Raw genomic sequence first — 57,671 nt, 5'->3', positions numbered from 1 at the left:
ATGCAGAGCCCACCCCACGTAGTGGTCGTAGGAGCGCTGGGCACCGTCGGAGAGCCAGCCGCCCTCGCGGACGAACGAGTCGTGACGGGCGAGGTCGGCGGCGATGTCGTCGGCCGACCAGGGGCCGCCGACCGAGCGCAGGAAGGTCTGCACGACGATGCGGAACCAGACCCAGTTGGTCTGCGGATAGGTGTCGTCGCCGACGACGGGAGCGAGGTAGTCGACGACGCGCTGCTGCGTGAGGGTGTCGAGACGATCCCAGATCCAGGGGCGGGTCAGATCGAGGACGAGGGCGAGGGATGCCGCCTCGACCTTGGCCTGCGCGTGCTCCTCCATCCGAACCCACCGGTCGGGTGCGTTCGGGTCGACGCCCGAGACGATTCCGCGCGAGTAGTGCGTGATGAGCTCGTCTACCCCCTCGCCTCGTGCGCCCGCGATCCGGAATCCTGCGAGCAGGAAGGTGCGCGCGAAGCCCTCGAGCCCATCGACGGCGTGACCGTAGCCACCCTCGGCGCCCGGGAAGTGGATGCGGCCCGCGCCGGGCGTCGCGTGACGGAGCGCGGCATCGAGCAGAACGTCGGCGCGGGCGACCCAGGTGTCACGCTCGGTCGCGCCGTGTGGCGGGTTCGGGTGCTCAGAAGTCACCGGTTCTCCTTCGAAGGGCTTCATGGTCGTCATCGTTGATCGCGACCGATTCGGAGATTAGCAACCCGATTCGATCATTGCAAGATCTTCTTCGTTTCCTTATGATCGATACTGATCGATTTATTCGTCTGGACTGGTGACACCGCCGTCACCCGAAGGAGCAGCCGTGCTGTGGAACACCGAGGGATTCGCCGGCCCGCTCGCGGCCGTCTGCGGCGATGTCCCGGCTCGCCTCCGCCCGCCCGCCGACGCCCTGCCCGTGCCCGACGCCGACCACTGGGCCCGACTGGTCCCGTCATCCGCCGCGCGCCCGCTCGTCGACCGGGCACGCGCGGACCTCGACGCACCGTGGCCGCAGCCCCGCGCGAGCGCGGCAGCGCGCGTGCATCGCGACGGCGACCGCGACGGCTACGAGCAGCAGGTCTTCACGCGGCAGCGGCGGCTGAGTCGGGCGGTGGTCGCAGCACTGTCGGACCCCGACCCCCGATACCTCGATGAGGTCGCGGACGGCGTCTGGCTGCTGTGCGAGCAGTCGACGTGGTGCTGGCCCGCCCACGACGACACCTTCTCGCGGCACGGGTCGGTGCTGGCGACCGTCACCGACCCGTTCCTCGATCTCGGCGCGGGCGAAGTCGTCGGACAGCTCGCGTGGATCGACCACGTGCTCGGGCGACGACTCGACGAGCGATACCCCGGGCTGCGGCAGCGCATCCGGCACGAGGCCCGCACTCGCGTCATCGAGCCGTTCCTCTCGCGACGCGACTGGCACTGGCTCGGGCTCGACGGGCACGTCCACAACTGGAATCCCTGGATCCACGGGAACGTGCTGGTCGCGGGGCTCGTCCTGTGCGAGGAGGGCGATGAACGCGATCAGCTCGTCGCCCTGGTGGCACAGGGCCTGGACCGCTACGTCGCCGCGCTTCCGGCAGACGGCGCGATCGACGAGGGATACGCGTACTGGTGGAACGGTGCGTGCCGGGCGCTCGAGGCTCTCGACCTGCTCGCCTACGCCACCGATGGCGCGTGGAATCCGGTGCCCGAGGTGGAGGCCCTGCGCGAAACGGTCGCGTTCCCGCATCGCTCGCACCTCGGCGGCCCGTGGTACGTCAACCTCGCCGACGGCCCCGCCCGTCCCCCGGCGGATCAGCCCTGGCACGCCCTGCACCGGGCGGCTCGCGCCGTCGGCGACGACGAGGCCCGCCGACATGCCGCCGCGCATCGCGCCGACGACGCGCCCGCCACCGAGGACGCCGGGCTCGGTCGCCTGCTGCGCGCCCTGTCCGACGACGCCTGGCGAGCCGAGACTCCCGGTCCGAGCCCGCTTCCCTCGGACGTGTGGCTCCCGTCGACGCAGGTCTGGCTGGCACGTGGACGAGCGGGCAGCGCCGCCAGGCTCACGGTCGTGCTCAAGGGCGGTCACAACGACGAGAACCACAACCACAACGACGTCGGCTCGATCATCGTCGCGTCCGACGGCGTGCCGGTGATCGTCGACGCCGGCCGGCCGACCTACACGGCGCAGACCTTCGGCCCCGGCCGATACGACATCTGGACCATGCAGAGCGACTGGCACAGCGTGCCCCGCATCTCGGGCTCGGCGCAGCCGCATGGCGCGGCGTTCGCGGCATCCGATCCGGTCATCGTCCGAACGGATGAGATGGAGGCGCTGGATCTCGAGATCGGCGGCGCCTACCCCGCCGGCTCGGTACGCTCGTGGCGACGCCGGGCTGCGCTTCACCGCTCGGGACACGTCACGATCGACGACCGCTGGGAAGCCGCCGGACCGGATACCGAGGTGCGCCTGCTCCTCGCGGGCTCGGTGACGACGGGCGACGGATGGGCTCGCGTGACACCGCTGGACGGCGCGACCCCGGTGCGCATCACGTGGCCCACCGGGGCACCGCACACCCTCGTCGTTCGCGAACTCGACGATCCGATGCTGACCGACGTCTGGGGCGACCGCCTGAGCCGCCTCGCGATCAGCGCCGGTGGTCGTACCGAGCTGCGTGTCACGGTAGAACAGGAACGGAACGAGGACGAGCGACCATGACCGACCCCACACCGGCGCTGCTGGCGGCCGAGCGCCGCGCGCACATCCTGGCGACGATGGAGCGCGAGGGCGCCGTGCGCATCTCGCAGCTGACCGACGAGCTGGGCGCCGCCACGGTGACCCTGCGACGCGACCTCGCGCAGATGGAGCAGGAGGGGCTGCTGCAGCGCGTGCACGGGGGCGCCATCCCCGCCACCGGTCAGCACACGCACCCGCCGGTCGCGGGCAGCGGCCCCGAATCTGCCGCCGGCTCGATCGCCGTGCTCGTCCCCTCGCTGAACTTCTACTGGCCCGGGGTCGTGCGAGGCATGGAGGCCGCCGCACGCCGCCACGGACTCAAGGTCCACCTCCGGGGAGCGTCGTACGAGCTTCAGGACGAGCGTCCCGTGCTCGAGCGTCTCGTCGCGAGCGGCGACATCCGCGGCCTGATCGTCGCGCCGAACACCGACACCCCGCATTCGCAGGACGTCGTTCAGTGGCTCGCCGACTGCGGCACACCGAGCGTTCTCGTCGAGCGCGACGCGATCGTCCAGCCCGCCGGGGTCCCCGTCGAGGCGGTGACGACCGACCACGCGCTCGGCGCGGTCCTCGCGGCGCGCCACCTCGCCTCGCTCGGACACCGCAAGGTCGGGCTGGTGCTCTCACGCAACTCACCCACCTCGCGCAAGATCGCCGCCGGCTGGCAGGCCGCGTGCGAGGAGCTCGGGCTCACACCCGCCCAGCACATCGAGACGACCCTGCCCGACCGGGCGAGCGCGGAGTTCTCCGCCGCGGTCGACACGACCCTCGACCGGGCGCTCGGAAGCGGTGTCACCGCCCTTCTGGTGCACTCCGATCCCGAGGCGATGGCGTTCGTCGACCTCGCGCTCAACCGCGGCATCTCCGTGCCCGACGACCTGTCGATCATCGCTTACGACGACGAGGTGGCGGAGCTGTTCACGCCCGCGCTCACCGCCGTCGCACCGCCCCGCGTCAGCGTCGGCGAGACGGCGGTCGAGCTGCTCGTCTCGCGGATGGCCGACCCCGGCCGGCCCACCCGTCGCGTGATGCTCAACCCCACCCTCGTCGTGCGCGAGTCCACCGTCGCACCGCGGGCGGATGGCCCGGCGTGATCGACCGTCACGACTACTCGCCGTGGGACTTCTGGTCCACGGCATCCGCGGAGAGCCGGCGCCGCCAGCGCGAGCATCAGGCGGCGCTGGCGAACCAGCACGCGGACTGGTCGTTCGGCGATGACTGCTTCGTCTCGGAGCTCGCGGCGCTCGACGCCGACACCCTCGACCTGGGCGATCGCTCGTACATCGCCGCGGGCGCATATCTCACCGGCACCCTGCGCATCGGCGCGGACTGCTCCGTGAATCCGTCGACCGTGGTCCGCGGCGACGTCGTCTTCGGCGACGGCGTCAGGATGGGCGCGCACAGCTCGGTGCTCGGCTTCAACCACTCGATGGAGCCCGGGACGCCTGTCTTCCGGCAGCCGCTGACCAGCCGCGGCATCCGCATCGCCGACGACGTCTGGATCGGCTCGCACGTCGTCGTCCTCGACGGGGTCACCGTGGGCGCCTCGGCGGTGCTCGCAGCCGGTGCCGTCGTGACGAAGGACGTGCCCGCCGGCGCGATCGTCGGCGGCAACCCCGCTCGTCTGCTGCGGTGGCGCGTACCGCCCGGGGACGAGGCCGCGGCGCCGAACCGTCTGCGGGTGCGTCTGACCGACTTCGCCGACCGGGCTCGCGCCGAGGCCGGCGAGGTGCTCCGGCGTTCGCTCGACCCGGATACCGGGCTGTACGCCGACCGGCCGGGCGCCCCGCCGACGGTGCGGGCGCAGGGCGATGCCGTCGAGATCGCCGACCTCCTGTTGGGGTCGACGCCGCCGGACAGCGACCGGTCCGAGCTCATCGCCCGGCTGCGCGGCTGGCAGGGTCCGGAGACGGGCGCGGTGCCGCCGCTCGGCGCGGTCGGCGTCCCCGGCTGGGATGACGGCGACACGGCCTATCACGTGCTCTCGACCGGCTACGCGCTCGACCTGTTGGGGTCGGAGTTCGCTCACCCCATCGGACTGATCCGCGACGCCACGGCCGATTCCGTGATCGCACGGCTCGATGCATTGCCCTGGGACACCGATCCTTGGAACGCCGGACATCACGTCGACGCGATCGGGACGGCTCTGCTCTGGGCCAGGCGCCGGGGCGACCGGATCGCGCCGGGCTTGGCCGAGGCCCTCTTCGGATGGCTCGTGACGCATGCGGATGCCGCGAGCGGTATGTGGGGCCGGCCTTCCGCCGACCGCGGCCTGCTGCTCGTCGTCAACGGCTTCTACCGGGCATCGCGCGGGACCTTCGCGCAGCACGGCATCCCCGTGCCGCATCCGGAGGCCGTCATCGACACGGTGCTCCGCCACGCCCGTGACGACCGCTGGTTCGACCCGGCACGGCTGGATGCCTGCAACGTGCTCGACGTCGCCCATCCCCTCTGGCTCACGCGGGCAGCCGGATACCGCCGCGCCGAGGTCGAGAACCTCGCGGCGCGCCTGCTCGACCATGTGCTCGACGAATGGCGAGCGGGGTCGGGCATGAGCTTCCACCTCGCCGATGCAGAGCCGGGACTCCAGGGCACCGAGATGTGGCTCGCGATCGTCTGGTACCTCGCCGACCTGCTCGGCCTCTCGGACGCGCTGGGGTATCGACCACGGGGCGTCCACCGCCCCGAGCCCCCGGCATCCTCGCATCAGTCACTCAATGCACGGCCAAGCGCCCAGTGAACGACCTTCCTACGTGAGCAAGCCGTGCGCTCGCGGCGAAGCCGTTCACTCGGGCGAGTCAACGCGCGGGCAGGCTAGATACGGGCCAGCGCGGCGCCGGCGGCGCGGAGCCAGCGGGCGGGATCGCCGAGCGAGGCTTCGGCCGACCCCGCGAGGTCGGTGAGCGAGACGGATGACGCGAACGCGGCGGTGTCGGCATCATCCGCGATCCGTCCCGCGACGAGGGCGGCCGGCACCCCGGCCGCGGCGGCGAGCTCGGCGACGAACGCGGGGACCTTGCCTGCCGCGGACTGCCCGTCGAACGAGCCTTCGCCCGTGATGACGAGGTCGGCTCGGGCGATGGCGTCGGCGAGGCCGATGAGCGCGGCGACCTCGCGGGCGCCCGGGCTCAGGCGCCCGCCCCACGCGAGCAACCCGAACCCGGTGCCGCCGGCGGCTCCGGCCCCCGGCGTGGCAGCAAGCGACGCCCCATCCGGCACGAGGTCGGCGAGCCCGCTCAGCGCCGCGTCGGCTGCGGCGACCTGAGCCGTGTCGAGCCCCTTCTGCGGTCCGAACACGGCGGCAGCGCCACGCGCACCGAGCAGCGGGTTCGACACGTCACTGAGCACGTCGACGCCGCCCGGGGGAAGCGGTCGGAGCTCCGACAGGTCGACGTGCGCGATGTCGGCGAGGCCGCGCGCGCCGGGCACGACGTCTCGTCCGGCGGCATCCGTGAACCGGGCGCCCAGCGCGCGCAGCATCCCGGCTCCGCCGTCGGTCGACGAGCTCGATCCGATGCCGAGCACGAGGCGGTCGACTCCGGCGTCGAGCGCGGCGGCGATCGCCTCGCCGAATCCGGTGGTGTCGGCGTCGAGGCCGCGTCGCTCGTCGCCCAGCAACTCGATCCCCGAGGTCGAGGCCAGCTCGACGACTCCCACGGAGCCGCGACCCGACGGCGCGGACCGGCCGCCGGACGTCGGGGGAAGCAGCAGCCAGGACGCATCGACGGCTGTCCTCGCGGGGCCCGTGACGGTCACGGGCATCCGGCGCGCCTCGGGGATCGCCGCGGCGAACGCGTCGAGCGTGCCCTCGCCGCCGTCCGCCATCGGGCGCAGTTCGAGAACCGCGTCGGCGTCGGCGGATGCCCACCCCGCGGCGAGCTCACGCGCAGCCTCAGCGGCCGCGATGGACCCCTTGAAGCTGTCGATCGCGACGACGACGCGCGTCACGTCACGCGCTCCGCGGCGGGGTGCTCTCGCGCACGAGCACCTCGAGGGGCAGCGCAGCCGCGGCCCCGTCAGCATCCGTGTCGACGGCGGCGCGGAGCGCGCGGTACCCGACATCGGGGAGCGGCACCCGCACGGTCGTCAGGGGCGGTGTCACGTCTCGACCGGTCGGGATGTCGTCGAAGCCGGCGAGCGCGATGTCGGTGCCGGGCTCGCGTCCTGCGGCACGCACCGCGGTGAGGGCTCCGATGGCGACGACGTCGCTGATGCCGAACACGACGGTTCCCGGCTCGACGCCGTCGGCGAGGGCCGCTGACATCGCCTCGGCACCGGACTCACGGCTGAAACCACCGCGGTACACGCGGGGCTCGGCTCCCCCGCCGCTCGTGAAGCCGTCGGCGAAGCCGGCGAGACGGTCGTCGCTCGTCACGACGCCCTCGGCGGCGGCGAGCACGATGGCCGAGCGGTAGCCGCGCGCGGCGAGTGCGGCCCCGAGCTCGCGGGCGCCGCCGCGGTTGTCGATGGCGACGCTGCGGATGCCGGGGGCGCCCGGGCCCAACGCGACGACGGTTCCCCCGCTCGCGGTGATGAGGTCGAGCTCGGTTCTCAGCTCGTCGGACATCTCGCGCGACGTGCGCGAGGCGGCGAGGATGATGCCGCGAGGGCGCTGTCCGCGCAGCGCACGGACGAGCCGCAGCTCACGCGCGGGATCGCGCTCGGTGATGGCGACCGTGACGACGAGCCCGGCTTCGTCGGCGCCGCGCGCGACGCCTGCCGCGAGCTGCCCGAAGTACGGGTCGGCGATGTCGGCCACCAGCAGCGCGACGATCGCGGACGTGCCGCGCGCGGTCGCCTGCGCCGACAGGTTGGCCGTGTAGCCGAGCCGGGCCGCGGCCTGCTCGACGCGTTCGCGATAGGCGTCGGCGACCTTGCGGGTCGAGCCGTTCAGCGCCCGCGAGGCGGTCGCGAGCGACACCCCGGCTTCTCTCGCCACATCGTGCAGCGTGGCCGAGCCACGCGGCGACATCCCCGTCTGTCCCACGAGCCGAGTCTATGCGGTGGGGGTGCGCGCGCCCGAGAGGTGCGGCGTCACAGCGGCACCGAACGCCTCGGCGGTGCGGCGCACGACCTCGGCGGGATCGGCGGCCCAGATGTCGGCGTTGAAGATCTCCACCTCGATGTCGCGGTCGTACCCCGTCGCCTCGACGGCCCGGGTCAGCGATGCGAAGTCGATGACCCCGTCGCCCGGATAGTGGCGGCTGAGCAGGACGTCCGCGGGCAGCGGCGTTCGCCAGTCGCACACCTGGTAGGTCGCGATGCGCCCCTCGCGCCCGGCCCGATCGATGGCGGGCAGGACGTCGGGGTCCCAGAAGATGTGGAACGTGTCGACCGTGGCGCCGACGACCTCGGGCTCGAAGTCGGCCGCGATGTCGAGGGCCTGGCCGAGCGTGGAGACGACGCAGCGGTCGGAGGCGAACATCGGATGCAGCGGCTCGATCGCCAGCGTCACCCCCGCCGCCTTCGCGTGGGGGGCGAGCTCGCCGATCGCGTCGCGCACCCGCTCCCGCGCGCCGACGATGTCGCGCGACCCCTCGGGCAGTCCGCCGGCGACCAGCACGAGGATCGCGGTGGAGCCGGGCGCACCGGCGGCGGCGAGCGCGGCGGCCTCATCGATCGCGACCCGGTTGTCATCGATCGAGGAGCGCCGGGCGGGACCCTCCGGCATCGTGAAGAAGCCCGCCCGGCAGTGCGTGGTGAACCGCAGGCCCGAGTCCGTCAGCATGGCGGCGGCGGTGGCGAGACCGACCTCCTGCACGGGCTCGCGCCACAGTCCGATCGCCTCGATTCCGGCATCCGCGGTGACCCGCAGCGCGGTCGCGAGGTCGGCGTACTTGATCGTGGCCTGGTTGATCGACAGGCGCGGGTCGACGACGCTCATGCCCGGACTCCGTTCAGGCGCAGCATCGCGTGCCAGCGGTCCGCGGTCAGTTCCGGCTGTTCGAGCGCGTACGACGCGTTCGCGAGCTCGACGATCCGCGAGAGGTGCGGCAGGCTGCGCGCCGAGTGCAGTCCGCCGACCATCTGGAACGCAGCCTGATGGCCGTTGAGCCACGACAGGAACGCGACGCCGGTCTTGTAGTAGAACGTCGGTGCCGCGAAGATCTGCCGGCTGAGCTCCTCCGTCGGTCCGAGGATCGCGAGATACCGGTCGGCATCCCCGGCGTCCAGAGCCTGGATGGCGGCGGAGGCGACCGGAGTGATCGCCGCAAAGGCGCCGAGCAGCGCGTCGGAGTGCTGCCGCGGCGAGGCGAGGTCGCGCTCGGGCTGGGTCGCCTGGGGCACGTCTGCGCCGCCGATGAGGCCGACGTAGTTGAAGTCGTCGCCGGTGAACATGCGCACGCCCTCGGGCAGCCGCTCGCGCACCGACACCTCGGACGCGGCGTCGAGCAGGCTCATCTTCACGCCCGCGACCCTGTCGGCGTTCTCGCCGATGATCTCGACGAGGACGTCCGATGCCGCGCGCCAATCGGGCGAGCCGAAGTAGCCCGCGAGGATCGGGTCGAAGGCGGTGCCGAGCCAGTGCAGGACGACGGGACCGGATGCCGCGGCGAGCACCTCGCGGTACACCCGGCGGTAGTCGTCGGCCGATGACGCCGCACGGGCGAGGTGCCGCGACGCCATGAGCACCGGACCCGCACCCTGGTCCTCCGTGAACGCGAGCTGGCTCTTGTAGGCGTCGATGACCTGATCGAGCGAGATGTGCTCGTCGTCGACGTGATCGGTGTTGACGCCGACGACGACCGAGCCCCCCTCCTCGCGCGCGACCTCGGCGGAGCGAGCGATGAGCTCGCGCGTCGCGGCGGCGTCGAGCCCCATGTTCCGCTGCGCGGTGTCCATGGCGTCGGCCACGCCGAGACCCCAGGAGTACACGGCGCGGCGGAAGCCGAGGGTCGCGTCCCAGTCGATCTGCGCCGGCTGGCCCGGGGTGTTGTCGGCCGAGACGACGGGAACGACATGGGCCGCCGCGTAGGCGACCCGGCTGCGCAGCGCGCTCGTCGGCCGGGCGAAGCCAGGCGCGTCGTTCAGCGGGACGGAGGTGAGGGCGCCGTCGGCGCCGAGGAGGGTGAGGTCGGTCATCGTGCGGCGCTCAGATGCTCAGCGCCGGAAGCTCGACCTTGCGGCCCTCGCGGCTCGACTGCAGGCCCGCCTCGGCGAGCTGCACTCCGCGGGCCCCTGCGAGGAGGTCGAACTCGTACGGGGTCTCGGTCACGTACGAGGTGAGGAACTCCTCCCACTGCTGACGGAAGCCATTGAGGAAGACGTCGTTGGTGGGCACGTTCTGCCAGTCGGCGTCGTAGTCGTGCGTGTCCTCGAGGTCGGGGTTCCACACCGGCTTGGGGGTCGCGTTGCGGGGCTGGATCTTCGCACCGAACAGCCCCACGACGGCGGAGCCGTGCGTGCCGTCGACGTGGAACTCGACGAGCTCGTCGCGGTTGACGCGCACGGTCCACGACGAGTTGATCTGCGCGACGACCCCGCCCTCGAGCTCGAAGACGCCGTAGGCGGCATCCTCGGCCGTGGCGGTGTAGTGCTCGCCCTTCTCGTCCCAGCGGTCGGCGATGTGCACGGCGGCCTGGGCGTAGACGGTCTTGACGTCGCCGAAGAGGTTCTCGAGCACGTAGTTCCAGTGCGGGAACATGTCGACGATGATGCCGCCGCCGTCTTCGGCGCGGTAGTTCCAGCTCGGGCGCTGCGCGGGCTGCCAGTCGCCCTCGAACACCCAGTAGCCGAACTCGCCGCGCACCGAGAGGATGCGGCCGAAGAAGCCCGAGTCGATGAGGCGCTTCAGCTTCTGCAGGCCCGGGAGGTAGAGCTTGTCGTGCACGACACCGGTCTTCACCCCCGCCTCGGCGGCGAGCTTCGCGAGTTCGAGCGCCTCGTCGACCGACTCTGCGGTGGGCTTCTCGGTGTAGATCGTCTTGCCGGCGGCGATCGCCTTGCGCAGCGCCGACGCGCGGGCCTTCGTGACGAGGAAGTCGGCGTAGATCTCCCAGCGCGGGTCGGCGAGAGCGGCGTCGAGGTCGGTCGTGTAGTCCTCGATGCCGTGCTTGGCGGCGAGGTCGGCGAGCTTCGCCTCGCTGCGACCGACGAGGAGCGGCTTGACCGTGACCTTGGTCCCGTCCGGAAGCTCGATGCCGCCCTGGTCGCGGATCGCGAGGATCGAGCGGACGAGGTGCTGGCGGTAGCCCATCCGGCCCGAGACGCCGTTCATGATGATGCCGATCTCGCGGACCTGCGGGGCGGTCGCCGTCTCCGGCGCGGGGCTGAGGGTGGTCGTCTCTGACACGGGCGTTCCTTTGCTTCGTCCGCTCACCGGTGGGGTGGTAAGCGCTTTCCCATACTGTAGATGGCTGTCACCCGCGGGCGCAACCCTGTGCTCGCGGGGTGCCGGAGCGGCTCAGCCCAGGCGGATGGCCGCCCACGAGATCGGGGGCAGCGACAGCGACAGAACGTCGTCGTCGAGCGCGATCCCGGGCACCGGAACCACGCCGACCCGGTCGGGGTCGTCGAGCGTGTTCGCGGCATATCGGTCGTCGTCGTGGAGGAGGTGCGATTCAACGATCGACACCGCTGCACCGGGATCGGTCGCGAGAGCCGACACGTCGATGCGCAGGTCCTCCGCGTCGGTTGTCGAACGGTTCACGACGAACAGTGTCGCGCCGTCGTCGTCCACGGTGGCGACGGCGTTGACGTTCGGCACCGCACCGAAGCGCTCGCTCTCGAACGTCCCGGACTCGACGGCGACCGAGATCGCGCGCTCCCCCGCGAGGCGCGACGTGAGCGAGAACGGGAAGAACGTCGTCTGTCGCCATGCCGGGCCGCCGGGCTCGGTCATGACCGGGGCGATGACGTTGACGAGCTGCGCGAGAGATGCCGACCGCACGCGGTCGCTGTGCTGAAGGAGCGTGATGAGCAGGTCACCGAAGACGACGGCATCCAACGCGTGGTACTGGTCTTCGAGCAGCCGCGGCGCGACCGGCCAGCCCGGCTCGCGCGGCTTGTCGTCCTGGCCGCCGTCGTCGTTGTGGAGGTACCAGACGTTCCACTCGTCGAAGGAGATCATGATGCGCTTGTCGCTCTTCTTCGTCGCCGCGACCGCGTCGGCGATGGCGACCACCGACTCGATGAAACGCGACATGTCGACGCCCGACGCGAGGAACTCCCGCGCGTCGCCGAAGCGCTCCTGGTAGTAGGAGTGGCACGAGATGAAGTCGACGTCGTCGAACGTGTGCTCGAGCACCGTGCGCTCCCACGATCCGAACGTCGGCATGCCGCTGCCCGACGAGCCGCAGACCACGAGCTCGACGTCGGGGTCGAGCATCCGCATCGCCTTGGCCGTGCGCGAGGCGAGCTTGCCGTAGTCGTCGGCGTTGCGGTGACCCAGCTGCCAGGGGCCGTCCATCTCGTTGCCGAGACACCACATCCGCACACCGAACGGGTCGCGCCGCCCGTTCGCGACGCGCTTTCGGGTCCACGCGGTGTCGGCGTCGGCGTTGACGTACTCGAGCAGGTCGATCGCCTCCTGCGTGCCCCGCGTTCCGAGATTGACGGCGAGCATGAGATCGCTGCCCACGAGCTCGAGCCAGCGCGCGAACTCGTGCAGGCCCACCTCGTTGGTCTCCGTGGAGTGCCAGGCGAGGTCGAGACGTCGCGGCCGCTCCTCGCGCGGCCCGACACCGTCCTCCCACCGGTATCCCGAGACGAAGTTGCCGCCGGGATAGCGGATGGTCGACACCCCGAGCTCGCGGACGAGCTCGACGACATCCGACCGGAAACCGTCGGCGTCCGCGGACGGATGACCGGGTTCGTGGATGCCGTCGTAGATGTGACGGCCGAGATGCTCGACGAAGCCGCCGAAGATACGGCGATCGATGCGGGAGATCTCGAAACGGGGGTCGATGGCGGCGTTCGTCGGCGTCATGTCATTCCTTGGGTCAGCGGGGATGCCGCGCTTCCGCGCGCGGCATCCCCGACGTGGCGGTCTTCCTCAGCCGAGCACGACCTCGGCTTCGGAGAAGAACTGGTCGACAGCCTGGTCCACCGACGTGGTTCCGAGCCCGAGCGACTTGCCGAGCTCCCAGAACGTCTGCTCGAGCGATCCGTATCCGGCCACCGGCACCGGCGGCGCATCGCCGATGCGGTCCGCGGCCGACTCGATGTAGTCGGCGACCTGCTTGTCGGCGCCCTCGAGGGTCGCGCCGGCGAGTTTCGAGGTCGACGCGGGGAAGCCGAGCGTCGTCCCGAAGACCTGACCGGCGGCCTCGGAGTTCACGACGAAGTCGAGGAACAGGGCGGCCGCCTGCGGGTGCTCGGTCTTGGCCGAGATCGCGACCTGCAGGCCGGCCTGGCGGTAGAGGTCCTTCGAGCCCTCCTTCGCCGTCGGCGGTGCGACGATCGAGATCGACGAGGCGCCCGAGTCGGCGAGGTAGCCGCCGAGGAAGTTGCTCCAGCTCATCTCGCTGGCGGTCAGCGCGGCCCCGAAGCCCGACTTGGGCGACAGCTCTTCGAGCCGCTGCTGCGGCACGGCCGCACCGTCGCGCAGGCCGGCGCCGCTCTCCCAGAACTCGCGCAGCTGGTCCTTGGTGAACCCGAGCTCGCCGTCGTCGGTGTAGAGGTTGCCGCCGTCTGCGCGGAGCACCAGCTCGAAGGCCTGGATGCGCTGGGTGTAGTCCGTGCCTCCGTAGACGGCGCCTCCTGTCTTCTCGGTGACCTCGGCCATCCATTCGTCGAACTCGGCGAAGTCGGTGCCCCCTTCGGGCGCCGCGACCCCGGCCTGCGCGACGAGGTCGTCGTTGACGAAGTTCGCCCACAGGCTGTACCCGGTCGGCAGCGAGTACTGCGTGCCGCCCAGCGCGCCGGTGCCCAGGAGCCCGTCGTCGAAGGTGGTCATGTCGATCTGGTCGGCGACCTCCGCGAGATCGAGCAGATTGCCCGACTCGCCGTACTGACGCAGGTAGCTGTCGGAGAACTGGAAGACATCCGGCAGTCCCCCGCCCGCCGCCTCCGTCTGCCGCTTCTCCCAGTAGCTCGGGAAGTCGGTGAAGCTGACGTTGACGGTGATGTTCGGGTATTCCTCGTTGAATGCCGCGATCAGCTCGTCATAGCGCTTCGCCCGGTCGTCGTTGCCCCAGAACGCGTAGGTCAGCGTGACCTTCTCGTCGGGGTCGAATGCGGCTGCGGGAGGCGTCTGCGCGCCGCCGCATCCGGTCAGTGCCAGCGCACCGGCGGCGACGATGCCGACGGTGGCGAGCAGGCGGTGTGCCTTCATGGGAGTCCTTTCATCGGGAGCGGGCCCGGGGGGACGGGTCTCAGGTGCGGCGGGGCCGGGCGGGGATCGCCACGACCGCGAGCGCGGCGCAGCCGATGCCGGCGACGAAGAGGGGCGGCAGCGCCCACGTCACGATCACGACGAAGGCCGCCGTGGCGAGGAGGTAGAGGCTTCCGACGACGTCGCCGCGCGCGGCATCCGGGATCGCTCGGACCGCTCCGCGCCACCCGAGCTCGGGGCTCCAGGAGCCGGCCGCGGTGAGGAGGGCGACGGCGAGCGCGGCGAGGCCCGCCCAGCCGACCGCTTCGATCACGACGCCGCCCGGGAGGAATCCCGATCGGGCCAGGTCGATGTCGAGCAGCAGGATGAGCGCCACGACCAGGGCCGCGAGACCGACGACCGCCCCCGGCAGCAGCCCTGCGCGGACATCCGCCCAGAACAGCGACAGCCGCGAGTCGTCGGCGGCGACGTAGCGGCGCAGATGCCGCACCCCCGCCGCGAGCGCGACCGGAAGAGTGACGACGGCGAGCGAGACGGCGCCGATGAGGAGTCCGATCAGCAGCACTTCGCCGAGCAGCGCGAACGCCCCCGCCGCACCGGGATGCCGCAGCTGCGGACGGCCCTCGAGTGTCGGTCCGCTGCCGGAGCGGTCGGCCCGCACCGCGGCGCGCTCCTCGCGCCGCGTGCGGGGACGCTCGTCGGTCGGCATCGCTAGCCCTTCAGACCCTGGGTGGCGACGCCGTCGACCAGGAACTTCTGGAAGACGATGAAGAACAGCAGGATCGGGACCAGGGCGATGAAGGATGCCGTCACCGTCGCGCCGTAGTCACTCGACGAGGTCTGGTCGTTGTAGAGGCGCAGCGCGATCGGCAGCGGGTAGTTCTCGGGGCTCGTCAGGTAGAGGAGTGGGCCGAGGAAGTCGTTCCACGCCCAGATGAAGCTGAAGATGGCGCACGTGATGAGCGCCGGCTTGATCAGGGGCAGGATGATCGACCAGAAGATGCGGAGGTGTCCCGCGCCGTCGATCTTCGCGGCCTCGTCCATGTCGCGGGGCATCTGCCGGATGAACTGCACGAGGAGGAAGACGAAGAACGCCTCGGTCGCGAGGAACTTCGGCAGCAGCAGCGGCCAGTACGTGTCCACCATCCCGAGATTGTTGAAGATGATGTACTGCGGGATGATCACGACGTGGAACGGCAGCAGCAGCGTGCCGATCATCGCGGCGAACAGGATGCCGAGCCCTTTGAACTGCAGGCGGGCGAAGGCATAGGCCGCGAGAGCCGACGACAACACGGTTCCGATCACCGAGACGCCGGCGATGAGCAGCGAGTTGGCGAAGAACCGCCACATCGGGACGCCCGCGATGCCCTCGGCGACCTTGATGTAGTTCTCGATCGTCGGCGCGTTCGGCAGCAGGCCCATGTTCTGGCCGAACTCGCTGTTGGGCTTGAACGTCGACAGCAGCAGCCAGACCAGCGGGTAGAGCACGACCGCGGTGATGACGATCAGCACGGCGAACCAGATGATCGTCTGCCAGGTCTTGCGCTTTACGCGGCGCCGGGCAGGCGGCATCGGCGTGGTCTGCTGCTCGGCGAAGATGGCCTCGCTCGTCAGCGGTGAGGTGGGTGACGTGGTCATCGGTTGTCTCCCGAGTAGTGCACCCACGACTTCTGGGTGCGGAAGAGGATGAGGGCGATGATGGCGACGACGACGAGGAGGACCCAGGCGATCGCGGCGGCGTAACCCATGCGTCCGTCGGCGAATCCGGTCTTGTAGAGGTACACCGTGATGAAGTTCGTCATGCCGGCGGGGCCGCCGGTGCCGTTGGAGATGATGTAGGCCGATCCGAAGACCTGGAACGCCCCGATGAGCCCGAGCAACAGGTTGAAGAAGATCACGGGCGAGAGCATCGGCACCGTGACCGCGCGGAAGCGGCGGAGGGCGTTGGCTCCGTCCATCTCGGCCGCCTCGTACAGCTCCTTCGGGATCTGCTTGAGGCCGGCGAGGAAGATGACCATCGTGGCACCGAACTGCCAGACCGCGAGCAGGATCATCATCGGCAGGATGAGGCCGGGGTTGCCGATCCAGCCGCCGAGCTCGATGCCGAACACGTTCAGGCCGTTGTCGACGGGACCGTCCGTGGCGAACATCGCGCGCCACACGATCGCGACCGAGACCGACGCCCCGATGAGCGACGGGGCGTAGAACGCCGACCGGAAGAAGGCCGCGCCCTTGTCGCGGTAGTTCAGCAGCAGCGCGATCAGAAGTGCGGCGATGAGCGAGATCGGGGTGCCCACGAGCACGTAGATCAGGGTGATCTGCGCCGACTGCATGAAGCTCGGGTCGTTGGTGAAGAGTCGGATGTAGTTGTCGATGCCGACCCACTTGGGCGGCGAGAAGATGTTGTAGCTCGTGAACGACAGGTACAGCGAATACGCCATCGGCACGAGCGTGAGTCCGAAGAATCCGACGAGCCACGGCAGGAGGAAGCCGTAGCCCGCGATGTTCTCGCGGACGGCGCGCTTGCGAGCGCCGGGGCGATCGAGATGTTCGGGCCGCTGCTTCCGGACCAGGCCGCGACGCGACGAGTCCTTGGTGACGATCACCCGTGTGGCGGTAGTGGTCACGATGCTCCTGAGGATGCGGGGAGGATGCGGGGCCCGCGGGCCGGCGCCGTGCGCCGGCCCGCGGGATCGGGTCATCCGTTGAGGGTGATGTCCATCTGCGAGAAGAAGCGTTCGACGGCCTCATCCACGGTGATGGTGCCGAAGGCGAGCTCGGTGCCGAGCTTGCGGAACTCCTCCTCGATCGTGCCGTAGCCGACGATCGGGACCGGCGGGGCGTCGCCGAGGCGGTCGGCGATCGACTCCTCGTACTCCTTCACCTGCTGGCTCAGCGGGTCGAGGTCGGCCGCGTCGAGGGCGGTCTGCGAGGCGGGAAGGCCACGGTTGGTGCCGAAGATCTCACCCGACTGCGGCGAGTTCACGAGGAAGTTGACGAGCGTCGCCGCGGCCGCGGGGTGCTCGGTCTTCGCCGAGATCGTGTGGAGCATCGAGGGCTTGAGGTAGAGGTCCTTCGCGCCCTCCTTCGTCACGGGCGGCGCGACGAGACCGAGCTCGGTGTAGCCCTCGCCCAGGTTGCCCAGGTAGCCGCCGCCGAAGTTGTCCCACGTGAGCTCGCTCGCCGTCAGCGCGGCGTCGAAGCCCGAGAGCGGCAGGGCCTCTTCGAGGCGCTGCTGGCCGATCACGGCTCCGCTCTCGCGGAGCTCGGCGCCGTCCTCCCAGAACTGCGTCAGCCGCTCCTCGTCGAACCCGGGCTCGCCGTCCTCGTCGAACAGCTGCGACCCCTCGGCTCGCAGCTGCAGCTCGAAGTTCTGGATGCGTCCGGTGTAGTCGGTGCCACCCCAGTAGGCGCCGCCCGACGCGTCCGTGACGCTCGCCATCCACTCGGAGTAGTCGTCCCACGAGCCGCCGGCGAAGTCCTCCACGCCCGCCTGCTCGAGCAGCTTCGGGTTGGTGAACATGCCCCACGCGTTCGTCGAGGTCGCGATGCCGTAAGTCGTGTCGCCGACGACACCGATGTCGAGGATGTTCTGCGGCAGGGCATCGGTCTCGATGATCTCGCCGAGGTAGGGGTCGAGGTCGAGCAGGAGGTTGTTCTCGGAGTACTGGCGCAGGTACGAGTAGTCGAACTGCATGACATCCGGCAGCCCGCCGCCCGCGGCCTCCGTCTGACGCTTCTCCCAGAACTCCGGGAAAGTCAGGAACGTCGCGTTGACCGTGATGTTCGGGTACTCCTCGTTGAACGCGGCGATCGCCTCGTTGTAGAGCTGTGCGCGAACGTCGTTGCCCCAGAACGCCAGGTTCAGGGTGACCTTCTCATCCGGGTCGAATGTGGCATCCGCGGCCGGGGTCTCTCCGCCGGCGCAGCCCGCCAGGGTGAGCGCGGCGCCTGTCGCGATGGCGACCGTGGCCAGTGCCCGCTTTCTGTTGAACATCGTTGTCCTCTCTGCCGAACGTCGTCGTCTCGGTGCGCGCGAACGTCCATTGTCCGTGTGTGCAGGTGCGCGCCTCCGATGGTTGGGAAAGCGCTTGCCGGCAACGGTACTACGCGATGAAACGTTTCGCAAGGAAGTCGGGTCAACCGATTCCGACCCGTGATCTCGCGACTGTTACCGGTCTCAGTGCGTCGACTCAGCCTCGCACACCAACCGACCCGCGTCGACACGCAGCCGCACTCGGTAGACGGCGCACCGGCGGGCCTCGACGTCGTACGCACCGGCCCCGTCGCCACCGGCATCCGGGGTCGTGGCCGGCTGTGCGAAGAAGTAGTACCAGAGGGAGTCGTCGTCGCGAACGGGGGCGCCGTGGTGCCCGAACCCTCGGCCGGGCACGGCCCCCGCGCCGAGGACGATGTCGTCGGGACCGCCTTGGCGCACCCAGTGGACGGTGTCGTCCGAGACGAAGACACCCATCCCCCGCCACTCGTCGACGATCATCCACCAGCGGCCGCCGAGCTCGAAGACGCTCGGCCCCTCGTGCGGGCGTCCGCCGATCGCGACCCCGCCGTCACTCCACGACTCGAGGTCCTCCGACACCGCTACGCGGGTGACGGAATCGGCGGCTTCATCCTTGTACCAAAGCCGCCACTTCTCGTCGGGACCGCGGGCCACACCGGCGTCGATGACGCGGTCGCTCGCGAGATCGAGCGGTCCGAGCCGGTGCCACGACACGAGGTCGGTCGAGCGGTAGGCGACGATCGTGCGGGCATGACCCGGCCAGCGATCGGGCACACCGTCGATCTCGGTCAGATACATCCGCCATCCGGTGCCGTCGAAGACGACCTCGGGGGCCCAGTGGGTGCGGTCGACGTCGGCCGGAGGCTGCCCGGCGGTCAGTTCGAGCCCGCCGGCATCCGGTTCGAGGGTGCCCGCGTACTGCCAATCGACGCCGTCTCGCGAGCGCGCCACCCCGATGCGCGAGCCGTGCACCCAGGAGACGCCCGGCCCCGGGTCGGGATGCGTCGCCCGCCGCTGCGTGTAGAACATCCACCATCCGCCGTCGCCCGGCTCGATGACGACCACCGGATCGGTCGCCCCGTCGTACACCGGGTCGCGATAGATCTCCCTGAGCATGAGTTCTCCTGTCTTATACCCGTCGACTCGCCATGAAATGCAGATCCGGGGGCACCGGCATCCGCACCTTCTGGCGAGTCGACGGAGGGGTGAGGGGGGAGGGTCAGGACTGGGTGGCGTGGAGGTGGGCGTAGCGGCCGGCGGCGGCCAGCAGGTCGTCGTGCGAGCCCTGCTCGACGATCCGCCCGCGCTCGAGCACGATGATGCGGTCGGCACGCCGAATCGTCGACAGCCGGTGAGCGACCACGAGGGTCGTGCGGCCGGCCATGAGCCGCGCGAGCGCGTCCTTCACGAGCTCCTCCGACTCGGGATCGAGCGCCGAGGTCGCCTCATCCAGCAGCAGGATGCGGGGATTGCGCACCAGCGCCCGCGCGATCGCGAGCCGCTGCCGCTGCCCTCCCGACAGGCGCGCGCCCCGCTCGCCGACCACGGTGTCCCACCCGGCCGGCTGGTCGCTGACGAACTCCCACGCGTTGGCGTCGCGCAGCGCCCGCTCGATGCGCTCGTCGGAGACGTCGGGCAGCCCGTAGGCGACGTTCTCGCGGATCGTGCCCTCGAAAAGCACCGACTCCTGCGGCACGACCGACACCGCGCGGCGCACGGTCCGCAGGTCGAGCTCCTGCACGTCGGCCCCGTCGATCGTCAGCCGCCCGCTCGTCGCGCGAACGAACCCGAGGACGAGGTTCAGCAGCGTGGACTTTCCCGATCCGGACGAGCCGACGAACGCGTAGGTACGACCCGCGGGGATGTGCAGATCGATCTCGTGCAGCGCGTCGTCGCTCGCCCCCGCGTACCGATGGCTGGCACCCTCGAGCCGGATGTCGCCGACGACGCGATCCACGCGGCGCTTGCCCTCGTTCTGCTCGAGGTCGGGTTCCTGCAGCACCTCGGCGATGGAGCGCACCGACTCGAGCCCGCGCGCTCCGACCGGGATCAGCATGAGGAGCTGGGTGAGCCCCTGCGTGAGCAGCGTGAAGTAGGTCGAGAGCAGCACGACCTCGCCGGGCGATATCGGCAGGATGCCGGTGAGCGAGAAGATCGCGGCGAGCACGAGGCATCCGACGCCGAGCAGCTGCATCGCCACCCACGAGATCGAGGCGACGTGACCGTTGAGCATGTCGAGGTGAAGACCCGCGCGTCGCACTCCCTCGGCGCCGCGCGAGACGCGCGTGACGGCCGTCTCCTCGAGGCCGTGGGCGCGGGTGACCGGGATGAGCGAGGCCATCTCACCCACGCGTGCCGAGAACACCTCGACCTCGCGGCGGAAGACCGCGTTGCGCTCGCGCGAGCGGTTGCGCATGCCGTACCGGATGCCGATCGCGATCGGTACGGCGAGCGCGTAGACCGGCAGGAACTGGGGCACCGCGATCGCGGTCATGGTGAGGGCGCCGATCATCACCATCGTCGCCGACAGCAGCGGATGCGTGACCTGCTGCAGCATGAGCTCGACGTTCTCGACATCGCGCACCACCTTGGTCTGCACGATCGAGGAGCTCACCCGCGAGTGGTATCCGATCGACAGGCTCTGCAGCCGCGCGGCGAGCGCGTTGCGCAGGTCGGCCCCGGTGTCGCGCACGACGGTCATGAAGCTGCGCGTGTAGAGGATGTGGTTCGGGTAGTTCTGCAGCAGCAGGGCCGCGGCCAGCAGGAACCAGCCGATGACCGCCGAGACCTCACCCCCGCCCGCGACGATGTCGATGATCGCCGCGGTGATCACCGGGAGGAACCACATCGGGATCTCCTTCAGCGCGAAAGCGCCGACGGCGACGCTCATGCGCCCCGGGCGACGGGCGAGCAGCCGCAGGACGGATCGCGCCGGATGAGCGCCGTCGATCAGGTCCGCGGGATGGGAAAGCGGTTTCCGTGCCACGCGACCATGCTAGGCGCCCGTCGCGACCGTGCACACCCCCTCGGCGCGAATCAGCCGGCCGCCTGCGCGATGCGGTCGACGAAGAGCTGCGTCGCCTGCGGCACATAGTCCGCGCTCGTCTCGGGATCCCAGCCCACGAGCGCGAGGACGTTCTGACCCGTGCGGACCGTCGCGCCGACGAGCGCGAACGGAGAGCCGCCCACGTCGCCGGTCACCCGCCACCCCCGGACATCGTCCGCGCCGCTGACGGCGAGATCGAACGGCTCGACCGAGGTCGTGACCGGCACCCCCTGCATGGCGAACAGCTCCTGCCCGTCCGCGCAGCCTGCGATGGCATCCTCAGCCTGAGCCACCAGCGCCTCGGCGGCTGCGTCGTCGACCGCGGAGGCCACGACCGCCGTCATCGATCGGTCGTTGCTCGTGCCCCATTCGACAGCATCGCCGGCCGATTCCCACCCGGCGCCGAAGGGAGCGAGGCACCCGGCGTCCGAGACCGTCAACCCGGGATAGATCGACTCGAGCATCGCGGCGATCGTGTCGTACTGGGCGGGGCGGAACTGGATGCCGCTGAACAGGTCGGCGAGCTCGGTGCGGTCGAGCGCACCGGATGCCGCAGCGGGCGCCGACGCCGAGGGCGACGCCGCGGTGGTCTCGGGCGCAGCGCTCGAGGCCGCTCCGCTCGGTCCACCCGCCGGCGTGCAGCCCGTCAGCGCCGCCAGGCCGAGGGCCGCGACGACGAGCCCGGCGTTCAGTCGCGTGCGCGGGGTGCGGGATGCGGGTGATGCCATGGCGGTTCTCCTCGGATCGATGTGCCTCGACGCTAATGCCTGGCACCCGGGCCCGTCGCGGGCAGCGCTCCCCATCGACGGCCGGTGGCGCCTGCCGTAGGGTGTCGCTTCACCGCTCCCACCCGAAGACGTCAGCGCGCGTCGCGAGACCCATGGGAAAGCGCTTGCTGGCATGATGGGAGCGACGTCAGGAGAATCGGATGCCACGCACCACCACCATCGCCCTCGTCGGCGTCCACGGCTACGGAACCGTGCACCTCGACAATCTCCGCCGTCTGGGCGATCGCGTGCGGCTCGTCGCGGCGGCCGACCCCCGCCCGCCGGCACCGGGCACCCTGCCGGAACACACCCGCGTCTTCCCCGACCTGCCGACCCTGCTCGCCGCGACCGACGACGTCGATGTCGTCATCGTCGCCACGCCGCTGCATACCCACCTCGAGCTCGCGCGCACCGTCGTGGACCGCGGTATCGACCTGTACCTCGAGAAGCCGCCGGTGCTGACCCTCGCCGACCTGCGCGTGCTCGAGGACGCCGCCGCGCGGTCGGGCGCGCGGGTGCAGGTGGGCTTCCAGAGCCTCGGGTCGCGGGCGCTTCGAGCCTTCGCCGACGACCAGTTCGACCTGGGCCCGGTCCGCGCGATCGGAGCCGTGGGACTCTGGGCGCGCGACCGCGCGTACTGGGAGCGCAGCCGCTGGGCCGGGCGCCGCGAACTCGACGGTGTCGCCGTCGTCGACGGGGTCACGACCAACCCGCTCGCCCACGCGACCGCCACCGCTCTCGCGATCGCCGGCACGACAGCCGTCGCCGACATCACGCAGGTCACCGCCGATCTCTACCGCGCCAACGCCATCGAGGGCGACGACACGAGCCTGCTGCGCGTGTCGACGACGCGCGGCATCCGCGTCACCGCGGGGCTGACGCTGTGCGCCGACGAGCAGGTCGACCCGTACGTCGAGGTGCATGGCCGCCGCCGCTCGGCACGCTTCTTCTACACGGAGGACATCGTCGAGGTCGACGGGCGCAGCGAACGCTTCGAGCGTGACGACCTGCTCGAGAACCTCCTCGATCATCGCGACGAGGGTGTCGCGCTGCTGTCGCCCCTGTCAGCCTCGGGCGCGTTCGTCGCGGTCATCGATGCCGTGGGACGCACCGCGCCGCACGAGATCGACCCCGCGTTCGTCACTGCGCGCGGCGAGGGCCCCGCCCGGCGGCTCATCGTGGACGGCATCGAAGACGCCGTGGTCCGCGCCGTCGACGCCGAGGCGACCTTCGCCGAGCTGCACCTTCCCTGGGCTCGGCGCACGGCTCGCGACATCGTGCTGACCCTGCCGGGCGACGGCTCGCCCCTGGCGGAGCTCGTCGACGGCGCTGGCACCGCGCGGTCGTCGAGCCCGCGCCCGTACCTGCATCCGCTCCGCACCCCCGGCGGCGTGACCGTGACCGACCACCATCCCGCCGACCACGACTGGCACCTCGGTGTCAGCGTCGCCCTGCAGGATGTCGACGGCACGAACTTCTGGGGTGGTCGCACCTACACCCCGGGCGAGGACTACATCTGGCGCGACGATCACGGGCGCATCGAGATCGCCGGCGTCGAGCGGATCGCCGACGGCGCGGTTCTCGATCTGCGCTGGATCGGCCCCGACGGCAGCGTCGTCATGCGCGAGCGCCGCGAGGTGCGGCTGATCCATCGCGACGAGCGCGCCGCTGTCATCGAGCTGTCGTTCGAGCTGTCGCCGGCGACCGACCGCACCGTGATGCTCGGGGGGCCTGGCAGCAACGGGCGCAGTGGAGGCGGCTACGGCGGACTGAGCTGGCGCTTGCCCGCCTGCAGCGACGTCGACGTGCGCACGCCCTCGACCCGTGGCGAGGAGGCGGTGCACGGAACGGTCGCGCCGTGGGTCGCATGGTCGGCGTCCTTCGCCGGGCCGACCGGCGGCGCTGCTGCGGAGGCGACCGTCGCACTCGCTGCGGCAGACGAGTCGTCTGCCGGCGATCCGTGGTTCGTCCGGGTCGCGGACTATCCCGGCATCGGAGCCGCGCTGGCCTGGGACCGCGCGGTCGCGGCATCCCCGGGCGCTCCAGTACGGCGCGCCTATCGGCTCCTCGTCGCCGACGGCCGGCTGACCGACGCGGAGGTCGCGGCGCTCCTCGCCTGACCCGAAGGCGTCAGCACGCGTCGTTCCAGCGGCGCTCGAACTCGTCGGCGGTGATGGGCGTCGTGAGCTCATCGTCGTCGAGTTCCGACGCGGTCGAGGGCTGATCGGAGAGCATCCCCCAATCGTCGACGACGACCGCACCGGCGCCGTATCGCCGGGCACCCGCGGGGTGCTCATCGATCTGCCGCACGACCCACCAGAGCCCATCGGCATCCGCCTCAAGCTGCTGATATTGCGCGAAACCCGCCAGGTCCGCGTCGACGACAAGGTATCGAGGCATGGCTCCATCATCCCGAGTCGCGATGGCGATGCGGCGCGGGGCGTGGGATGGGGGCTGTGGAGAGCCGCGGGGTGATGTCGGAGGTTCGTGACAGTATTCGAACATGCATTCGAATGGCGGGCTCGGCGGCCGGGCGGTGGGATGGGCAGCGACGGCGACGTCGACGCGCTCGCCGTTCTCGTTGCGGATGCTGAGCGGGTTTCGGATGCCGCACGGGCCGTGCAGGTTCGGGAGGTTCGGGTGCTCGCCGCGGCCGGGGTTCTGGCCGAGGGGCAGGCGGCTGGCGCGTCCGAGCGCGTGAAGGCCCGGGAGATGGCGTTACGTGGCATCGCCGCCGAGCTGGCCGGGGTGTTCGTGGCGACCGACCGGACGTTGCAACGCCGGATCGACGAGGCCCGAGACCTGGTCGAGAACTATCCGGTGACGATGGCCGCCTGGGAGGACGGACGCATCGTCCGGGGGCACGTGCGGGTGATCCAGGAGATCGGATGCCTCGTCCCCGCGGCCGAACGGGCTGAGTTCGAGCGGGTCGCGATCGAGCGGTGCGAGGGCGAGACCCCGAACCGCGTGCGGGACGCGCTGCGGATGCTGGCCGAGCGGACGCACCCGCGCTCGTTCACCGAACGACACGCGGAGGCCGCGGCGGGGCGGTGCGTGCGGGTGCAGGCCGGGCCGGACGGGATGTCCGACCTGATCGCGACGCTCCCGACCGTCATCGCCGACGGAATCGTCGACGACCGGCTCACCCGACAGGCGCGCGAGATCATCAACGCGCGCGCGCACGCCGATGCCGCCGGTGCCATGCCGGACGGTGCTCGAACCGACGCGAACGGCGGCATAACCGACGCCGATACGACCCTTTGCGACGGGTCGACGTTCAACGACGATGTGCGAACCATCGACCAGGTCCGCGCCGACATGTTCAGCGACCTCCTCCTCGCCGGCGCGCCCGCCCTCGACCCCACCGCGACCGGTGACGGCGACGGAACCCTCGGCAAGATCCGGGCGCACGTGCAGGTCGCCGTGTCCGCCCTCACCCTCATCGGGCAAGACGACGGGCCTGCCGGTCTGGCGGGGCGCTCGCCCATCGACGCGGCCACCGCGCGAGAGCTCGCGGGCAACGCGACCTCCTGGGACCGGCTGCTGACCCACCCGGTCACCGGCACCGTCCTCGAATGCGACAGCTACCGGCCCACCGCCGCCATGATCCGGCTGCTGCGCGCGCGGGACCGGCACTGCCGATTCCCCGGATGCCGGCAACCCGCCATCCGCTGCGAACTCGACCACACCATCGCCGCATCCGACGACGGGCAGACGCACGTGCGTAACCTCGCCCACCTCTGCAAGAGACACCACGACGTCAAACACCACACCCGATGGCACGTCCGACAACTCCCCGGCGGGAAGCTGGTGTGGAGCTCACCGACCGGACGGATCTACCGCGAAGACGCACCACCACCATTCGTCGCGTTCACGGTCGCCGTCACGACCGATCGGCCACCGGGTAGGCGGGACGATGGACGATCGCCCGGCGCTTTGTCCCCGGCACAGCGGCGAGAGCGGCGATTCCACACCTTCCTCGGGTCAGAGCCGCCGTTCTGACGTGTTCATCCCCTTGCCGCACCCCGTGCGGAGGCCTCTCCGCGCCTGCGCGAACGACACACGCGCACATGCGCACGCGCGAACCCACGCTCAGGTTCGAGCGGAGCACAGGTCGGCACGGCGCGCTTCAGAAGAACGGGCGCGCGACGGGCCGGGCGATTCCGCCGACCGTGGTCGTAGGCCACCTCGGGTCGACCGTGAGCACCTCGACGCCGACGTCCGTGACGATGACGGTGTCTTCGACCTTCGCGCCGGGCGCGCTCGGATTCCAGGCGAACGCGTGCGGCGACCGCACGAGGTCGCGCGTCTCGGCGGTCGCCCGCGGGTCGCGCCCCGCGTATCCGGTCGGGCCTCCCTGATGGTGGCGTTCCCACTCGTCCGGATCGAACCCCGCATCGGCGTAGCCTCGACACCCCGCAGCGAACACTTCGTCCAGGTGGGCGCCGGGCCGAGTCGCCGCGAAGAACGCCGCCTCCACCGCGAGGATCCGTCCATCGTCGCCACCGGCCGCACCCACCCACCGGGTCGCGTTGGCGATGAGCCCGTGCCGACGTCCGCACACGACGAGCATCGCCCGGGCACCGAGCGGAGAGTCCGTGGGGAGGGGATGCCGGTGGGGCAGCCGCGGCTCTCCCGCCACCAGCACCACGAGCGGGTCGATGCCGCGCGCCACGAGCCCGGCAGCCAGCCGAGCAGCTGCGGCACGCTCGGATGTGAGGGGAGACAGTTCCGCGGCGACATCCGTCAACACCTCGGCCACGGCACGGCCGAGAGCCCGATAACGACCGACTTCCTCCGGCACCAGCTCGGCGCGCGCCGCCCGCAGCTGGGGGCCGACCTCCGACTCGCCGACGGCGAGATCACCCCGCCCCTCGGAGGGCCCGCCGGAACCACCGGACAGGGCGTGCGCGACGACCGATTCGTACCACGGGACCCGGGCGACGCGTGCGGCGTCGTCCGGCGCGAGCTCCTCCGCGATCAGCCGGTCGGCCTCGTTCGCCGAGACGAAGAGCGTGTCGCCGCCCTCAGCGACGCGGATGGCCAGCACGGGCGGACCCGCGAGCGAGACGTGCGTCCGAACGCCGCCGAGGTACCACGAGAGCGCCTCATGCGACGAGAGCACGAGCGCATCGGCGCCGGCATCCTCACGAACGGATGCCAGGCGACGGCGCTTGACGTCGCGCTCCGTCGTCGCGGTCGTGATCGCAGACATCGTCGTCTCCTGTCATAAAACGTTTCCTCGCATAGTATGGCCGGACGAAGGGCGGGGGAACGATGGCCGGAGCGAAGCAGACCACGATCACCGACGTCGCCGCGCACGCCGGCGTCTCACTCGCCACCGTCTCGCGCGTCATGAACGGCAACGCCACCGTCGATCCGGCTCTCGCCGAGCGGGTGCGCGCTTCGGCAGCGCAGCTCGGCTACTCGGCGAATCCGCTCGCGCGCAGCCTCGTGCTCGGCCGCACTCAGACCATCTCGGTCGTCGTGCCCGACCTGGCGAACCCCACCTTCCAGGGGATGCTGCGCGGCCTCAGCCGGGCCGCGGTCGCCGACGGCTACCACGTGCTCATCGCAGACTCCGACGAGAACGTCGACGAGGAGCGCCTGCTCGCGCTGGAGTCGCGGCGGCGCTCGGACGGACTGATCCTGTGCGCGCCACGCATGAGCGACGACCAGCTCGCCGACGTCGTCGCCGACGTCGCCCCCGTGGTCCTGGTCAACCGCACGGGCGACGCTCCGAGCGTGGCGGCCGACTATCGCACGCCTCTGCGCGCCATCATCGACCACCTCTACGCGCAGGGACACCGCCGATTCGCGTACCTCGCCGGCGCGGCGCGCAGCGCCTCGAGCGGGCAGCGACTGTCTGCACTCGAAGACGCGCGACGCGAGCTGGCGGACTGCGAGATCGCCGAGATCCCCGCCGGGGTCGACTTCTCCAGCGGCGCCGGCGCTCTCGACGATGTTCTCGCGTCAGGGGCGACGGGGGTGCTGGCATTCAACGATCTGTCGGCGATGGGGCTGCTGAGCGCGGCGACCGAACGCGGCATTCCGGTGCCCGGCCGACTCTCGATCGCGGGGTTCGACGACATCCCCTTCGCGCGGTACACCTCCCCCGCACTCACGACCGCCGCCGTGCCGATGGGCGAGCTCGGCGCGCGAGCGTGGTCGGCGCTGCACGACCTGCTGACGGGCCGCACGCCCGAGCCCGCCGTGACGGTCTCGCCCGACGTCATCGTCCGCGGCAGCACCGGCGCTCCCGCGGCCTGAGCCGCGCACCTTCGGCCTGAGCCTCGCGTCCGGAGGAGGGCTCGTGCTAGGCTGAGAAAACGTTTCCTGAGAGCGCTTTCCCACATAGGCGGCCTCTCAGCTCTTGGCACGAAGGAGAGCCATGACCCGCACGCGGTACGCCCTGGTGGGCGCGGGACACCGCGCCCAGATGTACGTCGACGCCATCACCGGGACCCACGCCGATCGGGCGGAGCTCGTCGCGATCTGCGAGCCGAACCCGGTACGCGCCGAGCACTACCGCGATCAGCTGGTCGAGCGCGGCGTGCCCGCCCCGACGCTGTGGTCGCCGGACGACCTCGAGCAGATGATCCGCGATTCTCGCGCCGAACGCGTCATCATCACCGCGCGTGACGACCTGCACGCATCCCTCATCGTGCGCTCGCTCGATGCCGGCGCGGACGTGGTGGTCGAGAAGCCCCTGACGATCGACGCGCCGAGCGCGGCGGCGATCGAGGACGCCGTCGAGCGCACCGGTCGATCGGTCGTGCTGACCTTCAACTACCGCTACTCGCCGCGCAACAGCGCCCTCCGCCAGGTGATCCAGGACGGCCGCATCGGGCGGGTGACCTCGATCGACTTCTCGTGGATGCTCGACACGAAGCACGGCGCCGACTACTTCCGCCGCTGGCACCGCGAGAAGGAGCACTCGGGCGGCCTCCTCGTCCACAAGGCGAGTCATCACTTCGACCTCGTCAACTGGTGGATCCGCGACGAGCCGCGCCGCGTGTTCGCCTCGGGCGGCCTGCGGTTCTACGGGGCGGAGAACGCCCGGGCCCGCGATCTCGGCGAGCGGCCGCAGCGCGGCACGCACGACGGCCGCCACGACCCGTTCGAGCTCGACCTCCGCGACGACGAACGCCTGCGCGCGCTCTACCTCGAAGCGGAGAGCCACGACGGCTACCTTCGCGATCGCGACGTGTTCGGCGAGGGCATCACCATCGAGGACAACCTCGCGCTCGTCGTCGACTACGCCGGCGGGGCGACGATGTCGTATTCGCTGAACGCCCACGCCCCGTGGGAGGGCTACCGCGTCGCCGTCAACGGCACCGAGGGCCGCGCCGAGCTCGAGGTGGTCGAGCGCGGCGCCGTCCTCGAGGACGAGGGTCTGCACCCGGTGCTCGACCCCTCGGCCGTCGACTCCGCCGGCCCCGCCTCCCTCCGCCCGCAGGGCGAACGGCTGATCGTCCAGCGCCACTGGGAGGACGCCGTCGAGATCCCGATCGAGGCGGGCGAGGGCGGCCACGGCGGCGGAGACGAGCTGCTGCTCGCCGACGTCTTCGTCGGCCCTGGCGATGACCCGCTGGCTCGACCCGCCGGCTGGGCCGACGGCGTCCGCTCGATCGCGGTGGGCATCGCGGGCAACCTGTCGCTGGCGTCGGGTCTTCCCGTGCACACCTCCGAGCTCCGCATCCGACTGCTCGACGGTCGGCGATGAGCCGGGTCGTCGTCACCGGCGGCTCCGGCCGCCTCGGTCGCAGCCTCGTCGGCGGCCTCGTCGCCGCGGGGCATCGGGTGGTCTCCTTCGATCGGACGGTCTCGGACGCCCCCGAGCTGCAGGGCGCCGACCAACTCGCCATCGACCTGCTCGACGCCGAGGCCACCGCCGCGGCGCTCCGCGCGCAGCGGGCGACCGCCGTCATCCACCTGGCCGCGATCGCCGTCCCCTTCAGCGCCCCCGAAGACGTCATCATGCGCACGAATGCGGCCCTGGCCGTCTCGGTGCTCGGCGGTGCCGTGACCGCAGGGATCCCGCGGATCGTCGCCGCTTCCAGCCCCACCGTGCTGGGCTACGGGGCGCCGCGCGGCTGGGTGCCCGACCGCTTCCCGCTCGATGAGGACACGCCGCCACGGCCGTGGAACAGCTACGCCCTGTCGAAGCTCGTGATCGAGCAAACGTTGCGGATGCTGCACCGACAGACCGGCGACGCCGTACGCTTCGCCGCCTTCCGCCCGTGTTACGTGATCGCACCCGAGGAGTGGCGCGGAGCCCCCACGCAGCAGGGCCACACCGTTCGCGAGCGCCTCGACGATCCGAGCCTCGCCGCTCCCGCGCTGTTCAACTACGTCGACGCGCGCGACGTCGCCTCCTTCGCCGACGCTCTCCTGTCCGCTCTGCCCACGATCCCGAACGCCGAGACCTTCTTCGTCGGAGCCGACGACGCCCTCGCCCGCCGCCCGCTCGCCGAGCTCATCCCCCGCTTCCACCCCGGCACGGAGGAGGCTTCCGCCGTCCTCACCGGCACGGCGCCCGCGTTCTCGAACGCGAAGGCGCGTCGCCTGCTGGACTGGGCGCCCCGCTACTCGTGGCGCGACGCCCTGACCGAAGAACCCTCCCGCACCGACACCCGAAAGGACGTGCCGGTATGAACTTCGACGGCATCCTCTTCTTCCCCGTCACCCCGTTCGACGCCTCCGGCGCCGTCGACCACGAGCTGCTCGCCTCGCACGTGAGCCGCGGTGTCGAGGAAGGAGCCGGCGGCGTCTTCCCCGCGTGCGGCACGGGCGAGTTCCACGCGCTCTCGACCGCCGAAGCGGCCGCGGTCGTCCGCACTGCCGTCTCGAGCGTCGCGGGCGCCGTGCCCGTCGTCGCCGGGACCGGGGGTCCGCTCGGCCACGCGCTCGAGACGGCTCGCGCGGCGGCCGACGCCGGGGCCGATGCCCTGCTCGCCCTGCCGCCCTACCTCGTCGGCGGGCCGCAGGAAGGACTCGTCGCCTACGTCGAGGCGATCGCCGCGGCATCCGACCTGCCGGTGATCGTCTACCACCGCGCCAACGCGCAGTTCACGCGCGAGTCGATGCGCCGTCTCGCCGACAACCCGCGGATCGTCGGATTCAAGGACGGCACCGGCGACATCGGCACGACGCAGCTCATCGTCCGCGTGATCGCCGACGCCGGCCGCGACGACTTCGCGTTCTTCAACGGGCTCCTCACCGCCGAGCTCACTCAGGCCGCATATCGCGGCATCGGCGTGCCGCTGTATTCGTCCGCAGCCTTCGCCATGGCGCCCGAGGTCGCGAACGCGTACTACCGGGCCTACGTCGAGCACGACGAGGAGCGTCGCCTGGCACTGCTCGACGCGTTCTACACACCTCTTGTCGCGCTCCGCGACGAGACGCCCGGGTTCGGCGTCTCGCTCATCAAGGCGGGCCTGCGCCTGAGCGGGCAGGCCGTCGGCGGGGTTCGCGCCCCGCTCGTCGACCCCACCGCCGACCAGGAACGCCGCCTGGCGGCGATCCTCGATGCCGGGCGCGCCCTGCTGTGACGACGATCGCCGCGCTCGCAGCGCGCCTGATCCGGGTCCCGCTCACCCGCCCGTGGGCCGCCGACGTCACCTCGGTCGGCGTCATCGCGACGCACGTGCAGCGCAGTGACGGCGCCGAGGGGTGGGGCTTCTCGTGGACCCCGCAGATCGGGGCGGAGGCTGTGCTCGCCCTGCTGCGACACGACATCGCACCGGCCGCCGTCGGACGTTCCGCCGAGCCGGGCGGCGCATGGCAGGGCCTCTGGGAGCACCTGCACGAGGCGGGCGGTGGTGGCGTGACGACGATCGCCCTCGCGGGCCTCGACCTGGCGCTCTGGGATGCCGCGGCTCGCGCGGCCGGCTCGTCGGTCTCGACGCTGATCGGACGGCGCCGCGAGAGCGCCCGCGTGTACGGCAGCGGCGTGAACCTCCACTACTCACTCGATGAGCTCGTCGCTCAGGTCGAGCGGTGGGTCACGCGCGGGTTCACCGCCGTCAAGGTCAAGGTCGGCAAGCCCGACGTCGCGGAGGACCTCGACCGCCTTCGCGCCGTCCGCTCGGTGCTGGGCCCGGACCGGGGCCTGATGATCGACGCGAACCAGCGCTGGGACCTGGCCCGCGCGACGCGGTCGCTCGAGGTCCTCGCCGAGGTCCGACCCGACTGGATCGAGGAGCCCCTGCGCGCCGACGACCTCGACGGACACGCCGAGCTCGCACGGCGCCTCGGCGGCGGACCGCGCATTCCGATCGCCGTGGGCGAGAACCTGCACACCGCGTACCGCTTCGCCGAGGTGCTGCGACGCGGCGCCGCGCAGATCGTCCAGCCCAACATCGTGCGCGTCGGGGGGATCACGCCGCTGCAACGCATCGCCGCGATCGCCGAGGACGCCGGCGCCGAGCTGCACCCGCATCTGCTGCCCGAGCTGTCGGGCCAGCTCGCACTGACCCTCCCCGGCGGCGCGGCCGAACCCTGGGTCGAGGACGTGGAGGATGCCGGCTTCGCCGAGCTGGGCGCCCTCCGCGGCCCCTCCCCCGTCGTGATCCGCGACGGACGGCTCCGCGAGACCGACCACCTCGGCCTGGGCCTGCGCTTCACCGACGGACACTTCACCACTGACGACCGCGAGGAACACCGATGACCACCACCCCTGATCGCATCGACGAGCTGGCCGCCGCGGCGTCCGCCGCAGCCCCGATCTGGCGCGATTCGGATGCCGCGACGCGCGCCACCTGGCTGCGCGCTCTCGCCGACGCCCTCGACGGCGCTGCTGACGAGCTCGTCGCGATCGCCGATCGCGAGACGCGACTCGGCGAGGCGCGCCTGCGCGGCGAAGTCGCCCGCACCACGGGACAGCTGGGACTCTTCGCCGACGTCGTGACGGAGGGCTCGTTCCGAGAGATCACGATCGACGAGGCCGATGCCGCGGCGACGCCGCCCCAGCCCGAGCTGCGTCGCCTGCTGGTGGGCGTCGGACCCGTCGCGGTGTTCTCCGCCTCGAACTTCCCCTTCGCGTTCTCGGTGTGCGGCGGCGACACGGCGTCCGCTCTCGCCGCCGGCAACCCGGTGATCGTCAAGGCGCATTCCGGGCACCCGGAGCTCTCTCGCCGCACGGCCGAGATCGCCGTCGCCGCGCTCGACGGCGCCGGAGCGCCGGAAGGCTCCTTCGCACTCGTCGAAGGTCGCGAGGCGGGCAACGCCCTCGTGCAGCATCCCCTCGTTCGGGCGGCGGGCTTCACCGGCTCGGTGTCGGGCGGCCGCGCCCTGTTCGACCTCGCTTCCGGGCGACCGGACCCGATCCCCTTCTACGGCGAGCTGGGCAGCGTGAATCCCGTGGTCGTGACGCCCGCGGCGGCCGAGGCCCGCGGCGACGAGCTCGCCCGCGGACTCGTGACATCGTTCACCCTGGGGGCGGGTCAGTTCTGCACCAAGCCCGGCGTCGTCTTCGTTCCCCGGGGCAGCGGATTCGTCGAGTCCGTCGCCGCCGCCGCCCACGGCGCGACCGGCGGCCCGCTGCTGACCGACCGCATCACCGAGGCCTTCCCGGCAGGGATCGCCGCGCTCGAGGCCGACGCGTCGGTGCGGGTGGCGGCAGAAGGCGTCCCGGGCGACGGCGCGCGACCCGTCGTCCTCGTGTCGGACGCGTCCGCGGTCGCCGCCCGTCCGGAGGTCCTGCTCGAGGAGTGCTTCGGCCCTGTCACCCTCCTCGTTGAGTACGCCGACGAGAGCGCGACCCTCGCGCTCCTGCAGGAGCGCGCCGGACGCGTGCTGTTCGCGGGCTGGCCGACCGGCGTCGCGGTGACCTGGTCGCAGCACCACGGCGGGCCCTGGCCTGCGACGACCTCGCTGCACACCTCCGTCGGGGCCACCGCCATCCGCCGATTTCTCCGGCCGCTCGTCTTCCAGGACGCGCCGGCCGCGCTGCTGCCGCGCGAACTGCGTGACGAGTCGCTGGAGAGAACTCCGCACCGACGCAACGGCGTGCTCGTGCTGCCGTAACGGCCGGATGCCGGCGCGAACGGAAAACGCTTCCCGTAGGCTGGGGCGATGACATCGAGCTTCACCGCTGCGTTCGACTGGGCCCGCCGGCATGTGACGGACGGCCGCCTGCCGTCCGCGGTCGTCGGGGTCGCCGATGCGAACGGCGTCCTCGCCCTCGACGCCGTCGCGGCGGACATCGACGATCGGTACGCGCTCTTCTCGATCACGAAGCCGCTGCTGGGCATCTCCGCTGCCCGCGCCATCCAGCGCGGCGAGCTCACGCTGCAGACTCCGCTGACCCGTGCCCTGCCCGAGTTCGGCCGCGACCGGGACGACATCGTGCGGCTCTCGCACCTCGTGAGCCACACGAGCGGCATCAGCGAGCCGCCGCTCGACACCCGACTCCCGCTCCGTACCGAGCTGCTCACCCGCGGCCGTGACTTCGTCGCCGGCACGGCCTCGCGGTACTCCACGCTCGCCTTCGAGGGCGTCGCCGCACTCGTCGAGAGCGTGAGCGGCCGCACCTGGCACGACGACATCGCCGACTGGGCATCGGGCATCGGCGCCGGCGGCCTGTCGGTCGACCTCGACGGCACGGCGCCGATCGCGGATGCCGCCGCCGCGGGCGCCGACATGGCGGCCTTCGCCGCGCAGCGCAACCCCGGGGCCGGCCTCGCCGGGAAGGCGCACGACCTGCTCGCGCTCGGGACCGAACTGCTGCGGATCCACGCCGGCGCCCGCGACGGCATCCTCGCCCCGGCGACGCTCGCGATGATGCGGCGACCCCTGACCGGCGACATCCCCCGATTGGAGCCGTACCCTGCCGAGCGCGGGCAGGACTGGGGTCTCGCCTGGAACCTCCGCACCCGAGCGCCGGGCCTGATCGACCGCGACGTCTACGGTCACGGCGGCTGGGCGGGAACGGAGTTCTGGGTGCACCCGACCGCGGGCATCGCGTGGGTGCTGCTGACCAACCGGGCGTTGCGCTCCGGCGTCGACATCGACGAACTCGACAACGCGATCGTCGGCGCGCTGTGAGCGAGCTGCTCCGCGTCGAGCATTCCGCGTGGCCGCAGCCCGAACGGCCCGCACCGCTGCCCGCTCCCCACGAGCGCGCCCGCGGCATCTCGGTCACCGACCGCGCCCTGTACCGGCACGGTGAAGGCTGGGTGCCGGTGTCGGGCGAGGTGCACTACAGCCGACTGCCGCGCGATCGCTGGTCCGAGCGGATGCGGCAGCTGCGCGCCGCCGGCGTCACGGTCGCATCGACCTACGCCTTCTGGAACCACCACGTCGCCGAGCGCGAGCACCCGCGCTTCGACGGGAACCTCGACATCGGGGCCTTCGTCGACGAGGCGGCTGCGGCGGGACTCGATGTCGTGCTGCGCATCGGCCCGTGGGCGCATGGCGAGTCCCGCAACGGCGGCTTCCCCGATTGGGTCCAGGCTCTGCCGGTCATCCTCCGCAGCGATGACCCCGGCTACCTCGACCTCGTCCGGGAGTGGTTCGGCCAGCTCGCCGCGTCCCTGGGCGGCCGCGCGCGACCAGGCGGGCCGGTCATCGGCATCCAGCTCGAGAACGAGTTGTACGACCGTCCGGAGCACCTGGTCACGCTCAAGCGCCTCGCCCGCGAAGCGGGCATGGCGGCACCCCTGTGGACGGCGACGGCCTGGGGCGGGGCGCAGCTGCCCGACGGTGAGGTCATGCCGCTCTTCGGCGGGTATGCGGACGGATTCTGGGTCGACCCGGGCGCACCCTGGGACCCGACGTTCCGCGCGCATTACTTCCCCTCACACGACTGGGACGACCCGGGGGTCGGGGCGGACGTGCGCGCGAGCCAGGGCTTCGCGGCGGCGAGCGCGACGGCCGACCTGCACGGCTTCCCCCCGGCGACCTGCGAGCTGGGCGGGGGGATGGCCACCGCGTACCACCGTCGCCCGGTACTCGGAGGACGCGATGTCGCCGCGCTCGCCCACATCAAGATCGGCAACGGGTCGGCCTGGCAGGGCTATTACATGTTCGTCGGCGGCCGGAACCCCGGACCCGATCTGCAGGAGACGATCGACACCGGGTATCCCAACGACCTCCCCGAGTTCGGCTACGACTTCCACGCCCCGATCGGGCAGTCGGGCGACCTCGCCGACTCCGCTCCGCTGCTGCGCGCGCAGCACGCCTTCCTCACCGCGTTCGGCGACCGCCTGTCCGGCATGTCGTCTGCTCTTCCCGACGTCCGCGCCGCGTCGCTCGACGACCGGACCACCCTCCGGTGGGCGCTGCGTTCCGACGGAGCGGAGGGCGTCGTCGTGATCTCGCACCACCAGCCGTACGAACAGGTGGAGGACGTCGCCGACGTCCAGCTGCGCGTCGTCGTCGGCGACACCGAGACCGTGCTCCCGTCACGTCCGGTCACGGTCCCCGCGGGGACGCTCGCTCGATGGCCCGTCGGGCTCACCGTGGGTCGGGCACGGGTCGCCTGGGCGACGGCCACCTTGATCACGGTCCTCTCGGGCGGCCCGCGTCCGACGCTGGTGCTGCTCGAAGATCGCGGCATCCCAGCCGAGATCGCGATCGGCCAGGCCGGATCGCAGGTCGCCCGGCCGGGACGCGCTCCGCTCCGCTTCGACGACCTCGATGTCGTGGTGTTGCCGGCCGCCGACGCCGACCGGCTCTGGGTGCGCCCCGGGTCGCGCCCGGAGCTGTGGCTGACCGATGGCGAGCTGGCGTGGGATGCCGACATCGCGATGCTCCGTGGCGCTCGGGAGGCTCACCGCTACGACCCGCACACCGGCGAGTGGTCGATCGTCACGGGCGCGCCCGGCGCGCCCGGCGGGCCCGGCCGCGTTACCGCGATGGGCAGCGCGCCGGTGGGAGTCGAGCTCGTCCGCCCGCCAGCCGCTCCGGCGACGGACTACGGCTTCGGCGGCCCGCGTCACCGCGCGCCGTCGGACGAGACGTTCGCCGAGCGGGCCGCCCGGTACCGGGTGCAGCTCCCCGCGACCTCGCTGGACCCCGAGGCGGACGCGGTGCTCGACCTCGACTGGGCGGGCGACGTGGGACGGTTCCTGGTCGACGGCCGCATCGTCGACGACCGCTTCTGGGACGGCACGCGCTGGTCGCTGTCGCTTCGGGACGCCGGTGCGACACCGACGAGCGAGATCACCGTCGAGGTGCTGGCGTTGTCTCCGGCCTCGACGATCGCCCTCGCGACGGATGCGGAGTCGCGGCGAGCCGATGCCGTGGCGACATCCCTACGCGCGTCGCTCCGGCTGCGCGGTCCCTGGCAGCACCTCGCGTGATGCGGCACGCGGCGCGCGGCGCCAGCGAACTCGGAGAATGACGCGTAAATCGGATGCCGCGAGAGCTGAAGCTCCGAGAAGCGCGGGATTCTCCGGAGACGGCGAGGCCGTGCCGATCGTTCACATCGATCGGCACGGCCTCCGTTGTCAGGCGCTCAGGCCTGCGCGCGTCGGCGACGCAGCACGAGCGCTCCGGCGCCGAGCATGAGCAGCGCGAGCGCGCCCATCACCGTCGCGGTGATGCCGCCGGCATCCCCTCCCGTGCGTGCGAGATCGCGCGCGTCCGTCGAGGCAGCCGAGCCGTTCGCTCCGGCCCCCGTCGCCGAGCCGCTACCCGAACCCGAACCCGAGCCAGCGCCCGAACCCGGAGCGCCGGTGCCGCCGCCGGTGCCGCCATCGGTGCCGCCGCCCGTTCCCGGGTCGACGACGGCGGCGGTCGGGACGATCGCCGCTGAGCGGGCGCTGCCGTCGATGAAGCCGGCCGCCTCGGCGGCCACCTCGACCGAGATCTCCCGGCCTTCGTCGGCGGCCGTCAGCGCGTAGGTGTCGGCGGTGGCGCCATCGATCGCCGCCCCGTCGCGCAGCCAGACGAACGCGCGTGCCGCGTCCGCGGGATCGGTGACGGCCACCGCGCGCACGGTCGCGCCGACGCGCGGCTCGCCCGACACGACCGGCGTCTCGACGCCGACGGCGCGGTTCACGGTCACCGAGTAGGTGCGCGAGGCGGCGTCGGGAGCCGTGACCGTCACGGTTCCGGTGCTGCTGATCACGTCGTCGGCCGCAGGCGCGGCATCCGCCGCCATGCGCTGCACGTCGCCAGCCTGGTCCTCGCCAGGCTGGGTCACGACGACCGTGGCATCGTCGTCGACCGCGAGCGCGTGGAGCATCGGCCACGCGGACCCCGTCGTCGTGACGGTGTACTCCAGCGTGTCGGGCGCGAACCCGTCGACGGGCTCGTCGCCGACCGTGAGGCGCGCGAGATCCGCGATCCCGGCCGGCGCCGGTGCTGCGGCGAAGATCTCGACCTCCGACACGATCATGTGCGTGTCGGGACGGGCGTTCAGCACGACGCGCACCTCGTCGGCGGCGCCGGTGACCGGCACCTCGACGCGCGGCGCACCCGCGGTGGGCTCCGGCACCGGAACGAGGTCGCCCTCGACCCAGTCGCCGCCGCTCACGCGGTGGTCGACCCGCATGGTCGCGGGCCAGCTCAGCGAGCTGCCGTCGCGGTAGAACTGCACGGCGACACGCGTCAGGGTCTCGCGCTGCGCCAGGGCGTAGCTCAGGGTGTCCTGCGCGTTCTTCGTGCCCGAGCGCCAGTTCGACCAGCCCTTGTCGGTCGAGCTTCCGTTGATCGTGTTGCTCACCGCGTACTGCGCGCTCTCGGTGAAGGTCGCGCTCGGGCGGCTCTCGGGGGCGACGTTGCGCTCGGACGCGGCCGTGACGATCACGGTCAGCCGCGCGTCGAGCTTCTCGCCGCTCGGGCCCGTGGCCACGCCGGGCACCGAGACCGTGCCGGGCTCGGCGAACGCACCATCGGCGATGCCGTCCCACGCCCACTCGACCGGGACCGGGAAGCCCGCTCCCGAGGGTCGCAGCTCGGCCTCCACGGTGTCGTCGGCCTGGCTCCTGACGGCGTCGAGGGCGCTTCCGGCCGGGACGGTGACGGATGCCGGCCGCGTCGCGGTGTAGGCGCCGATCTCGACGGTCGCGGTCGCTTCGAACGAGCCGCCGAACAGCTCGGTGCCCGTGCCGGTGACCTCCACCGCACCGGGGCGCGAGAAGTCGACACCGTCGAGCTGCCACGTCACCGGCGCCTGTCGCACCGTCCCTCCGACGTAGCGCACGCTCACGGACGCGGGCAGCGTCGGGGCGACGCCGACAGCGGTCGCGACCGTGACGGGCTCGGTGCCCGCGACGCTCGTGCTCGCGATGCGCCACTGCTGGTTCCCGCCGCCGTTCGAGGTCCACAGGCCCACCGCAGCGCCGGACGTCGTGCTGCCGCCGTTCACGTCGAGCACGCGCTCCGCGGCGACGTTGAGCACCGAGTAGTACGTGCCGTCCGTCGTCGAGGCCATCCACTGCAGGGCGGGATCGGCCGCGGCTGCCGCCGGGTCGGCATCCACGAGCGCCGTGGCCGTGCCGCGCGAAGCGAGGAACTGCCCGGAACCGTTCTGCAGCGTGAAGCGATGGCGGTTGGCGCCCGCGCCCTCGATCGTGCGGACGGTCCAGGCCTGTCCGCGGGCGGCCTCGGCCGTGGTGGCGAGTGAACGGACCGCGAGGCTCGAGCTGCCGTCGAGGGCGAGTCCGCTCTGAAGACCCGTGAGCTGCACCGTCTCGCCGTCGCGGAAGGCCGCGGCATCCGATGAGACGCCCGAGACGCCGTCGATGACGAAGGTCACGACCGACTTGGCGGGCACCGTCAGCGTCGCGGTGCGGGATGCCGCGTCCACGGCGACCGGCTGCCCCTGCCGGAGCGCGTTGACCGAGGGCTCCGCGGCGGTCGACTGCGTCGTCACGATGGGGGTCACGGTCGCCCCGGGGGCCACCGTGCCGAAGTCGCTCAGGTCGATCTCCACCGTGCGTTCGGCGGCCTCGGCGTTGACGTGCACGATCGTGGCGCCCTCGCCGTCGGCGTCGATCGCCGCCGTCGACTGCGCGTTGTCGGTCGCGATCAAGCGGTCGCCGGGGGTGATGTAGTGCGTGAAGTTGCGCACGGTGTTGAACTTCTCGTTCGTCAGCACCTTGCAGGAGGGGTCGGCGTCACCGTCGCGGAGCCGGCGCTCGGACTGCCCCTCGTCATTGCAGTCGAAGTCGATGAAGACGCTGCCCCAGTTCAGCTTCTCGACCTTCTCCATGTTGTAGAGGTCCTCGACCGGCTGCCAGAACACCCAGGCGTCGGGCTCGAGCTCGCGCAGGTCACCGACGATGTGCTGGGCCATGCCGAGGCCGTTGTCGATGTCGTCGGTGACGAACCCCTTGCTCTGATCGGTCCAGTTGCCCTCGACCTCGCTCATCCACAGCGGCTTGTCGGCGGCCTTGGCGATGTCGCGGACGACCTGGCGCCCGCCGGTGCCGTACGTGTGGACGTTCAGCTGGTCGACGAGGCCCTTCGCCTCCGCAGACCACGTGTTCCAGTTGGTGGCGAAGATGCCGGGGTTGGTCTCGTCCATCGCCGAGATGACCGCGTCGGTGGTCGTCCCCGGCTGCGCGAGGCGGTCGGCGAGGGCGGCGATCATCGCGTCCTGCGCCTCCGGCCCGATGTGCGCACCCTCCTGGCGTCCGCCGGTGGGCCACGTGGCACCGTCGGGGATCTGCGTCGACCAGTAGTTCGTGTTGGGCTCGTTGAACGGGTCGATCGTGTCGAACGAGATGTCGTGGACCCGCTCGAGCTCGTCGACGACGTTCACCAGATAGCCGGCGAACTTGTCCATGTCCGCCGGGGCGAGCTGCTCGCTCGTGGCGTTGTTGATCCCGCCCGAGACGTAGCCGCTCTGGGTGAGGAAGTAGGGCGGGGAGTTGCTGAACGCCTCCCAGTGCGTGACCTTGTCCTTCAGCGCGTCGAGCCACCAGCGCTGAGCGGAATCCTGGGAGAAGTCGAAGGCGTCGGGATCGTCGGGGTCCCAGGCATCCCGGTACCGGTCGCGGTCAGCGAAGGTCGAGGTGATCGCCCCTTCGTCATCGGTCGCCGGCAGGTTCGGATTCCAGAAGCCGGGAACCGCGCCGCCCGGCCGCAGGTACGGCGGGACGTCGGAGGCGTTGCCGCCGCCGATGTTGTAGCGCGCGATGTTGAGGTTCAGGCCTTCGTCGCCGAAGACGGCGTCGAAGAGGTCCTGCCGGACGTCGTCGGGATAGTCGCCGGTCGCGTTGGCGAACCAGACGAGGCTCGTGCCCCATCCCTCGAACGGCTTCTCCGAGGCGGTGGCGGGATTCGGAGTGATCCGCACGGCAGCGGCGTCGGCGGCATGCACCGGCGGGGGCGCGACGGCGGTCGCAGCGGTGAGCCCACCGGACGCGAGCGCCACCGCGCAGGTCATCGACATCAGTCGAGCTGACTTCATCGTCATTCCTATCCGGTCGCAACGATGCGACCTCAGGGGGGGTGATGTTGACGTAAACATGTTGACGTCAACATCGAGCCTACGGGACGCCTCTGTCCCGGTGCAACGGTTGATCAGCGGCGCGGGCCGGAACTCGCACGCACGACGAGCTCGGTGGGGACGAGCGTGCGCTCGGCCGGCACCTCTCCCCCGTCGATCTCGGTGAGCAGCGACCGCACGGCGGCCGCGCCGATCCGGTCGAAGTGCTGACGTACGGTCGTCAGCGGGGGCCAGAAGTTCGCCGACTCGGGAGCATCGTCGTACCCGACGACGCTGACGCTCGCCGGCACAGGGCGATCGGCCTCGTGCAGCGCGCGCAGCAGCCCGAGCGCCATGCGGTCGTTGGCGACGAAGACCGCCGTCACGCGGTGGTCGCCGGCGAGCGCCCGACCGATCTCGTAACCCGACTCCGCGGTCCAGTCCCCGACGTGCACCTCGGGCACAGCCGCACCGCGGGCGACGAGCGTGTCGTGCCAGGCGGCTCGCCTGCGCTCGGCGGCGAACGACTCCCGCGGCCCTGAGATGTGGCTCACCGTCTCGTGCCCGAGGTCGAGCAGGTGCTCGGTCGCGAGGCGCGCGCCCAGCGTCTGGTCGTTGTCGACGACGGGATACGGGTAATCGGCACTCGAGTCGACCACGACGACGGGGAGTCCCGTCGGCAGCGCCAGCTCGCGCTCGCCCAGACGATGCGTCTCGATCAGGATGATGACGCCGTCGACGGCATGCTCGGCCAGGCGCACGAATGCACCCGAGACGTCGGACTGCGTCGCCGACTGCACCGTGATGACGGTGAGGGAGTACCCCGCCTCGGCGGCGACGGATGCCACGGCGTCGAGCGTGCGCGTGTTGCCGTAGCTCGCGAGCGAGAACATGATCACGCCGATGCTGCGGAAGCGCCCCGAACGCAGTGCACGCGCGGCACTGTTGGGTCGATAGCCGAGCTGCGCCATCGCATCCTGGACGCGCGCCCGGGTCTCGGGGTCGACGTTCTCGCGGCCGTTCGCGACCCGCGAGACGGTCTGACCCGACACGCCGGCCATCGCCGCCACGTCGGCCATCGACACTTCCCGACGCCGCGGTCGAGCGTCCGGGCGTACGGCTGGCCCTGCTTTACCCATGCCCGGATCCTCCTTGATGTTGACGTTGACATGCTAGCGTCTCCGAGTTATGTTTACGTCAACATCCGCGCTCAATCGGCGAGCGCCTGCATCACAGAAGAGGCACGGACGATGACGACCACAACGGCACCCCCTCCCGCCGTGCGCACCGCGCGGAAGCGGCGGCGCGTCAGCGTCGAACAGCGCGGATGGCTCTTCGTGGGGCCCTTCGCGATCGTGTTCGCCCTCGTCTTCCTCGCACCCCTCGCCTACGCGCTCTACCTCAGCTTCTTCCGCGAGCAGATCGTCGGCGGCAACGCGTTCGTCGGCTTCGAGAACTACCTGACGGCCTTCGCCGACCCGAAGCTGTGGGACGGCTTCCTCCGCGTGCTGCTGTTCCTGCTGATCCAGGTGCCGATCATGCTCGTGCTCGCCCTCGCTGCGGCCCTCGCGATCGACAGCGCGCGCCTGCACGCCTCGGGCTTCTACCGGATCATCATCTTCCTGCCCTACGCCGTGCCCGCCGTCGTCGCGGTCCTCATGTGGGGCTACATCTACGGCGACCAGTTCGGCCTCGCCGGCAACATCAACGATCTGCTCGGTGCCCAGGTCCTGCGACCCTTCCTCCCCGAGTGGATGATGGTCTCGATCGGCAACATCGTGACGTGGCAGTTCGTCGGCTACAACATGCTGATCTTCTACTCGTCGCTCAAGACCATCCCCGGTGAGCTGTACGAGGCGGCATCCCTCGACGGCGCCGGCGCCTGGCGCACGATCCTCTCGATCAAGATCCCCGCTCTGCGCGGCTCGATCGTCATCGCCACGATCTTCTCGATCATCGGCAGCTTCCAGCTCTTCAACGAGCCGAACATCCTCAAGCCCCTGGCCCCGAACACGATCACGACGTTCTTCACGCCGAACATGTACGCGTACAACCTCTCGTTCGCCGGCCAGCAGTACAACTACGCCGCCACCGTCGCGATCATCATGGGCGTCATCACGGCGGTCATCGCCTACGTCGTCCAGTTGCGCGGATCCCGTCAGGAGATGCGATGACCGCTCCCGCCCTCGCCCGCAGCACGCCGTTCGCCCGGCGGAAGTCCGTCGTACTCACCGTCGTGATGAGCCTGTTCATCCTCTACACGCTGCTGCCGCTGTTCTGGCTGATCATCAACGCGACGAAGACGCAGGGCGACCTGTTCACGACGTTCGGCCTCTGGTTCGGCGACAGCTTCAACCTGTGGAACAACATCGTCGACACGTTCACCTACCGCGACGGCATCTTCCTCCGGTGGCTCGGCAACACGCTCCTCTACGTCGTCGTCGGCGCGGGCGGAGCCACGGTGCTGGCCACAATGGCGGGCTACGGCCTGGCGAAGTACAACTTCCGCGGCCGCAAGGCGGTCTTCGCCGTCGTCATCGGCGCCGTCGCCGTTCCCGGCACCGCCCTCGCGGTCCCCACGTTCCTCATGTTCAGCCAGCTGGGCCTGACGAACACCCCGTGGGCGATCATCATCCCCTCGCTCATCAGCCCCTTCGGCCTGTACCTGATGTGGGTGTTCGCCAGCGACGCCGTTCCCACCGAGCTGCTCGAGGCCGCTCGGATGGACGGCGCCAGCGAGATGCGCACGTTCTTCACCATCTCGACCAAGCTCCTCATGCCCGGCATCGTCACCGTGCTGCTGTTCGCGGTCGTCGCCACGTGGAACAACTACTTCCTCCCGCTCATCATGCTCAGCGACCCCGCCTGGTACCCGCTCACCGTCGGGCTCAACCAGTGGAACGCCCAGGCCACCGGAGCCGCGGCGCAGCCGATCTACAACCTGGTGATCACCGGATCGCTGTTGTCGATCATCCCGATCGTGGTGGCCTTCCTCATGCTGCAGCGCTTCTGGCAGTCCGGTCTGAGCGCCGGCAGCGTCAAGCAGTGAGCACACCCCCCGAAGACCCTGTATTCCGCACCACCTGAATCCACAACAACCCGAATCCACAACAACGAAGTGAAGGAACTCCCATGACACCCATGCGCAAGGGATCGGCGCTGCGTCGCGCCGCATCCGTCGTGGCCCTGACCGCAGCCGCCGGCCTCGTGCTGGCCGCCTGCTCGTCCTCCGGCCCCGCCGCGGGCAGCGGCAACCCCGACGACCTCGACGCGGCCCTGAAGGCCGGCGGTGAGATCACCTACTGGTCGTGGACCCCGTCCGCCGAGGCGCAGGCCGAGGCGTTCATGAAGAAGTACCCCGAGGTCAAGGTCAACGTCGTCAACGCGGGCACCAACACCGAGGAGTACACCAAGCTCCAGAACGCGATCAAGGCCGGCTCGGGCGCCCCCGACGTCGTGCAGATCGAGTACTACGCCTTCCCGCAGTTCGCCCTCACCGACGGGCTGCTCGACCTCGCGCCCTACGGCTTCGGCGACCTCGAGAGCGACTACACCGCCTCGACGTGGAACTCCGTCGACTTCGACGGCAAGATCTACGGCCTCCCGCAGGACTCGGGTCCCATGGCGCTGTTCTACAACAAGGCGGTCTTCGACCAGTACGGCCTGACGGTCCCGACGACGTGGGACGAGTACATCGCCACCGCGCGTCAGCTCACCGCCGCCGACCCGACGAAGAAGATCACGAACGATACCGGTGACGCCGGCTTCGCCACCAGCATGATCTGGCAGGCGGGCGGCCAGCCGTTCTCCGCCGATGGCACCGACGTGACGATCAACGTCGCCGACGAGGGCTCGAAGAAGTGGGCCGACACCTGGAACACGCTCGTCGAGGACGACCTGATCGCCAGCACCCCGAGCTGGAGCGACGAGTGGTTCAAGGGCCTCGGCGACGGCTCGATCGCGACCCTCGTCATCGGCGCCTGGATGCCCGGCAACCTCGAGTCGTCGGTGGCCGACGCGGCGGGCGACTGGCGCGTGGCTCCCATGCCGACCTACGACGGCACCCCGGTCTCGGCCGAGAACGGCGGCGGCGGCCAGGCGGTCACGAAGCAGAGCGAGAACCCGGCCCTCGCCGCCGCGTTCCTGAAGTGGCTGAACAACGCCGAGGAGAGCCTGACGATCTTCGCCGAGAGCGGCGGCTTCCCCTCGACGACCGCGCAGCTCGAGTCGGATGAGTTCCTGAACAAGGCACCCGAGTACTTCGGCGGCCAGAAGATCAACGAGGTGCTCGTGCAGGCGGCCAAGGACGTGCGTCCCGGCTGGCAGTACCTGCCCTTCCAGGTGTACGCGAACAGCATCTTCAGCGACACCGTCGGGCAGTCCTACGCCTCGAAGTCCGACCTGAACGAGGGCCTCGCCACGTGGCAGGACCAGCTCGTGCAGTACGGCAACGACCAGGGCTTCACCGTCAACAAGTGACGCCCGACGAGGGGCGGGTCGCATCGAGCTTCGGTCCGGCCCGCCCCTCGCCATGTCCCCCCAGGAGAAGAGCAATGACCTCCCCCACCCGCATCTCGCTCGACACGGCCGCACCCGGGCCGGTGGTCCCGCGCCGGCTCTTCGGCACCTTCGTCGAGCACATGGGCCGCTGCGTCTACGACGGCATCTTCGAGCCGGGTCACGCCACGGCCGACGACGCCGGCTTCCGCGCCGACGTCCTCGAGCTCGTGCGTGAGCTGGGCGCGACCGTCGTGCGCTATCCCGGGGGCAACTTCGTCTCGGGCTACCGGTGGGAGGACGGCGTCGGCCCGCGCGGCCAGCGCCCCGTGCGCCTGGATGCCGCATGGCACAGCACCGAGACCAACCAGGTCGGGCTGCACGAGTTCGCCGCGTGGGCCGAGCAGGCGGGGCTCGAGCTCATGGAGGCCGTGAACCTCGGCACGCGCGGCGTCGCCGAGGCCGCCGACCTGCTCGAGTACGCCAATCACCCGGGCGGCACCGCCCTGTCGGAGCGCCGCCGCGAGAACGGGCGCGCCGAGCCCTTCGGCATCCGGCTCTGGTGCCTGGGCAACGAGATGGACGGCCCCTGGCAGATCGGGCACAAGACCGCCGACGAGTACGGCCGCCTCGCCGCCGAGAGCGCCCGGCTCATGCGGTTCATCGATCCCGACATCGAGCTCGTCGCCGCGGGCAGCTCGAACCACGAGATGCCGACCTTCGGCGAGTGGGAGCGCACCGTGCTCCGTCACACCGCGGGACTCGTCGACCACATCTCCGTGCACGCCTACTACGAGGAGACCCCGGGCGACCCCGCGAGCTTCCTCGCCTCCGGCGCCGCCCTCGACGCCTACATCGGCGAGGTCGCCGGCATCATCGACGAGGTGCGCGCCGAGCGCGGCATCACCGACCCCATCGGCATCAGCGTCGACGAGTGGAACGTCTGGAACCAGACCCGCTGGAACGAGGTCGACAAGCCCGAGGTGTTCACGGGCGACTGGCCCGTCGCCCCGCGCCTCATCGAGGACGACTACACCGTCACGGATGCCGTCGTCGTCGGGTCCCTCCTCATCACGATGCTCCGCCGCGCCGACCGCGTCTCGATGGCGAATCTCGCGCAGCTCGTCAACGTCATCGCGCCGATCCGCACCGAGCCGAGCGGCGCGGCCTGGCGGCAGACCACCTTCTTCCCCTTCCAGCTGACCGCGGCCGCGGCATCCGGCCACGTCGTTGTCCCGGTCATCGACACTGGCGTCATCCCGACCGCGCGCTACGGCGACGTGGGCGCCGTCGACGCCGTTGCGACGATCGCCGGCGACGAGCTGTCGATCTTCCTCGTGCACCGCGGACTCGACGCCGAGACACCCGTCACGATCGATCTCGACCGCTCGGCCGCGGGCGCGGAGGCGCTCGTGCTGACCGTCCCCGCCGGCGGCGACCGGCACACCGTCAACAGCGCGTCGTCGCAGCCCGTCGCGCCGGCATCCCTCGCCGTCGACATCCGCGACAGCGCCGTGACCCTGACCCTTCCCCCGCTCTCCTGGGCGCGCGTGACCGTGCGCCTGAACCCCGGAACGAATCGAGTGACCGCGTGACGACCTTCAGCATCGGCGAGACCGACTTCCTCCTCGACGGGCGCCCCCACCGGGTCTTCGCGGGAGCCCTGCACTACTTCCGCATCCACCCGGACCACTGGGCCGACCGCATCCGCAAGGCGCGGCTCATGGGGCTCAACACGATCGAGACGTACGTCGCCTGGAACGCCCACGAGCCGGTGCGCGGCGAATGGGATGCCACGGGCTGGAACGACCTGGGGCGCTTCCTCGACCTCATCGCGGCGGAGGGCATGCATGCGATCGTGCGCCCCGGCCCGTACATCTGCGCCGAGTGGCACAACGGCGGACTTCCGGTGTGGCTCACCAGCACGCCCGGCATCGGGCTGCGCCGTTCCGAGCCGCAGTACCTCGAGGCGGTGAGCACCTACCTGCGCCGGGTCTACGAGATCGTCGCCCCGCGTCAGATCGATCGCGGCGGCAACGTCGTGCTCCTGCAGATCGAGAACGAGTACGGCGCCTACGGCTCGGACCACGACTACCTCCGCACGCTCACCGAGCTCACCCGCGCCTGCGACATCACCGTGCCGCTGACGACCGTCGACCAGCCCGAGCCCCACATGCTCGCGGCCGGAACGCTGCCCGACCTGCACACGACCGGATCGTTCGGCTCGCGCGCCACCGAGCGCCTCGCGACGCTGCGCGAGCACCAGCCGACCGGGCCGCTCATGTGCTCGGAGTTCTGGGACGGCTGGTTCGACTGGTGGGGCGGGGTGCACCACACCACGGATGCCGCGGCCTCGGCATCCGAGCTCGACGCCCTGCTCGCCGCGGGAGCGTCGGTGAACATCTACATGCTCCACGGCGGCACGAACTTCGGCACCACGAACGGCGCGAACGACAAGGGCCGCTACGCCCCCATCGTCACCTCGTACGACTACGACGCTCCGCTGGACGAATCGGGCCACCCGACCGAGAAGTACCACGCGTTCCGCGAGGTCATCGCCCGGTACGCCCCGGTCCCCGACGAGGTGCCGCCCGCGCGGCCTGCGGCTCCCGTCCTGTCGGTCCCGCTGCGGACCACGGGCGACTGGCTGCCCGCGACGGGTGCTGACGGCGGCGCGGTCGACCTTCCTCCCACGTTCGAAGAGCTCGGACAGCTCGGACCTCTCGTGCGTTACGACATCGCGCTGCCCGCCGAGCCGTTCGGTGATTCCGACAGCGCCGTGCTCGCCTTCGCGGAGGTTCGCGACCTCGCCTGGGTCGCGGTCGACGGCGCGCCGATCGGCCGCCTGCAGCGCGCGCTGCACGAGCGGTCGCTGTCGATCCCCCGCGGGTCGCGGCTGACGGTGCTCGTCGAGGACCAGGGCCGCGTCAACTACGACGTCCGCCTCGGCGAGAACAAGGGCCTCGTCGGCCCCGTGACCCTCGGCGGACACGAGCTCTCCGGCTGGACGGCGCAGCCCGTCGACCTCGCGGGCGTCGCCGCCGGCATCCCCGCTGCGTCCGAGCAGACGACGGCGGGCCGCACCGGCCTCGTGGGCACGTTCGACCTCGACGAGCCCGCCGACCTCTTCCTCGACACGGATGCCTGGAGCAAGGGCTACGCGTTCGTGAACGGGTTCTTCCTCGGCCGGTACTGGCGCAACGGCCCGCAGCGCACGTTGTACGTGCCCACACCCGCCACCCGCGCCGGGGCGAACGAGATCGTCGTCGTCGAGCTCGAGCACGTCGTCGAGCCCGTCGCCGCGTTCGTCGCCGCGCCCGACCTCGGCCACCGCGAGGAGTGAGCGTGAGGGAGCCCCGCCGCGATCGGGCAGGATGGATGTCATGAGCTGGATGGTCACCGGTGGTGCTGGATACATCGGCGCGCATGTCGTGCGCGCCCTCGCCGCGGCGGGTCTCGACCCCGTCGTCCTCGACGATCTGTCGAGCGGGCACGCGGGGTTCGTCCCCGAGGGCGTGCCGTTCGTCCGCGGCTCGATCCTCGACCGTCCGCTCGTCGAGGGCGCGCTGCGCGAGCACGGCGTCGAGGGCGTCATCCACGTCGCCGGCTACAAGTACGCCGGAGTCTCGGTGACCCGCCCCCTGCACACCTACGCGCAGAACGTCGAGGGCACGCGGATCGTGCTCGAGGCGATGGAAACCGCGGGCGTCGACAAGATCGTCTTCTCCTCCAGCGCCGCCGTCTACGGCACCCCCGACGTGCCGCTCGTCACGGAGGACCTGCCCAAGCGTCCCGCGTCGCCCTACGGCGAGTCGAAGCTCATCGGCGAGTGGCTCCTGCGCGATCAGGCCGTCGCGACCGTGGACTCCCCCGCACCCCTGCGCCACACCTCGCTGCGCTACTTCAACGTCGTGGGCTCGGGCGACCCGTCCGTCTACGACACCAGCCCCCACAACCTCTTCCCCATCGTCTTCGAGAAGCTGATCGCCGGTGAGACCCCGCAGATCAACGGCGACGACTACGACACCGAAGACGGCACGAACGTGCGCGACTACGTCCACGTCGCCGACATCGCCGCGGCCCACGTCGTCGCCGCCCAGCGCCTCGCCGCCGGTGAGAGCGTCGAGCCGGCCTACAACCTCGGGTCGCAGAACGGCCTCTCGGTCCGCGAGATCATGGACGCGATGGCCCGGGTGACCGGCATCGACTTCACGCCGAGGGTCGGCCCCCGCCGGCCCGGCGACCCCGACCGCATCGTCGCCACCGGAGAGCTCGCCGCCCGCGACCTCGAATGGGCGAATCGCTACTCGGTCGACGAGATGGTCCGCACCGGCTGGGAGGCCCGCCGCGCGGCATCCGTCTGACCCGCTCGCCGAGCGCGGGGATCAGGCGCAGTTCCGGGGATGACGCGCGGTTCGAACCGCGTCGGACACCCCGAACTGCGCCTCATTCCGCCGCGAAACCGCGTACCGAGCTCGCGCGGACCACGAGTTCCGTGGGAACGGTGCGCAACGCGGCCGTTGAGCCCGACTCGATGACCTCCACGAGCGCCTCGACGGCGCGGGCGCCGAGGGCGTCGAAGTCCTGGCGGACGGTCGTCAGCGGAGGCCGGTACTCCGCGGCATCCACGACGTCGTCGAACCCGACGATCGCGACGTCGTCCGGCACAGCGCGACCGGCGTCGCTGAACGCCCGCAGCAGGCCGAGCGCCATCTGGTCGTTGGCGGCGAACACCGCCGTGGCGCCCGCGAGCCCCGCTCCCGCCGCGTGACCGCCGCGCGAGGTCCAGTCGCCGCGGACGACCTCGGGCGCGACGGCATCCGCGTCGATCAGCGCCTCGCGCCAGCCGCGTTCGCGCTCTTGCGCCGCGAACGACGCCTCGGGCCCCGCGAGGTGGTGCACCGTCGCGTGCCCCAGCTCGAGCAGATGCCGCGTCGCCAACCGGGCGCCGCCCGCGTGATCGGTCTGCACGATCGCGAAACGGTCGTCCGGCGGCGAGTCGACGACGACGAGACGCAGGTCGGCGGGCGGTGCGGTGTCACGAGCGAGCCGCGTCGCCTCGTTGAGCACGACCGCCCCGTCGACGCCCTGGTCGCGCAGCTGCGCGAAGGCCTCCGCGATGTCACGCGCCCCGGCGACCGTCACCACGGCGAGGGCGTAGTCGCGCTCGCTCGCCGCGTCGGCGATGGCCTGCAGCATGCGGGAGTTGCCGACCGAGGCGAGCGTCGAGACGACGAGGCCGATCGTGCGGGTCTGGCCGGTGCGCAGGGCCCGGGCGGCGCGATGCATGCGGTAGCCGAGCGCCGCCATGGACGCCTCGACGCGGGCCCGCGTCGCGGGGTCGACGCGCGGGCTGCCGTTGGCCACGCGCGAGACGGTCTGCGCCGAGACGCCCGCGTGGGCCGCCACCTGGGCCATCGACACGCGCATGCCGGTCCTCTCGTCGGGTGTGTTGACGATAGCACGGCCGGAATGTAGCGTGTTATCGTGAACATCAGCGCTCCTCCCGCCGTGCCGCTCGGCGCGGGCGTCGTCAAACGCTCCACGCGACTCGACGACGGCCGCGAGCTCATCTACTACGACGACCCCGAGACGACGCTCGGCCCCGAGCGAGCGGTCGACGCCCGCACCCTCGACCCGCGACCCGAGACCGCGACGATGCGGCAGGACGTCCTGACGGGTGACTGGATCTCGATCGCCGCATCACGGCAGAACCGCGCCTTCCTGCCCCCGGCCGAGCTCGACCCGCTCGCCCCGCAGACACCCACCAACCCTTCCGAGATCCCGTCGCGCTACGACGTCGCCGTCTTCGAGAACAAGTCGCCGTCGTTCGGTCCCGCCCTCGCCGAGGCGTTCGGCGGCGCGCCCGCGGCATCCGATCCTCCCCGCGGCATCGACGACCTCGCCCACCTCGGCCTCGGCCGCACCCGCACGAGCGTCGGACGCACCGAGGTCGTGTGCTTCTCTCCCGAGCACGCCGGATCGTTCGGCACCCAGACGGTCACCCGCGCCCGCACCGTCATCGAGGCGTGGGCCGACCGCACGGCCGCGCTCTCGACGCTCCCCGGCATCGAGCAGGTATTCCCGTTCGAGAACCGCGGCGAGGCGATCGGCGTCACCCTGCCGCATCCGCACGGGCAGATCTACGCCTACCCGTACATCACGCCCCGCACGACCCGCTTGCTCGACTCGATCGACCGCACGGCTCCCGACCTGTTCCAGCGCATCCTCGAGTTCGAGCAGGCCGGCCCGCGGGTCGTGCTCCGCGGCGAGCACTGGACGGCGTTCGTCCCGTTCGCCGCGCGCTGGCCGATCGAGGTGCACCTGCTCCCCCACCGGCACGTCGCCGACTTCGCCGAGACGAACGACGCCGAGCGAGACGAACTCGCCCCGCTCTACCTGCGCCTGCTGCGCGGCATCGACGCGCTGTACGACACCCCGACGCCGTACATCGCCGCGTGGCACCAGGCTCCGGTCCGCCATGCGCGCGACACCGCGCGTCTGCACCTGCAGCTCACGAGCCCGCGCCGCGCCGCCGACAAGCTCAAGTTCCTCGCCGGTTCCGAGGCGGCCATGGGCGCCTGGATCGGCGACATCCCGCCCGAGACCGCGGCCGCGCGTATCCGCGAGGCCGTAGAAGGAGTGACCCTGTGACCGACACCGATCCGCGCACCGATGCGCGCGACCTCCTGACCTCGCTCGGCGCGACCGCGACGAGCGAGTGGTCGGCGCCCGGCCGCGTCAACCTCATCGGCGAGCACACCGACTACAACGACGGCTTCGTGTTCCCGTTCGCCACGCCCCACCGCACGCACGTGGCGCTCGCTACCCGCGACGACGGCCGGCTGCGCGTCATCTCGACGTTCGACACGGTGCCGGTCGAGGTGGCGATCGCCGACCTCGACGCGATCTTCCCGACCACGGGCGGCGAGCACGCCGTGCCCGAGTGGTCCGCATACCCGCTCGGCGTCGCCTGGGCATTGATTCAGGCCGCCGGCGCAGACCCGACCGCGCTGACCGGCGCCGATCTCGCGTTCGCGTCGAACGTGCCGGTCGGCGCAGGCCTGTCGTCGTCCGCGGCGATCGAGGGCGCCACCGCGTCGGCACTCAACGAGCTGTGGAACCTCGGACTCGACCCCGTCGCGCTCGCGCAGGTGGGCCGTCGCGCCGAGAACGAGGCCGTCGGCGCTCCCACCGGAATCATGGACCAGATGGCGTCGATGCTCGGCGAGCCGGATGCCGCCACCTTCCTCGACTGCCGTTCGCTCGAGACCGATGAGGTCGAGCTCGGCTTCGCCGCCGCGGGGCTCACGCTGCTGGTCATGGACACCAACGTCAAGCACGCGCACTCCACCGGTGGCTACGGCGAGCGCCGCGCGTCGTGCGAGAAGGGCGCGCGGGTCATGGGCGTCCCGATGCTGCGCGACCTGTCGGTCGGCGACCTCGACCGTGCCGCCGAGCTGCTCGACGACGTCACTTTCCGCCGGGTCCGCCACATCGTCACCGAGAACCAGCGTGTGCTCGACACGGTGCAGACCCTCCGGGAGCAGGGGCCACGAGCGATCGGGTCGCTGCTGGACGCCTCGCACGCCTCGATGCGCGACGACTTCGAGATCTCCGTCCCCGAGCTCGACCTCGCCGTCGAGACCGCCCGCGCGGCCGGCGCCATCGGCGCGCGCATGACCGGCGGCGGCTTCGGCGGTGCGGCGATCGCACTCGTCGAGACCGCCGCCGTCGACGACGTGGCCGATGTCGTCGAGAAGGCGTTCGCTGCCGCCGGGTACGCGACCCCGACGATCTTCCCCGTCAGCCCGTCGGCCGGCGCGCGCCGCGACAGCTGACGCGACGAGACCACAAGAGGGGGATGCCGACACGGCATCCCCCTCTGCAGTCACGCGGCTTACTTGAAGGCGTCCTTGACGTCTTCGCCCGTCTTCTTCGCCTCGGCCTTGACCTGATCGGCCTTGCCCTCGGCTTCGAGCTTGTCGTTGTCTGTCGCCTTGCCGATGGCTTCCTTCGCCTTGCCGGCGATGTCCTGGGCGGCGTTCTTGATCTTGTCGTCGAGACCCATGATGGGCTCCTCTCTTTCGGTGGTGGCGCCCCGCGGGCGGGGCTGTGGACGTGCGCGATTCAGGACAGGCGGCGCTGGTCGTGCGCCAGCCTCGCGCGCAGCCCGGTGTGGATGGAGATGTAGGTCGTGAGCTGCTGACCCGTCAGCGTGCCGAGGTTGCCGACGAGACGTTCGACGGTCTCGGCCACGTGCAGCGGCGAGGTGTTCTGCCGCGGGGTCACGCTGACGTGCAGCACGGGCTGCTTCTTGATGTCGTTCGCAGTGACGCGGGCACTGAGGATCTCGTCGCGGTCGGCCAGCGCGTTCTTCAGCGCATCCGCCGCGAAGCCCTCCGTGACCGTGATGCGGCCGAGGTCGCTCTCCGCCCCGGTCGCCCGGAGCGCGGTCCGGCGGCGGCCGTGGATGCTGCGCACGACCAGCACGATCAGCAGCACGACCAGCAGCGCGAGCGCGGCGAGCACGCCGACGGCGAGCCAGGTGAGGCTCGTGCCCGCGATGACGGTGGCATCCCACGCCTGCTTCGCCCAGTCCTCGGCCCCGGATCCGACCGAGGTCCAGGTGTCGGCGGCCGCCGGCCACACCGCGCCGGCGATGATTCCGCCGCCGACGACGACGAGCACGAGCCCCAGGATCAGGAGGATCGTGCGGTTGACCGCGCGATTGGTGTTGTTCATGCGTTCTCCTCCTGTTCGCGGGGCCGCTCGATCCGCACCGCCGTGCGCAGCTTCGACGCGAGTCGATACGACCCCAGCTCCGCATCCGCGATGGCGCGGACCTGCGTCTCGTCGACGGGGACTCCCACCGCAGGGGTGAGGGTCACGTCGACCGAGCGGTGTCCGACACCGACCCGCACCTGGTCGCGGGGCAGTCCGCTCTCGTCGCTGACCCGCTGCGCGATCGCCGAGGCGATCACGCCGTTGTCGGCGACGACGGCGCTCTCGCCGACGACGAGCTGGTGCTTCGACAGGCGGCCCGGGGCGACGGCGAGCACCACGAGGACCACGCCGAGCACCGCGATGACGGCGCCGATGGCGACGCTGACGCCGACCGGTACCTCCGTCGGGAGACCGACGACCCACCCGAAGGCAGCGGCGGGTCCGAGGAGAAGCGCCGGCTGACCCGCGAGGTTCAGCACGATCTCCGTGCCGACGTAGATCAGCGCGAGGATGACGAGGACGACGGCGACGATCATCGCGACAGTGCGCGGCGAGTGCGTCTCACGCCGCACGACGCGGCGCAGCACGGGACTGCTCATCGGACTCTCCTCCTTGCGGGTGTCGTGGCACCGGTGACGGTGATGTCGACGCGGGTGACGGGTTTACCCAGCACGTGGCCGAGCTCTTCCTGCACGCGGTGCTGGGCCTCACGGGCGATGTCGACGACGACTCCGGCGGCTCGTACCGCTTCGGTGTCGTCGAGCGACGGGACGGGGAACGGCGCCTGGATGCGGACGGCCACCCCACCCCGGTGATCGGATGCCGTGACCGACACGCGGTCGACGTCCACTCCGATGACCTGGGATGCGATCTGTTCCGAGACCTTCCGCACCACGCGCTCGCGCACAACGACCCGTCCGGCGAGACCGGACGCCCCGCCGGCGGCGGCCGTGACGCCGCCACCGGGACGGATGGCCTCTGCAACGGTCATGACGAGGTGCGCCGACCTGTCAGCACGTCGGCCAGCCCGCGGACGTCGAGCTTGCCGGACGCGATGCGACCGACCGCCGCGCCGATCGCCATGAAGAGGGCGACGAGGAGGAATCCCCAGAAGCCGAACAACAGGGCGGCGGCGGCGAGGATGGCGCCGATCAGCGCACCCGAGACGGTGGCACTCATGCGACGCGCGACTCGGACTCGTTGTCGTCGTCGTCAGCGCCGGCGATGTGCACGTCGTTGACCTCGACGTTGACCTCGACGACCTCGAGGCCCACGAGACGGCTGATGGCACCGGCGACGGCGGCGCGGACGTTGTCGGCGACCTCCTGGATCGGCGCCGGGTACTCGACGACGATCGTGAGGTCGGCCGCGGCCTGGGTCTCGCCGACCTCCACCTTCACGCCCTGCGACAGGTCGGTGGCGTTGATGGCGTCGCGGATCGCACCGAAGGCGCGTGCTCCGCCGCCACCGAGCGCGTAGACACCGGCGACCTCACGCGCCGCGATGCCGGCGACCTTCGCCACGACGCCGTCGGCGATCGTCGTCTTGCCCGCGGCGTCGGTGTCGGCCGGGACGCGCGACGACGAGAACGTGCGGTCGACGCGCGAAGCCTGCGGCGCGGCGGCCTGCGACTTCGTGGTCTCAGCAGCGGGGGCGGTGTTCTTCTGGTCCTCAGCCATGACGTTTCCTTATCTGTCTGCGTTGTCCGATGCAAGCTCTCGGCTCGTCATTCGGTGAGCGTTACGTTCGCTCTACAGATAAGAGGGCGGCTCATCCGGATTCGTCACGAAAAAGTTCGAGAAGTTTTCTAGGGGAACGATGCGTGCCGAAGACAGCGGGTCGGACACCGACCTGCAGGCCGCGCCCGACGGCATCCTGGCTGCCCGCGCGGCATCCGGCGACGCCGACGCGTTCGATGTCCTCCTCCACCGTCACTCCCGCCTCGTGCGCGCCTACGTGTACCGCATCGTCGGCACCCTCTCGGAGACGGACGACGTCGTGCAGGAGGCGTTCCTCACCGCGTGGCGGCAGCTGTCCACCCTGCGTGACCCGAACGCCGTGAAGGCGTGGCTCATGAAGATCGCGAGCCGCGAGGCGTACGCGCATCTCAGGAAGCGCCCCGACCATGACACACTGGACGGATTCGACAGAGCCGCGGAGGCGAGCCTCCTCCCCGAGGCGGCCGCCATCCGCAACGCACAGTTGCAAGCGCTCTCTCTTGCACTCGATGCGCTGCCGGAAGCCCAACGCCGCTGCTGGCTGCTCCGAGAAGTCGGGTCGCTCAGCTATACCGAGATCGCAGAAGAGATGAACCTCCCTCTCAGCACCGTTCGAGGAAACCTGTCCCGCGCCCGCGCCAGCATCACGATCCAGATGGCGGGGTGGCGTTGATGGATGCCGCCGACGTGACTCTCGAGTGCGGCAAGACGATCGACGAGATCAGTGACTACCTCGACAGCGGTCGCTCGCCGTACGACCCCGAGATCGAGACCTGTCCCGACTGCCTCAACGCCCTCGATGCCCTCGAACGGGCGGGGCGGTTGTCACGTGATCTCATCGCGGCGGATGCCGCCGAGATGCCCGAGCCCTCGGAGAACTGGTTCCACGGTGTGATGGACGCCGTACGCGCCGAGCTGCGAGCCGGGCGCTCGATCCCGCTGTCGCATCCCGATCCGCGGGTCTCGATGACCGTCACCGAGGGAGCCGTGCAAGCGCTCATCCGCGCCAGCGGCGACGCGATCGACGGCGTCTTCATCGGCCATTCGCGCATCGTCGGCGACGTCGAGGTGCCCGATGCGCCGATCGCCGTCGACATCACCGCGTCGGTCGCCTGGGGCGAGTCGCTGCCGACCGCCGCCGGAGCGGTCCGCCGAGCGGTGTCCGAGGCGCTCGCCCGGCACACCGAGCTGAACATCACCGCCGTCGACGTCACCGTCGAAGACCTCCACCGTCCCTTCCCGCCCAAGGACATCGCATGATCGAGCCCGTCTCCGTCGTCGGCCCGTCGGCTCCGCGCCCCCTCGTCGAGGTGCCCGGGGTCAGCGCCGTGCACGATCCGCGCCCGCCGCTGACCCGCGTGCTCGGAGCGGCGGCCACGGCGCTCCGCCGAGAAGCGGCGGCTCCGACGAACGACATCCTCGTCTCGGCCGACGGCGAGGTGGTGACCGCGGCAGCCGCCATCTCCGTCGCCGCATCCGCGCGCACTCCCGAGGTGGCCCGCGCCGTCGCCGACGAACTCCGC

Annotated in this window: 50 protein-coding genes (2 of these 50 cut by a window edge); 24 read left to right on the top strand and 26 right to left on the bottom strand. The window is 71.2% G+C overall.

What is annotated here, in order from left to right; translation table 11 throughout:
- A protein-coding gene (locus P6897_RS02935; protein WP_282502041.1) for a DUF2264 domain-containing protein crosses the window boundary here: on the bottom strand, positions 1 to 645 show its start. It extends 1,374 nt beyond the left edge of the window; 645 of the gene's 2,019 nt are visible here — the first part of the coding sequence; its start codon is at positions 643 to 645; its stop codon lies off the left edge, out of view.
- Positions 646 to 811: 166 nt separating this feature from the next.
- On the opposite strand from P6897_RS02935, the gene P6897_RS02930 reads away from it, so the two are divergent.
- From P6897_RS02930 to P6897_RS02920, 3 genes are read left to right on the top strand one after another with little or no spacing between them, the layout of a single operon-like run.
- Entirely contained in the window at positions 812 to 2,695 is a 1,884-nt protein-coding gene (locus P6897_RS02930) for a heparinase II/III family protein (protein WP_282502040.1), read from the top strand.
- Positions 2,692 to 3,807, top strand: coding sequence for a substrate-binding domain-containing protein (locus P6897_RS02925; protein ID WP_269267185.1), 1,116 nt, complete (start codon positions 2,692 to 2,694; stop codon positions 3,805 to 3,807). The genes P6897_RS02930 and P6897_RS02925 overlap by 4 nt, the downstream gene beginning before the upstream one ends.
- The gene (locus P6897_RS02920) at positions 3,804 to 5,453 is read left to right on the top strand and encodes an acyltransferase (RefSeq protein WP_282502039.1); all 1,650 of its coding nucleotides are present in this window, start codon (positions 3,804 to 3,806) and stop codon (positions 5,451 to 5,453) included. Before P6897_RS02925 ends, P6897_RS02920 begins: the two co-directional genes overlap by 4 nt.
- 74 nt (positions 5,454 to 5,527) lie before the next feature.
- Here the strand turns inward: P6897_RS02920 and P6897_RS02915 are convergent, their stop codons facing one another.
- The 14 genes from P6897_RS02915 to P6897_RS02850 all read right to left on the bottom strand — a co-directional run bounded on the left by P6897_RS02915 (position 5,528) and on the right by P6897_RS02850 (position 21,780).
- The gene (locus tag P6897_RS02915; protein ID WP_282502038.1) at positions 5,528 to 6,661 is read right to left on the bottom strand and encodes a glycerate kinase; all 1,134 of its coding nucleotides are present in this window, start codon (positions 6,659 to 6,661) and stop codon (positions 5,528 to 5,530) included.
- A gap of 1 nt (position 6,662) precedes the next feature.
- Positions 6,663 to 7,700, bottom strand: coding sequence for a LacI family DNA-binding transcriptional regulator (locus P6897_RS02910; protein ID WP_282502037.1), 1,038 nt, complete (start codon positions 7,698 to 7,700; stop codon positions 6,663 to 6,665).
- Positions 7,701 to 7,709: 9 nt separating this feature from the next.
- A complete protein-coding gene (locus tag P6897_RS02905; protein ID WP_274178343.1) occupies positions 7,710 to 8,597 on the bottom strand; it encodes a sugar phosphate isomerase/epimerase in 888 nt (295 codons plus the stop codon).
- Positions 8,594 to 9,796 carry a dihydrodipicolinate synthase family protein gene (locus P6897_RS02900; RefSeq protein WP_274178342.1) on the bottom strand — a complete coding sequence of 401 codons (1,203 nt, stop codon included), beginning with the start codon at positions 9,794 to 9,796 and terminating at the stop codon, positions 8,594 to 8,596. Before P6897_RS02900 ends, P6897_RS02905 begins: the two co-directional genes overlap by 4 nt.
- 10 nt (positions 9,797 to 9,806) lie before the next feature.
- Complete coding sequence (locus tag P6897_RS02895; protein WP_269267530.1) at positions 9,807 to 10,931, bottom strand: Gfo/Idh/MocA family oxidoreductase; 1,125 nt, start codon at positions 10,929 to 10,931, stop codon at positions 9,807 to 9,809.
- Between the two features lie 186 nt (positions 10,932 to 11,117).
- Positions 11,118 to 12,641: an alpha-N-arabinofuranosidase gene (locus P6897_RS02890; protein WP_282502036.1), complete on the bottom strand. Its 1,524-nt coding sequence runs from the start codon at positions 12,639 to 12,641 to the stop codon at positions 11,118 to 11,120.
- 66 nt (positions 12,642 to 12,707) lie between these two features.
- A complete protein-coding gene (locus tag P6897_RS02885; RefSeq protein ID WP_274178340.1) occupies positions 12,708 to 13,988 on the bottom strand; it encodes an ABC transporter substrate-binding protein in 1,281 nt (426 codons plus the stop codon).
- A gap of 40 nt (positions 13,989 to 14,028) precedes the next feature.
- Positions 14,029 to 14,697, bottom strand: coding sequence for a hypothetical protein (locus P6897_RS02880; protein ID WP_274178339.1), 669 nt, complete (start codon positions 14,695 to 14,697; stop codon positions 14,029 to 14,031).
- 2 nt (positions 14,698 to 14,699) lie between these two features.
- A complete protein-coding gene (locus tag P6897_RS02875) occupies positions 14,700 to 15,626 on the bottom strand; it encodes a carbohydrate ABC transporter permease (protein WP_120263486.1) in 927 nt (308 codons plus the stop codon).
- Positions 15,623 to 16,615: a sugar ABC transporter permease gene (locus tag P6897_RS02870; RefSeq protein WP_112616385.1), complete on the bottom strand. Its 993-nt coding sequence runs from the start codon at positions 16,613 to 16,615 to the stop codon at positions 15,623 to 15,625. The genes P6897_RS02875 and P6897_RS02870 overlap by 4 nt, the downstream gene beginning before the upstream one ends.
- Positions 16,616 to 16,686: 71 nt before the next feature.
- Positions 16,687 to 17,985, bottom strand: coding sequence for an extracellular solute-binding protein (locus P6897_RS02865; RefSeq protein WP_274178338.1), 1,299 nt, complete (start codon positions 17,983 to 17,985; stop codon positions 16,687 to 16,689).
- 183 nt (positions 17,986 to 18,168) lie between these two features.
- Entirely contained in the window at positions 18,169 to 19,122 is a 954-nt protein-coding gene (locus tag P6897_RS02860; RefSeq protein WP_282502034.1) for a hypothetical protein, read from the bottom strand.
- A 103-nt stretch (positions 19,123 to 19,225) separates the two neighbouring features.
- The gene (locus tag P6897_RS02855; RefSeq protein WP_282502033.1) at positions 19,226 to 20,992 is read right to left on the bottom strand and encodes an ABC transporter ATP-binding protein; all 1,767 of its coding nucleotides are present in this window, start codon (positions 20,990 to 20,992) and stop codon (positions 19,226 to 19,228) included.
- A gap of 50 nt (positions 20,993 to 21,042) precedes the next feature.
- On the bottom strand, positions 21,043 to 21,780 hold the full coding sequence (locus P6897_RS02850; protein WP_274178336.1) for a hypothetical protein: 738 nt from the start codon (positions 21,778 to 21,780) through the stop codon (positions 21,043 to 21,045).
- Between the two features lie 200 nt (positions 21,781 to 21,980).
- On the opposite strand from P6897_RS02850, the gene P6897_RS02845 reads away from it, so the two are divergent.
- A complete protein-coding gene (locus P6897_RS02845; RefSeq protein ID WP_282502032.1) occupies positions 21,981 to 23,939 on the top strand; it encodes a DUF6807 family protein in 1,959 nt (652 codons plus the stop codon).
- A 10-nt stretch (positions 23,940 to 23,949) separates the two neighbouring features.
- Here the strand turns inward: P6897_RS02845 and P6897_RS02840 are convergent, their stop codons facing one another.
- Positions 23,950 to 24,219 (bottom strand): hypothetical protein, encoded by a 270-nt coding sequence (locus P6897_RS02840; RefSeq protein ID WP_282502031.1) that lies wholly within the window; start codon positions 24,217 to 24,219, stop codon positions 23,950 to 23,952.
- Positions 24,220 to 24,360: 141 nt separating this feature from the next.
- Here P6897_RS02840 and P6897_RS02835 point away from each other — a divergent pair, with 141 nt between their 5' ends.
- Positions 24,361 to 25,821, top strand: coding sequence for an HNH endonuclease signature motif containing protein (locus P6897_RS02835; RefSeq protein WP_282502029.1), 1,461 nt, complete (start codon positions 24,361 to 24,363; stop codon positions 25,819 to 25,821).
- A gap of 127 nt (positions 25,822 to 25,948) precedes the next feature.
- On the opposite strand, the gene P6897_RS02830 is transcribed toward P6897_RS02835, so the two are convergent.
- A complete protein-coding gene (locus tag P6897_RS02830) occupies positions 25,949 to 27,034 on the bottom strand; it encodes a peptidase M24 (protein ID WP_274178333.1) in 1,086 nt (361 codons plus the stop codon).
- 62 nt (positions 27,035 to 27,096) lie between these two features.
- On the opposite strand from P6897_RS02830, the gene P6897_RS02825 reads away from it, so the two are divergent.
- The 8 genes from P6897_RS02825 (at position 27,097) to P6897_RS02790 (ending at position 37,127) form a co-directional block, all read left to right on the top strand.
- Positions 27,097 to 28,089, top strand: coding sequence for a LacI family DNA-binding transcriptional regulator (locus P6897_RS02825; RefSeq protein ID WP_282502028.1), 993 nt, complete (start codon positions 27,097 to 27,099; stop codon positions 28,087 to 28,089).
- Positions 28,090 to 28,210: 121 nt separating this feature from the next.
- The gene (locus P6897_RS02820; RefSeq protein WP_112616363.1) at positions 28,211 to 29,545 is read left to right on the top strand and encodes a Gfo/Idh/MocA family oxidoreductase; all 1,335 of its coding nucleotides are present in this window, start codon (positions 28,211 to 28,213) and stop codon (positions 29,543 to 29,545) included.
- The gene (locus tag P6897_RS02815) at positions 29,542 to 30,477 is read left to right on the top strand and encodes an NAD(P)-dependent oxidoreductase (protein WP_282502027.1); all 936 of its coding nucleotides are present in this window, start codon (positions 29,542 to 29,544) and stop codon (positions 30,475 to 30,477) included. Before P6897_RS02820 ends, P6897_RS02815 begins: the two co-directional genes overlap by 4 nt.
- Positions 30,474 to 31,373, top strand: a complete 900-nt coding sequence (locus P6897_RS02810; protein WP_274178330.1) for a 5-dehydro-4-deoxyglucarate dehydratase — start codon at positions 30,474 to 30,476, stop codon at positions 31,371 to 31,373. The genes P6897_RS02815 and P6897_RS02810 overlap by 4 nt, the downstream gene beginning before the upstream one ends.
- A complete protein-coding gene (locus tag P6897_RS02805) occupies positions 31,370 to 32,491 on the top strand; it encodes a mandelate racemase/muconate lactonizing enzyme family protein (protein ID WP_274178329.1) in 1,122 nt (373 codons plus the stop codon). The genes P6897_RS02810 and P6897_RS02805 overlap by 4 nt, the downstream gene beginning before the upstream one ends.
- Positions 32,488 to 33,849 carry an aldehyde dehydrogenase (NADP(+)) gene (locus tag P6897_RS02800; protein WP_282502026.1) on the top strand — a complete coding sequence of 454 codons (1,362 nt, stop codon included), beginning with the start codon at positions 32,488 to 32,490 and terminating at the stop codon, positions 33,847 to 33,849. Before P6897_RS02805 ends, P6897_RS02800 begins: the two co-directional genes overlap by 4 nt.
- A 48-nt stretch (positions 33,850 to 33,897) precedes the next feature.
- Complete coding sequence (locus tag P6897_RS02795; protein ID WP_282502025.1) at positions 33,898 to 34,869, top strand: serine hydrolase domain-containing protein; 972 nt, start codon at positions 33,898 to 33,900, stop codon at positions 34,867 to 34,869.
- Complete coding sequence (locus P6897_RS02790; RefSeq protein ID WP_282502024.1) at positions 34,866 to 37,127, top strand: beta-galactosidase; 2,262 nt, start codon at positions 34,866 to 34,868, stop codon at positions 37,125 to 37,127. The genes P6897_RS02795 and P6897_RS02790 overlap by 4 nt, the downstream gene beginning before the upstream one ends.
- Positions 37,128 to 37,282: 155 nt before the next feature.
- Here P6897_RS02790 and P6897_RS02785 read toward each other — a convergent pair whose 3' ends face one another.
- Entirely contained in the window at positions 37,283 to 41,188 is a 3,906-nt protein-coding gene (locus P6897_RS02785; protein ID WP_282502023.1) for a glycoside hydrolase, read from the bottom strand.
- A 113-nt stretch (positions 41,189 to 41,301) separates the two neighbouring features.
- Complete coding sequence (locus P6897_RS02780; protein ID WP_282502022.1) at positions 41,302 to 42,285, bottom strand: LacI family DNA-binding transcriptional regulator; 984 nt, start codon at positions 42,283 to 42,285, stop codon at positions 41,302 to 41,304.
- A gap of 171 nt (positions 42,286 to 42,456) precedes the next feature.
- On the opposite strand from P6897_RS02780, the gene P6897_RS02775 reads away from it, so the two are divergent.
- The 6 genes from P6897_RS02775 (at position 42,457) to galE (ending at position 50,067) form a co-directional block, all read left to right on the top strand.
- Positions 42,457 to 43,380, top strand: coding sequence for a sugar ABC transporter permease (locus tag P6897_RS02775; protein WP_112616347.1), 924 nt, complete (start codon positions 42,457 to 42,459; stop codon positions 43,378 to 43,380).
- On the top strand, positions 43,377 to 44,255 hold the full coding sequence (locus tag P6897_RS02770) for a carbohydrate ABC transporter permease (protein WP_112616345.1): 879 nt from the start codon (positions 43,377 to 43,379) through the stop codon (positions 44,253 to 44,255). Before P6897_RS02775 ends, P6897_RS02770 begins: the two co-directional genes overlap by 4 nt.
- An 83-nt stretch (positions 44,256 to 44,338) precedes the next feature.
- Entirely contained in the window at positions 44,339 to 45,685 is a 1,347-nt protein-coding gene (locus P6897_RS02765; protein ID WP_282502021.1) for an extracellular solute-binding protein, read from the top strand.
- Positions 45,686 to 45,759: 74 nt separating this feature from the next.
- Positions 45,760 to 47,298, top strand: coding sequence for an alpha-L-arabinofuranosidase C-terminal domain-containing protein (locus tag P6897_RS02760; protein ID WP_282502020.1), 1,539 nt, complete (start codon positions 45,760 to 45,762; stop codon positions 47,296 to 47,298).
- Entirely contained in the window at positions 47,295 to 49,046 is a 1,752-nt protein-coding gene (locus P6897_RS02755; protein ID WP_282502019.1) for a beta-galactosidase family protein, read from the top strand. The genes P6897_RS02760 and P6897_RS02755 overlap by 4 nt, the downstream gene beginning before the upstream one ends.
- A gap of 40 nt (positions 49,047 to 49,086) precedes the next feature.
- Positions 49,087 to 50,067, top strand: coding sequence for a UDP-glucose 4-epimerase GalE (gene galE, locus P6897_RS02750; RefSeq protein WP_282502018.1), 981 nt, complete (start codon positions 49,087 to 49,089; stop codon positions 50,065 to 50,067).
- Positions 50,068 to 50,149: 82 nt separating this feature from the next.
- Here galE and P6897_RS02745 read toward each other — a convergent pair whose 3' ends face one another.
- On the bottom strand, positions 50,150 to 51,133 hold the full coding sequence (locus tag P6897_RS02745; protein ID WP_282502017.1) for a LacI family DNA-binding transcriptional regulator: 984 nt from the start codon (positions 51,131 to 51,133) through the stop codon (positions 50,150 to 50,152).
- A gap of 57 nt (positions 51,134 to 51,190) precedes the next feature.
- On the opposite strand from P6897_RS02745, the gene galT reads away from it, so the two are divergent.
- Positions 51,191 to 52,357 (top strand): galactose-1-phosphate uridylyltransferase, encoded by a 1,167-nt coding sequence (gene galT / locus P6897_RS02740; RefSeq protein WP_240309811.1) that lies wholly within the window; start codon positions 51,191 to 51,193, stop codon positions 52,355 to 52,357.
- A gap of 35 nt (positions 52,358 to 52,392) precedes the next feature.
- Positions 52,393 to 53,544: a galactokinase gene (gene galK, locus P6897_RS02735; RefSeq protein ID WP_282502540.1), complete on the top strand. Its 1,152-nt coding sequence runs from the start codon at positions 52,393 to 52,395 to the stop codon at positions 53,542 to 53,544.
- 59 nt (positions 53,545 to 53,603) lie between these two features.
- Here the strand turns inward: galK and P6897_RS02730 are convergent, their stop codons facing one another.
- The 6 genes from P6897_RS02730 to P6897_RS02705 are packed head-to-tail and all read right to left on the bottom strand — an operon-like array spanning position 53,604 to position 56,109.
- A complete protein-coding gene (locus P6897_RS02730) occupies positions 53,604 to 53,774 on the bottom strand; it encodes a CsbD family protein (protein WP_023952533.1) in 171 nt (56 codons plus the stop codon).
- A 59-nt stretch (positions 53,775 to 53,833) separates the two neighbouring features.
- Positions 53,834 to 54,448: a hypothetical protein gene (locus P6897_RS02725; protein WP_282502016.1), complete on the bottom strand. Its 615-nt coding sequence runs from the start codon at positions 54,446 to 54,448 to the stop codon at positions 53,834 to 53,836.
- Positions 54,445 to 55,029, bottom strand: coding sequence for a DNA/RNA endonuclease G (locus P6897_RS02720; RefSeq protein ID WP_282502015.1), 585 nt, complete (start codon positions 55,027 to 55,029; stop codon positions 54,445 to 54,447). Before P6897_RS02720 ends, P6897_RS02725 begins: the two co-directional genes overlap by 4 nt.
- The gene (locus P6897_RS02715) at positions 55,026 to 55,421 is read right to left on the bottom strand and encodes a hypothetical protein (RefSeq protein ID WP_282502013.1); all 396 of its coding nucleotides are present in this window, start codon (positions 55,419 to 55,421) and stop codon (positions 55,026 to 55,028) included. The genes P6897_RS02720 and P6897_RS02715 overlap by 4 nt, the downstream gene beginning before the upstream one ends.
- Entirely contained in the window at positions 55,418 to 55,609 is a 192-nt protein-coding gene (locus P6897_RS02710) for a DUF2273 domain-containing protein (protein WP_023952539.1), read from the bottom strand. The genes P6897_RS02715 and P6897_RS02710 overlap by 4 nt, the downstream gene beginning before the upstream one ends.
- Positions 55,606 to 56,109, bottom strand: a complete 504-nt coding sequence (locus tag P6897_RS02705; protein WP_114589121.1) for an Asp23/Gls24 family envelope stress response protein — start codon at positions 56,107 to 56,109, stop codon at positions 55,606 to 55,608. Before P6897_RS02705 ends, P6897_RS02710 begins: the two co-directional genes overlap by 4 nt.
- Positions 56,110 to 56,248: 139 nt before the next feature.
- Between P6897_RS02705 and P6897_RS02700 the strand changes: the two genes are divergently transcribed.
- The 3 genes in view from P6897_RS02700 to P6897_RS02690 are tightly spaced (each overlapping or abutting the next) and all read left to right on the top strand, a layout consistent with a single transcriptional unit that may run on beyond the window.
- Complete coding sequence (locus P6897_RS02700) at positions 56,249 to 56,821, top strand: RNA polymerase sigma factor (RefSeq protein ID WP_282502011.1); 573 nt, start codon at positions 56,249 to 56,251, stop codon at positions 56,819 to 56,821.
- Positions 56,821 to 57,408 (top strand): Asp23/Gls24 family envelope stress response protein, encoded by a 588-nt coding sequence (locus tag P6897_RS02695; RefSeq protein ID WP_282502010.1) that lies wholly within the window; start codon positions 56,821 to 56,823, stop codon positions 57,406 to 57,408. The genes P6897_RS02700 and P6897_RS02695 overlap by 1 nt, the downstream gene beginning before the upstream one ends.
- On the top strand, positions 57,405 to 57,671 hold the 5' portion of the coding sequence (locus P6897_RS02690) for a hypothetical protein (RefSeq protein WP_282502009.1). Its footprint extends 54 nt past the window's final position; 267 of the gene's 321 nt are visible here — the first part of the coding sequence; its start codon is at positions 57,405 to 57,407; its stop codon lies off the right edge, out of view. The genes P6897_RS02695 and P6897_RS02690 overlap by 4 nt, the downstream gene beginning before the upstream one ends.

The organism is Microbacterium sp. BDGP8 (assembly GCF_029991045.1).
GTDB lineage: Bacteria > Actinomycetota > Actinomycetes > Actinomycetales > Microbacteriaceae > Microbacterium > Microbacterium plantarum.
The sequence above is the reverse complement of the archived record's forward strand: the minus strand, read 5'-3'. Positions and strand labels throughout refer to the sequence as shown.

Excerpts from the sequence above, each read along its gene's own strand:
- P6897_RS02845 (WP_282502032.1), top strand. The coding sequence starts at position 21,981 with ATGCCACGCACCACCACCATCGCCCTCGTCGGCGTCCACGGCTACGGA.
- P6897_RS02890 (WP_282502036.1), bottom strand. The coding sequence starts at position 12,641 with ATGACGCCGACGAACGCCGCCATCGACCCCCGTTTCGAGATCTCCCGC.
- P6897_RS02775 (WP_112616347.1), top strand. The coding sequence starts at position 42,457 with ATGACGACCACAACGGCACCCCCTCCCGCCGTGCGCACCGCGCGGAAG.
- galE (WP_282502018.1), top strand. The coding sequence starts at position 49,087 with ATGAGCTGGATGGTCACCGGTGGTGCTGGATACATCGGCGCGCATGTC.
- P6897_RS02725 (WP_282502016.1), bottom strand. The coding sequence starts at position 54,448 with ATGAACAACACCAATCGCGCGGTCAACCGCACGATCCTCCTGATCCTG.
- P6897_RS02925 (WP_269267185.1), top strand. The coding sequence starts at position 2,692 with ATGACCGACCCCACACCGGCGCTGCTGGCGGCCGAGCGCCGCGCGCAC.
- P6897_RS02875 (WP_120263486.1), bottom strand. The coding sequence starts at position 15,626 with ATGACCACGTCACCCACCTCACCGCTGACGAGCGAGGCCATCTTCGCC.
- P6897_RS02760 (WP_282502020.1), top strand. The coding sequence starts at position 45,760 with ATGACCTCCCCCACCCGCATCTCGCTCGACACGGCCGCACCCGGGCCG.
- P6897_RS02765 (WP_282502021.1), top strand. The coding sequence starts at position 44,339 with ATGACACCCATGCGCAAGGGATCGGCGCTGCGTCGCGCCGCATCCGTC.
- P6897_RS02795 (WP_282502025.1), top strand. The coding sequence starts at position 33,898 with ATGACATCGAGCTTCACCGCTGCGTTCGACTGGGCCCGCCGGCATGTG.
- P6897_RS02780 (WP_282502022.1), bottom strand. The coding sequence starts at position 42,285 with ATGGCCGACGTGGCGGCGATGGCCGGCGTGTCGGGTCAGACCGTCTCG.
- P6897_RS02810 (WP_274178330.1), top strand. The coding sequence starts at position 30,474 with ATGAACTTCGACGGCATCCTCTTCTTCCCCGTCACCCCGTTCGACGCC.
- P6897_RS02815 (WP_282502027.1), top strand. The coding sequence starts at position 29,542 with ATGAGCCGGGTCGTCGTCACCGGCGGCTCCGGCCGCCTCGGTCGCAGC.
- P6897_RS02885 (WP_274178340.1), bottom strand. The coding sequence starts at position 13,988 with ATGAAGGCACACCGCCTGCTCGCCACCGTCGGCATCGTCGCCGCCGGT.
- P6897_RS02865 (WP_274178338.1), bottom strand. The coding sequence starts at position 17,985 with ATGTTCAACAGAAAGCGGGCACTGGCCACGGTCGCCATCGCGACAGGC.
- P6897_RS02900 (WP_274178342.1), bottom strand. The coding sequence starts at position 9,796 with ATGACCGACCTCACCCTCCTCGGCGCCGACGGCGCCCTCACCTCCGTC.
- P6897_RS02770 (WP_112616345.1), top strand. The coding sequence starts at position 43,377 with ATGACCGCTCCCGCCCTCGCCCGCAGCACGCCGTTCGCCCGGCGGAAG.
- P6897_RS02895 (WP_269267530.1), bottom strand. The coding sequence starts at position 10,931 with ATGAACGGCGTCTCGGGCCGGATGGGCTACCGCCAGCACCTCGTCCGC.
- P6897_RS02700 (WP_282502011.1), top strand. The coding sequence starts at position 56,249 with ATGCGTGCCGAAGACAGCGGGTCGGACACCGACCTGCAGGCCGCGCCC.
- P6897_RS02745 (WP_282502017.1), bottom strand. The coding sequence starts at position 51,133 with ATGCGCGTGTCGATGGCCCAGGTGGCGGCCCACGCGGGCGTCTCGGCG.
- P6897_RS02785 (WP_282502023.1), bottom strand. The coding sequence starts at position 41,188 with ATGAAGTCAGCTCGACTGATGTCGATGACCTGCGCGGTGGCGCTCGCG.
- P6897_RS02715 (WP_282502013.1), bottom strand. The coding sequence starts at position 55,421 with ATGACCGTTGCAGAGGCCATCCGTCCCGGTGGCGGCGTCACGGCCGCC.
- P6897_RS02820 (WP_112616363.1), top strand. The coding sequence starts at position 28,211 with ATGACCCGCACGCGGTACGCCCTGGTGGGCGCGGGACACCGCGCCCAG.
- P6897_RS02800 (WP_282502026.1), top strand. The coding sequence starts at position 32,488 with ATGACCACCACCCCTGATCGCATCGACGAGCTGGCCGCCGCGGCGTCC.
- P6897_RS02695 (WP_282502010.1), top strand. The coding sequence starts at position 56,821 with ATGGATGCCGCCGACGTGACTCTCGAGTGCGGCAAGACGATCGACGAG.
- P6897_RS02840 (WP_282502031.1), bottom strand. The coding sequence starts at position 24,219 with ATGCCTCGATACCTTGTCGTCGACGCGGACCTGGCGGGTTTCGCGCAA.
- P6897_RS02880 (WP_274178339.1), bottom strand. The coding sequence starts at position 14,697 with ATGCCGACCGACGAGCGTCCCCGCACGCGGCGCGAGGAGCGCGCCGCG.
- P6897_RS02730 (WP_023952533.1), bottom strand. The coding sequence starts at position 53,774 with ATGGGTCTCGACGACAAGATCAAGAACGCCGCCCAGGACATCGCCGGC.
- P6897_RS02710 (WP_023952539.1), bottom strand. The coding sequence starts at position 55,609 with ATGAGTGCCACCGTCTCGGGTGCGCTGATCGGCGCCATCCTCGCCGCC.
- P6897_RS02705 (WP_114589121.1), bottom strand. The coding sequence starts at position 56,109 with ATGGCTGAGGACCAGAAGAACACCGCCCCCGCTGCTGAGACCACGAAG.
- P6897_RS02905 (WP_274178343.1), bottom strand. The coding sequence starts at position 8,597 with ATGAGCGTCGTCGACCCGCGCCTGTCGATCAACCAGGCCACGATCAAG.
- P6897_RS02850 (WP_274178336.1), bottom strand. The coding sequence starts at position 21,780 with ATGGCATCACCCGCATCCCGCACCCCGCGCACGCGACTGAACGCCGGG.
- P6897_RS02720 (WP_282502015.1), bottom strand. The coding sequence starts at position 55,029 with ATGAGCAGTCCCGTGCTGCGCCGCGTCGTGCGGCGTGAGACGCACTCG.
- P6897_RS02860 (WP_282502034.1), bottom strand. The coding sequence starts at position 19,122 with ATGCTCAGGGAGATCTATCGCGACCCGGTGTACGACGGGGCGACCGAT.
- P6897_RS02835 (WP_282502029.1), top strand. The coding sequence starts at position 24,361 with ATGGGCAGCGACGGCGACGTCGACGCGCTCGCCGTTCTCGTTGCGGAT.
- P6897_RS02825 (WP_282502028.1), top strand. The coding sequence starts at position 27,097 with ATGGCCGGAGCGAAGCAGACCACGATCACCGACGTCGCCGCGCACGCC.
- P6897_RS02830 (WP_274178333.1), bottom strand. The coding sequence starts at position 27,034 with ATGTCTGCGATCACGACCGCGACGACGGAGCGCGACGTCAAGCGCCGT.